A 57671-nucleotide genomic window follows, 5' to 3' on the forward strand; every position below is an offset into this window, starting at 1 on the left:
CTTAGCAAGATCACCAAGTATATTAGATAACCTTATCGTATGCGAATCTGAGTAAATGCCATAAGAGGTGGTTATTACAAGTATCTTCATTTTATTTTGTCATGCCTTTAAATAGCTCATCAACAGAGTTATATTCAATAAGATAATCCGAGTATTTTGTAGAGAAAAATTTGAAGCCTACATTTCCATTAGTAATAACTTTAAGGCCACTTTCCAAGCTCGGATAACACAAACCACTTTGAATTCCTTTGTAATAAGCATCATCATAATACCCCCAGATGACATCACATTCGGCGATATTGGAAGTAAAAGGCTTTACTGTCACACCATTGATGTCTAAATTGTCATCACTATAAATAACAATTTCTAGATTTTTTTTATCTGCAATTTTTTTAAGTAAAGCAAAGTTTTTACCGTCAACTGGTTTTCCTATAAATGCAACTTTCGAGATTTTCGATACCTCTTTTACCTTTGAAATATCGACATTTTTCCACATATCAATAGAGACAACTATATTATTTCTAAAAAAGTGATATGGCTCTTCTAGACTGATCGACTTAACACCAAAAAAGCCTAAAAGATTATATAAAAAATTGACGAAATTCCTTCTTTTCCTAGTAGTCAAATTGTACTTATGTACTACATAAAAAACTTTCTTGCCCATCATTCTAGAAAACAAAACGAGAGGTATATACTTATTAAGCATAACCAAAAAAGTCACCTCTTTTGCTACTAGTATCTTTAAAAAAAGCTTAAAACAATCTTCAACACCTTCGAATTCAAATACATTTCGCGAAGACCTAACCTCTTTGATATAATCACTTCCCTTACGCCCTACTATCAAATCAACATCAGTACTTTGATTAGAGATATACTCTATATTAAAATCCTTATGCACCCACCCCTTAGAAAACAAATCAATAACTAATTTCATTTTTTAACCTGTGAATAAAATAACTACCTAAAACAAAGTGTAAAAAATAGCATAGTGTTAATCCAAGCATTAAAAACTCTACACGCCCACCAATAATCATTATAAAGTATGATATCGATATATAGTTTACACACCAAACAAGGTTGTATTTAAACGTCAAGCCATATTTATTTAATGATGTCATGTACATACCTAGTGGCGAACTCAAAGCAGCCAATAAACCAGCTAAAGCCGTATAGATAAAAAAGTTACCTACTTCGTTTACATTAAAAGAATACGCTTGAGCAATTAAATCAGTAAAAAAGAATGTCAATAAGACAAAAGGAATACAAATAGCACCATTCAGATAAATACATCTAATCATGAGTGCTTGACGATCAACTATATTCTTCTCCCCTAGATAAGGTAAAAGAATTCGTTGAATTGCAGAAGGTATAAATAGAGATCCTCTAAAAATGTACATTCCAATTAAATAAATGGCGACAATCTCACCACCATAATAAATATACAACGTTGAACTAATTAGGAGTTGAGGCAAAGACCCTAACACTTGAGACGCTAGACTAAGACCCACCCTTTCCTTGAACAAAACACAAAAAAACTGATAATTAAGGAACAGTTCTAGCTTGATTTTTCTAAAAACTAAAGAAAGAGAGAATATAAAGTTTACTAAGATTGATAAAAACATCCCTATTAAGAACCCATTCTGTATGTTTAAATAGGACAAAATAAAACTTACAAACCAACCAAAAATTGATGATAATATTAGACATATACTTACAGGGGCTATTATTTTATTCCCGATTAAAAAGCTTCTATTTATATTATCTAAACAATAAAAAGAAACTATCAACAAGCCTAAATATAGACTTGTAGCACTTAAACCTACAAAAGATATATTTATGAATAGACATAATATAGTAAACACAACTAATAAGACCAAAAAAAAGACTACTAGAGCTGAGTTTATAGAATTGTATACATCATTTCTTGTGCTTTCTTTTATCGACTGAGATTGATTAACAACAGTTCCAACACCAAGACCAATTACTGACCCTATTAATATTGCATTTGAATAGACATATAAGTTTTCACCAAATGAATTAGATTCGACAAGATCACTCAAAAATTTCAGAAATATAATATTACTTAAACTAAGCCAAACATTAGATGCTAAAGTCCAGTAAGTGCTTTTTAGAATTCCAGACATATAAACTACTGCTTTTACTTAGCTTCAGATTTGTTATTTAGCCACTTTAAAAAGAGACTTTCTTGACTTATTACCTGATATTTAAGCTTGTCGTAGTTGAATTGATATTTTTTCCCAATGCCATCAAACATATCCTTTTCAAATTGCTCATAAGATTGTGAATCAACCCCAAACCCATTATTTTCATCTAACACTCTTTCATGTAAAAAAGTATCTGTAGAAACGATTAGCGGAACGCTATAAATTATTGATTCATACAATTTATTCGGCAATGCCAACTTAACATTATCTTGTTTAGAGTCATATACAGAGTATATAAAGTCTGTGTCGCTATATATTTTCGCTAACTCACTTGTCTCAAACTTACCAAAAAACTCTACATCACCTTTTGCGCCATATTTATCGTGGAGCGCTTTAAGTTTATTTACTGTTTCATCAGGACCACCATGAAACTTAACTTTAATATGGTCATGTAAACTGGCAAACTCTATTAACAGCTCCATTTGAGACAAGTAACGTATAACCCCTACAAAAGATATAGTTAACTTACGCTCTTTAGCTTTTTTTATTACAATAGGTGATGCTAAAGAACTCGGCGACGGTAAATTTTCACATTCAAAATAATCTAATGTACTCGGTAATTTACGCAAAAACGCTTTTGATGTAATAACAACTCTTTTAAAGAGTATTTTTACAATAATATAAAATAGAACTGAGTTAATACTATTTCTAAACTTAGAATGAGATCTCAGTGGTAAATCTGGAATTTCATAAACCAAATTAACTTTATAAATATACCTCAGTATCACAAACTGGATGAAGAAAGAAAGAACAATCTTAGCTCCACTTATATAAATCAAATCATATTGTTTGAGTTGACTTAACTTAGCTTGAGAAAGTGCCTGATAATCAACCTCTTCATTTTTTGCCTGAAAGTGTTCTCCTCTGGAAGGATCTACATAAACATCACACACTCCAAAAGCATTCTTGAGCCAAGACTTTCTCTTTCTCAGTCTTGGGTCTAAATGATGATCACAGATTAAAGCTGTTAAACTAGAACGTGTCATATTAACGATTACTTTCATCTAATAAATCACAAATGCGTTTACACGCTTTACCATCGCCATACGGGTTGTGTGCACGGCTCATTGCTTTATATGCAGTATCATCAGTTAGTAACTCATTAAGCGCAGATGTGATTTTGCTTACATCAGTACCAACTAACTTAACCGTGCCTGCTTCTACCGCCTCTGGGCGTTCTGTTGTATCACGCATTACTAATACAGGCTTACCTAAACTTGGTGCTTCTTCTTGAATACCACCTGAATCAGTTAAAATGATATGAGCTTGATTCATTAAATACACGAAAGGTAAATACTGCTGAGGCTCAATTAGGTGTACATTATCAACATTGCTTAAAATACGGTTAACTGGCTCTTGAACATTAGGGTTTAAATGTACTGGGTAAAGTATTTGGCAATCAGGATGTGCTTGAGCTGTTTGTGCCAGTGCTTCACAAATACGCTCAAAACCACCACCAAAACTTTCGCGGCGATGCCCTGTTACTAAAATAAGCCTTTTATTTGCATCAAGCATTGGGAATTGAGCTGAAAGCGTGTTGTTTAGGTCGCTATCGTTTTCAATTTGCTCTTTAACCATGAGCAACGCATCAATAACTGTATTGCCTGTTACGCTGATATTTTCTGCCGCGTAGTTTTCATTTAACAGGTTTTGCTTTGACGTATCAGTAGGTGCAAAGTGGTACTTAGTGAGTGCGCCAGTAAGCTTACGGTTCGCTTCTTCAGGCCATGGTGAATAAATATTACCCGTACGTAAACCAGCTTCAACATGACCTACTGCAATTTGCTCGTAATACGCAGCTAAACTTGCTGCAAATGTTGTTGCTGTATCACCATGTACTAGTACTACATCTGGCTTAAACTCTTTTAGTACAGGTGTTAGCTCTAATAAAATTCGGCTCGTTACCTCTGGTAAGGTTTGCCCGGCTTTCATTAAGTTTAAATCATACTCAGGGGTAATTTTAAATAGCTCTAAAACTTGATCTAGCATTTCGCGATGCTGTGCAGTTACGCATACTTTTGATTCAAATCGGCTATCGTTAGCTAGTGCATGAACAAGCGGAGCCATTTTGATAGCCTCAGGGCGAGTACCGAATACAGTTAATACTTTCACTTTAAATCCTTGGAGAATATTTAAATTTAGCTTGTAGCGTAAACAAGTAGGATTACGCTACTATGAACTAATCGTAATGAATACTGATAGGTTTAATTACTCGACTTATACTCGTAGTTATAATAACCATAATACCCATACGCATTGCTGGCTTTTTTAAGTACACCGTTAAATACCACGCCTTTTACATCAATGCCATTTTGCTCAAAGCGGTTACGTGTTAGTTCAAGCTCACGTACATGGTTTTGCCCAAAACGTGTTACTAGTAAAGTACTGCCTGCATGGGCACTGACAATTGCAGGGTCTGTTACCGCTAAAATAGGGGGAGTATCTATAATTATTATGTCGTAATGCTCTTTTATTGTTTCGATTAGCTTAGAAAAACGCTCGTGCATTAATAGCTCAGACGGGTTTGGTGGAATTTGCCCGCGAGTAATTAAGTGTAAGTTTGGTACCTTAGTTTGCTTTATTACATTTTTAAGCTCTAAACGGCCCGATAAAAAGTCGCTTAAGCCGTTTTCCCACTTATCGTTAAACGATTTTTGTAAGTAACCTTTTCGCATATCGGCATCAATAATAAGTACCTTTTTGTCACTTTGTGCCAGTACCGTTGCTAAGTTTACTGATACAAACGATTTACCTACACCCGGGCTTGGGCCAGATATTGCAATTACGTTGTTTTTGGCTTCCATCATCGCAAAGTGTAGGCTAGTACGTAAACTACGTAGTGCCTCTATTGATAGGTCAGCCGGGTTTTCTACCGCCAATATGGTATTAGCTTGAGTCGCTTTTCTGTTTTTCATTTTACCAAACGACACTAGCTTATCTTGGTGGTCAGAAAAAGGTACACTTGCATACACAGGTAGGCCAAGGCTTTCAATTTCGCTTGGGTCTTCAATACCTTTATGGATTGCTTTTTGAATTAACACAATAGCTACTGCTAACATGCCACCCAGCATAGTCGCCATTACCACAATCAGTGCTTTTTTAGGCTTAACAGGCTTAGATAGGTTTACCTCTGCGCGGTCAATAATACGTACGTTACCCACCGTACCAGCACGCACAATATCTAGCTCTTGTGTTTTACCTAATAGCATAGTGTAAATTTGGTTGCTTACTTCAACATCGCGTTTTAAGCGTAATAGCTCTTGCTGAGTCGATGGTAAATTAGTTACTTCGCCGGTTAGGTTTTTCTTTTGTTTTTCTACCGCTTCAATTTGCTCTAGCACCCCTTGGTACGTTGGGTGGCTTTCTTTAAATTTACGGCTTAGCTCTAGGCGTTTTAGTTCTAGCTCTTGTAGTTTAGTTTCTAGCTCTACAATTTGCTCAAGTACACCTTGAGTCTCTAAAGTAATATTTACTGACTTTTGCTTAATTTGGTAATCGTTAAAGCGCTTTTCAGCATACTCTAGCTGCTTTTTAACCTCTGGCAGTTGTACTTCTAAAAACTCGAGTGACTTTTGTGCCTCTGCACTGTTGCGGTCAATATTACGACGCACATAAATAGAGGCCACTTTATCTAACACTTTTTCAGCGTATTGAGCGCTCTCACTTTGTAGCGTAAGGGTAATAATACCCGAGTCTTTACCTTTTTCGCTGGCACCAATTGCCGCTTGCAAGTCTAAAATCGTATTTAAGCGGTCGCGTTTAGTAATTAAAAACTCAGTACCTGGGCGTGCATTAATACTACGAATAGTTAAATCGATAATACCGTTCGAAAGCTCTTGGCCAACATTGCCCGTTAAAATAGTGTCGCCATCTTCGTTTTGCAGCTCAACTTGGTTATTCTCAAGCGCAACTATTATAAAGGTTGTACCTACATTAAAACTTGGTACATCAAATCTAAATACGTCAATGCTTTCGCCGCCCCATGCATAAGAGCTTGCGCCCCAGCTAGGCTCGGCTACTTCACCTGGCGACTGCGGCTTAAAGCTTCTAAATGCGCGGTTACCAATCATCGGGAATAATTTTGGTTCTACAATTACATCTAAGTTTAGCGTATCTACCGCTTCACCAATTACAGAGCGTGATTTTAGTAGCTCTATTTCGGTTACAGCTGCTGATGTACTTTCGAACATACCGCTCATGTCATCAAAGCCAGGTACCGAGGCACTGCTGTCTTCAACTTGTATCATAGCGCTTGCTTGGTATACCGGCGCTGCATACAGTGCATAAATAACACCCACCAGCATAAATACAGCGGTAACTGCAGCGATAAAATATTTACGATCAAGTAATGCGCCAACTAGCGCCATTAAATCGATTTCTTGAGAGTTTTGTGTGTTTGCACTGCCCGATTTATTACCAGACAGACTAGAAGGCTGAGCATTCATTAATGCAAGTTTCCTTATAAATACTTTTGCCAAGCGCTGCAGGCGCTATCGATTAGGTCGTACACATGTTTAAATGCTTCTTCGCTTTGGCGGTAAGGATCGGGGATCTCTTTATCGCCAATCCACTTGCCTAGCAAAAAGGTTTTGCCACGCGCTTGTGGGTAACGTGCGCATAGGTCATCTAGGTGGCGTTTTTCCATCACCAAAATTACGCTGTTTTGCATAACTAACGACGAGCTGATTTGTCGGCCAGCATGGGCCGACATATCAATGCCTTGTTCTTGAGTCAGCTTTTGTGCCATTGCATCGGCAGGTTTACCTTCTAATGCGGTTAAACCAGCCGATGAAACTGCAATACTTTTACCTTGTAACTTACTTTTAAGTACATACTCGGCAGTTGGGCTACGGCAAATATTACCTGCACATACTACTAATACTGAGTCAAACATACTTAACCTTAGTTATTTGTTACGTCGTTGATCGAATCAACGGTCGAAACTGAAGGTAATAGTAGGCTAATTACACGGTTCCAACGCGCAAGCGGTGCAGATGTAACGTACACAATATCGCGTGGTTGCAATTCAAACTGCTCTGCAAGTACGAGTGCTGCTACATTTTTTGCATGAAGCTGATAAACATCAGCAATAATGCCATCTTTTTCTAGGTCGCGCTTGCGTAGTACAAAAATACCGTTTGCATCAGCTGTTGCTTCTCTAATACCACCTGTATCGCTAAGTGCTTGCGCTAGGTTTAAGCCGTAGCGGTCAACATTTACTGTGCCAGCCTTTTGTATATCGCCTAATACATAAACTTTTTGCTTATCGTCGCGGTTAACATGCACAATATCGCCATGCTTTAATAATCGGTTTTGTGAAATGTCACCGTGAGCATAAAAATCATCTAGTTTAATTTCTTCTGTTTTGTCACCACGCGTAAAGGTTACTGTGCGCCAGTCTGCACGGTCAGTTAAACCACCCGCTTGGTTTAGCGCATCAATTAATGTAAGTGGAATTTCGGTTACTGGGTAAACACCTGGGTTTTCTACTTCACCAGTTACGTAGGCTTTTTGGCTTCTGAAACCAACTACTTTTACATCAATTTGTGGATCTTCAATTACGCGGCTTAGTCGTTTTGCTAAGTCAGCGCGTACTTGAGCAACTGTGCGGCCAGCAGCTTTTATATTTGGCGCATAAGCAAATGTAATGGTGCCATCTGTTTGCACACGGAAGCCGTCGAACTCTGCTGTACGTTGCACTGCAGCAGGAATGGTTAATTCAGGGTGATCCCACACGCCAATCGTTAATACGTCGCCTACTCCTAACTTGTATTCATAGTCGCTTACGTTTACACCGGCTAAGCTGTTAGGCTGAGTAGTTTTTTTATTGTTTGCTTTTTGTTGATTTATTAATGAAGAGTCAATAACTTGGATATTAACTTTTTCGAGGTCTTTTTCTAAATTCTCGACTTGATCACCAGAGTCAATACCTTCGTAGTGACTACCCGGAATAATTGTACAACCACTCACTGTGATAATAGACAAAGATGCTAAAAGGAGTTTAAATTTGAACGCCATTCTTCTTCCCAAAAGATTGTTGTATTTTGATTAACGTTTGCTAGCTTAAGCTGGCTAATTAAAGCATGCGAGCTTGTTATACGCAAGTTAACAAACCAAACTGGCCGATATAATTTGCGCATAGATAATTCAACATTTAAACGATTCTACACGTGTTGAATCTAGCCGATTTTAAAATTAATTAGGTACTATAATTTTTTACTATTTTGCACTTTTAACTACCAAAGTATTGCAAAATTATGAAGACGTATTCATTGGAAGTGACTGTCTAATTTGTAGCTTTGATTAAAAGCTAACCTTCCTTTTAGTGATGTACATCCTTTAAAGCCGCTAAATTATATCTTCTATGGTCAGAATATCAATCTTATTTCCGATTCAGTTACAATTTTTAGGTGAGGAAGCTTAGATTAGATAGCTTTAAGTAATTACACAATAGAGAATAAGAGCCAAAAGCCTATATTCACAAAGAGATTATGAGACGCTGCGCTTTAGAGGTGTAGTTTATTTAAAGTGCGATTGAGTTTGAATTGCGTATTTGTTCTGTTGCTTCTGTACAATCAGTGCAAAAGGAATATTGAACCACAGAGGACATAGAGGCGCTTCGCGCTACACAGAGAATACCAAATGATCACAATGAAACTATGGGAGCGCTGCGCTTAGAGGTGGTAAAAAAGTATTTTGGGTTTCCTCTTTCTTTTCTCATTCACTTCTCATTGTGCAAATACTTGCGCGCGAAATAAATTTCACACCTACAAACACATTTAATCGCACAAAGAGGATAAGAGGTGCTGCGCTTAAGAGGCTGTAAATAGAGGTATTTTTGAGTTACCTCATTCTTTTCTCATTCACTTCTCTTTGTGCAAATATTTTCGGCACTGAAGTACCTCCTACGAGGCAGATCTTTGATAAAGATCTACAAACAACACCGTCCGGCTTCAATCTGACAGCTGAAAGCTGATGGCTAGTCTTTAAACATATTGAACCACAGAGGACATAGAGGCGCTTCGCGCTACACAGAGAAGACCTAATTATCACAAAGAGGCTAAGAGACGCTGCGCTTTAGAGGCTGTAAATAAAGGTGTTTTTGATTTACCTCACTCTCTTCTCGTTCACTTCTCTTTGTGCAAATATTTTCGGCACTGAAGTACCTCCTACGAGGCAGATCTTTGATAAAGATCTACAAACAACACCGTCCGGCTTCAATCTGACAGCTGAAAGCTGATGGCTAGTCTTTAAACATATTGAACCACAGAGGACATAGAGGCGCTTCGCGCTACACAGAGAATACCAAATGATCACAATGAAACTATGGGAGCGCTGCGCTTAGAGGAAAACAAAAAAGCATTATTTTTACTTCCTCATTCTCTTCTCATTGTGCGAAAAATTATTGAACCACAGAGGTCATAGAGGCGCTTCGCGCTTCACAGAGAAAGCCAAATGTTCACAAAGAGGATAAGAGACGCTGCGCTTTAGAGGTGGTAAAAAAAGATATTTTTGAGTTATCTCATTCTTTTCTCATTCACTTCTCTTTGTGCAAATATTTTCGGCACTGAAGTACCTCCTACGAGGCAGATCTTTGATAAAGATCTACAAACAACACCGTCCGGCTTCAATCTGACAGCTGAAAGCTGATGGCTAGTCTTTAAACATATTGAACCACAGAGATCACTGAGGCGCTGCGCGCTGCACAGAGAAGACCAAATGTTCACAATGAGCTTAAGAGACGCGGTGCTTTAGCCTAAAATATCGTACCAAGGGGTGATACCAAAATTATCGTTTAGCAAATCATTGTTATTAGGTTTTGCTTTGTGAGTGTTTATTCTTGCTAAGCTCATCGTTAGCGCTTCAACAAGGTTTTTATTAACAGCTGAGTCGTTTTGCTCAACTTTATAAAGCACACCAAAATCTGTTGGGTACACATCGTCTAGTGCAACGTTATAATCTGATATGGCGAAATTAGTCATGATCTCGCGTGGGCCAGACAAACAATCCGCTGTAATTGCGTATGTACCTAACACCACCGACTCGGCCAAAACATTCGGAAAGCCTTCAAAAAATGAATTCAAAATAAAGCAGTCTGCATTAAACAGCCATGCAGGGGCATTATTTTGATGACCAACCAATTCAGCGTTAATACTTAAGGTGTCGATCGTATTTTGCAGTGTGCTTTTTAAAGGGCCAGAACCAACAATGTAAAGCTTGTCGTTACGATTGTTCTGCGTGTTGTATTGGTGAAAAGATAACAGTAAAGAATTAAATTGTTTTTGATCAGCCAACCTGCCACAAGACACAAAAGTAAGTGCATTACTTTGTTTGTTGAATGGTGGCTCAACTGATTTTGCATTACGGGTTATTTTTTCAACGGCAACACTGTTGTAAATTACTTTTATTAAGCTGCTTTTTATCTTGAAATTAGTCTCGAGATCTTGCTTTATCGCATTTGAGTTGCATAAAACCCCCGAAGCTTGATTATAAAATCGAGGCAGTAAGGTCTTCGCCACAGCTTGCTTAAGTTTATTACTATATTGATTAGACAGGTAATTTCTAACATTCAAGTAAATTCGAGCAGTTGAATTAAGAGGACTATTCTTAAACGCCTTTATCGTCAGCACATTACTCCATTCTAAGAAAGAGAAAACAGCTTCATATTGATTCTTTTCAGCTAGTTGCTTTAAGCCTTGGTAGCTACGATAAAGTTGTTTTAATTTACCTAAAGTGCCTTTAGATGGAGTTGTTGCCAGAGGGGTGTAGGTCAGTTCACTTGCTTGCTCTAACATATTTTGTTCAGCAGGAAGAAGCGATGTTATTTCAACATCATACTTATGTGCGTATAGACTCGCTATTTTTACTAACTGCCTCTCGGCGCCTCCATTTTCCATCTTATCGACTAAAAATAAAAGTTTCGGCTTGTGCACTTATAAACTACCTACTGAGTATCATTAAAAAGTAATAAGAGTGCTACGATTACACTCTCAATTTTTGCGATAGTAGGGCTCTAATGTTTGATACATTAAACACCCTAACTCGTCATGTTCCATAAAGCCATTTACAGTTTAACGACACTATGTTTATGCTTTTGGTACGAGGAAAATAACCCTATAGCTAAAATTAATCTTGCGATAAGCATAGCTATTACAAAACCAAACAAATCCATTAAATACACAGACATGCACATGATTATACATGAAATAATAGAGCTATATACGGTAATTTTACGATAATCCTTATCGAATCCATTAGCTAAAAGAAACCCCTGACCAAAGGTATTAGCCACACCAACAAAAATACTACTTAAAGCTAAAACAATTAAATATTGATAAGAGCCAGCGTATTGATTACCTAAAAAAGTAGTAACTAGCCACTCACCATAGAAAAACAATATAGCTGTCATTGCCGTTGTTACTAATAAATTAGCCTGCAATACTTTTGTTAATTTACCGTCACCGGTTCCGGCTTTGCTCAAAATTGGAAAAACAGCTTTAGCAAAAACGTTTTGAACAATAAAGATCACACCTACAACTTTAATCGCTGAAGCTAGAAGAGCATAGTCTAATTTACTGTAAAATGCAGCCAAAACAATGATAGGCAAAGCATTGTATAAATTAGGTGCTAACAAGCCTGTAAACACATTTGCGCCCGCTTTAATCTCATTAATGCATCCTTGCTTTATTTGTTGCCAATTAATTGGCAAGCTAATGTATTGACGAAAAATTAACGTCGAAAGCACCAACCCTGCAAGTAAAGTAGGTAAACTCATAGAGTGTAATGCTGTTGCAAGATCATTAGGCCCTTTTACTAATAATAAAATAACCAATAGATGCACCACTTTCGATGCTGCAGATAATATAGCCAACCAGAGTGTGTTAGATGTACCTATATAAAACCATGTATTTGTGAGCATATAACCCAATAAATACGGAAGACCAATTGTCAAAACAAGTATCGACGTTTCTGGCGGGTACATAACTAGCGCTGATAAATATGCACATAGAATATAAAGCAGTAAGAATATTAGCCTATAAGCAAAATGGTTAACAAAGATTCCACCCTTTTCAGCTATAGAGTCTGCTTGTGAGAGCTGACGTACTCCCACATAATTACTGCTGTAATCTACGAAGGTGTAACCGAACATCACGATTGTCATGATAAGAAGGTATACACCATACTGTTCAGGACCGAGCACGCGAGAAAGTATCGGAATGCTTAATAGTGGAATTAATAAATTAAGTCCATCTATTAAGCCTATTCCAAACAGGTTAGATAATAATTGTTTTTTTACGCTCATTTAATGGTGTGAGGATAGCTAGCGTTTCGGTTTTGATACTCTAAAATTGCTTTATTAACAATTTCACCATTTTCGATTTCTACAGCTTGAGCAAGAATTTCATTATTACTATAAGATGTTTTACTACCGCAAATATCATCTAAGAATGGTAATAATGCTTTACTGAGTTCGTATGATGAGCTATTCCAAAACAAGGTTGGAGTATGATCTACTGCATAGTAATAAATATGATCTTTAACTTTAAAACCTGGCTCGTCAAAAGATGTTGGTTTGGCAAAATCAAAGCCCATCGCTAAGTCACATGATACATCAATAATCATGGCATTTTTTTTCAGCTCGAGTACTTCTTCATCTCTTACGAAATCTACAGGGTTATTCGGGTTTTGTAGTATGCAGTTAACAATAATGTCTGCTGTTTTTAGCTTTTCAATTATGCGTTCTTTACTATTATGGAAAGCACGGTTTTGCTTTACTCGGTATTGAGAGTAAATCACACCTGGAATTTGGTTTTGAATTAAGTGTGCTGGTCTTTGAGTGAATACTTCAATTGTATTAATACCCTGAGACTGAAGAGCTGTTACGGCGCCACGACCTGTCGACCCAAAACCAATTACAATTGCTTTCATCGGTTTAGAATAAAGGCCTGTAACACCATTAAGCTGTAAGCAATGATTCAACGAAGCAAAGCCTGCAATTTCATTATTTTTATGGAATATATGGTGTTTACCGCTGAACATTGCTTCAAAAGCGACAAGAGTCAGTTTTTTATCAATGGCTGTTTGAGTGATTTCAGGGCCTTGAACACAATGAGGCCAGCCATACACTGTTTGGCCCTCTTTAAAGTTCGCGTTATCTTTTTCCGAAAATTTTGGCAAAATTAATATATCGCACTTTGAGAATAACTCTTGTCTTGGCAGTATTGCTGCTACCTTATCTTTATACTGGTTAATATCGAAGCCAAAATCCTGAGCATAGCCTTCTTCAAAAACCATTTTGCTTAACAGGTTATCTTCTACTGCGTCAAAGTGTTCTGGATGAATTGGAATTCGCTTTTCATTTTTTTTTAAAGAACTACCAAATACACCTATTAACATTATGCTTCCTTTTCTTTTAACTGACTTAAAAATGCTTCAATTCTTAGATCCCAACACTGATTCTTACAATATTCACCTTGTTCAAATACAAATTCATTATTGATGTAGCGGTATCGCCCTGGCACATCATTAATATACATTTGAGAAGGTGCAATTGCGCCAATTATTGGTTGAATTTCATTGACATAGAACTGACCTGATTGATCTTCAAAGATATCTAATGCAACTGTACTAAACTCAGCTGCTGTTGCAAATTTTCTTGTCAGTTCAAGCAATTGCTTTGGAGGATCTTCCCAACCAACAAGCATTGAACCACTAGCCATGTTATTGTCGCCAATTAACTTTTTATGGCCAAAGTAGCTATCATGTAATTTTACTATGCGCCATTCCCACTTAATATCAAGATACTGTTGGCAAATCATATAATGAGATTGCCTACGACCAAGTCGAGGGTATGGAATGCCACGCTTCTTGCCTATTGGGCAATAGCCTAATGCTAGTTCAGGATCAAATCTGCCAAAAATTTTTCTAGCTAGCTTTTTAGCTTGAGCCGGTGTTTTTAGTATTTTTACAGAAATACCACTTGCACCTACATTACTTTTACTTACTAACGGAAAATCACATTTATCAAAAAACTGATAAGCGTCTTGTTTAGTCGCAAAAACATGCGTAGAGGGATGCGGCAAATCATATAATTTTGCCCAAGTATGCATATTGCGCTTACTTTCATATACAGTGAGTTCTTCAAAGCTTGGATAAATAGGAATACCAAGCTTTTTGTTTAACACATATGCTCGCTCATCGTACATCTGCTTGTGGGCTTCTAAAGTACAAGGTGGGCGAATAACAACTCCGTCAAATTCCCCATGACTTAGTTGCTCAAACCAGTCTTCAGCCAATAAATCAATATGTTGGTATTCTATACCCTGCAATTCACACGCTTTTGCTATCGATTGCTTACCATCAGGCAAATATGAACATACTGCAAACCTCATTCACTTGCCCCTTTTCTAAACTTTCTCATAAAGGTTAGTACTTTCCATATGTGGTTTATTAAATAGCTATAAACAAAAAACACCACTAAAAATACAAGTAAGCTAACTGTTTCGCTTACCTGCTCTAAATAAATACCCAAACATGTCATTACAAGGGAAAGCCCAGAAATAAGCAGTAAGGTTTGTCTAGGAGTTGCGCCTGCACGCATGAATATATGGTGTAAGTGTTCGCGATCAGGCTTAAAAGGAGAGTCACCTTTTCTGATTCTTCTGATCATGATTGCAGCCATATCAATTAATGGAACCGCTATTATCCATAATGCAGTTACTGGTGCGAATGCGGGGTCTTTTGACTGAGTACCAATACAAAGTAGCCATATAATAGTGAAGCCGATCAACATACTCCCTGCATCACCCATAAATATTTTTTTATACTTTTTTATAGGCCAGTTTAAGTTAAACATTAAATATGCAGTGATAGCTCCAACAAAGAACACACATAAAACATACCAATCAATATTTGCGGTGAATAGCAAGAAAGCTAATGCTGTAAAAGCGATTAGCGATAAAAGGCCAACCAAACCATCAATCCCATCAACCATGTTAAAAGCATTAATACATCCAACGACCGCCAGTACAGTGAATAAAATAGAAAAATGACCTAGCTCTATGTTTTGGAATGAAAATAAGTTACCCAGCGATAGTAATTTATAGTCCAAGAAAAACACCATAGCCAATGCGATAGAAACTTGAACAAACAACCTTGGCTTAACTGATATATCTTTGTAGTCATCAATAACGCCAATAGTCACCATCAATCCAGATAGCAATATATATGAGATAACTTCGATGGTCATTGGAAAGAAAATTAAAACACTGAGGCTTATACCAATAAAGACACAAATTCCTCCAACTAGGGGGATTGAGCCTTCATGGAGCTTTCTGTGATTTGGGCGATCAACGAGTCCAAATTTAAAGGCAATTGGTTTTGCTAACCACACTTGCAAGTAAGTGATAAAAAAAGCACTTAAAATAAAAGAAAAAATTTCAATTGGCATTCGTTTAGTTAATCCGAGTGTGACATATACAGAGCTGAAAAATCAGAGCATTGTAATACAAGAACGATACCCCGAGCAACTGAACCACCTAGAAACACGACTCGAGAAGAAAAATTAGCTATTTCTTTTCTTTATTAATTTAGTTTGTCTATTAAATCGATAAATTTTAAGCGAGAACTTTCTTATATTTTTTATTATGTTCCAAAAATTACTTATAGCAGCATAATAAATAGCAAACATAAGTAAAAATCCAAAAAACATAACTGGTTCACTTAAAGCTTCCTTCTCGCCATAAATCCCAAATGAAGAAAACATTAGACTTATTAGAAATATTAATAGCAATGTACTTCTAGGAGAAAGCCCTGCTCGAAGAAGGATATGGTGCAGGTGCTGGCGGTCAGCTTGAAAAGGAGAGCGGCCGTTACGGATTCGAGATAAAATCACCGCTGTCATATCGAGCAAAGGAACGGCAACTATCCACAAAGCAGTCACAGGTCTAAAACCACTGTGCTCACCTTGAGTGTTAATAACGAGCAACCAAACTACTGTAAACCCTATAAACATGCTACCGGCATCACCCATAAAGATTTTTCTATAGCGTGTACCAAACACTCCTAAATTAAATATCAGGTAAGGTATTAATGAAAAGATTATCAAAATAGTAAATAGGTTTTCTTGATTTTTTATTGTAAGTAACAACGCAATGGAAGACATTGTATTTATTGCCATTGCCCCAAGTAAACCATCTATACCATCAACCATATTGAATGCATTAATCATTGCAACAACGGCTAGATAGGTGACCACGATGCCGAAAAAGCCTAAGTTCACATCACCGAATGAGAATAAATCGCCTAAATTCATCAAATAGCTATCTATGGCGAAAATCATGAACGTGGCGATCAATAGTTGAAAGGCTATACGAAATCTTACACTCAGGTTATGCTTGTCATCAGCGACTCCTAAAATAACCATTAAGCCGGCTGCACATAAATAACTAAGTAACTCAGAGTTAATTGGTAGCCAAATACTGCTCGATAGAACAACACTGCAAAAAACAGCAATGCCGCCAATCAATGGAACATGGCCGTTATGCTGCTTACGAGTACATGGTTTATCAACTAACTCAAAACGAATTGCGAACGGTCTTAATACTTTTATGGCGGCTAGCGAAAAAGCAAAAGAAGTCAAAACAGCTAAGAAAAAGTCCATATTTCCCCCGCACCAAACACTCCTTGGCACATTAAAAAGGTTAAACACAATACAAAATCTAATTACATAAGGTATGTGAACATAAAAAGTGTAAACATTTTGTAGTTATTAACAGTGAATTTGTAAACGTGTAACACTTTTGCACTTCATTTTAGCAGATGCTTTTTGTTTATCCACTTGCTCTGAAAGATAGGTAAATATTAATTTTAGAGGCATTAGACTACTTTAGATATTTAAGCTTTCGATTATACATAATTCAATTAGAGTCTGAGTTGCTACTAGTAACCGCTAGAAAGTTAGGTATAATTCGCAGGCTAAAATATCTATTATTTTTTCCATAAGGTTTTGAAAAAAATGCTCAATAATGAAGCTGCTCACAATACAGTCTCTCCTCCAGAATTAGGTGAGATTCTCGCCTCTCTATGGTCTTTCAAAATCTACATAATTATTATTTGTTTCGTTGCTGGCTTGGCTTCGATTTATGTTGCGATTAATACCCCCAATGTTTATCGCTCTGAAGCATTACTAGCCCCTACAGAAGACCTTCAAGGTAAAAGTAATGAAATGAGTAGTCAGTTGGATGGCTTAGCTACTTTAGCTGGTTTAGGTAGTTTAGATAGCAAAGGTTTTAAAACGGAAGTTGCACAAGCAAAAATCCTAACAAAAGAGTTTTTATATGGGTTTATCACTGAGCATGACCTTATCTTAGATATTTTAGCTGTTAAAAGCTGGAATCGAGATAGCAAGGAAGTAACCTATGATGATGAGGTATATGATGCTGAAACCAAGAAGTTTATTTTACCTGATGACTTAAGTTTGGAATGGTTAACGTATAAAGTTATGAGTGAGAACCTAATCATAGATAAGGTTCGTGGTGGATTTATCAGTATTTCTTATGAACACCCTTCCCCTATAGTTGCTCAGTATGTTGTTGAAAATATTGTTAAGGACATCAACAATCAGATGCAAAATTTTGATATTGAACAATCTAATAAAAGCATTAAGTACTTAGAAGAAAAATTACAACAAACCAACATCGCCGATATGCAGTCTATGTTCTACCGTTTAATTGAAGAACAAATTAAGAATAAAATGCTTACTGAAATTAAAAGCGAGTACATTTTTACAACGTTAGATCCTGCGATTGTTGCAGAAGAAAAATCTGGCCCTCGCCGCGTTTTAATCATTATTGTTAGTGTTTTATTAGCTGGCATTTTTGGCTGTTTTATTGGCTTAATTCGCTTTTACAGAGGCCGTTAAGTTGTTACCACTCATCACTATTTATATGCCAACACAAAATCGGGTTGAGTCTCTAAAAAGAGCTGTGATGAGTGTCTTGAACCAAGACTACGCGAATTGGCAATTAATCATTGTTAATGATGGTTCATCTGATGATACCAAAGCATACTTAGATGATTTAGTACAAACTGACTCACGCATTGTTGTTTTTCATAATGACACTCCTTTAGGTGCCTGTGCCGCACGTAATCTTGCTATCGAAGCTGCTAAAGGAGAGTTTATTACAGGTTTAGACGATGATGATGAGTTTACGACTGAACGCTTATCCTATTTCATTGCTAATTGGAGCGATGATTACAGTTCTCTTTGTACACCAGTTACTGTGTGTAAGAATGAAAAACATACAGCACACAACTATTTTATTGGTGAACTCACTTTTGAAGACTTGTTAGTAGTTAATAAAGTTGGCAATCAATTGTTCTGTAAGACTTCGGACTTAAGAGCTATAAATGGTTTTGACGTTTCTTTTAAAGCGTGGCAGGATTATGACACTTGGCTACGGTTTTTTCATAACTTCGGAACAGGCTTAAAGCTAGAAAGATCAACATATTTACAGTTCGAAGAACAAAGTAGCGTTAGTATTACTCGTTCACCCAATCGCTTAATCGGCTTCCAACAGTTTTTTGCTAAGCATTCGCATGTAATGTCAAAAAAACAAAAAAACGCGATGCTCTGCTGGAAGGCTATTATTTTAGGTAAATGGGTCCCATTAAGATTATTAATAAAGTCGCATTGTGATATTTACAAATACTCTATCTTACACAACATTAAAGTTCTTTTAGGGAAATAGCGGCTGATGCATATCGCTTTTGTTTTAGAAGACTTTACTCTTGGCGGCGTCGAACGCGTCTCCGAAAAGCTGATCTCAGCTTTAAGGACTCACTACGGATATACGATCACTATTATTTGTGAACACGACCGTGGTGATCTCAAAAATACTTTTCACCAACTTGGGCCTGTTTTTAACTTGGGGGGGCGCAGCCATTTCCTCCGATTTAAAAATATTTGTGCTCAATTACAGCCTGATCTTGTTGTTTTTACCAAAGGTGGACTTTCTCGTTACGGTTTAGTGCTTTCTTCTTCTATACCCAAAGTTGCTGTACAACATGTTCCAATAAACTTACCTGATCAAAATACATTCAAGAATCTATTCCGCCGTATTGGGGCATCAATTCTGTTCAGAACTTTAGATAAAGTTATCTGTGTTTCTGAGGGAATTTTAAACAACCTGCAACAACTTAAAGTTATTGGGGCAGATAAAAGTTTATGTATCTATAACCCAGTTCTCGATCAAAATATCAAAAAACTAGCAACTGAATATGTGGAATATGAAGATTACTTTGTGTGTGTGGGCCGATTGCATTTCCAAAAAGGTTACGATCTTTTAATTAAAGCAGTAACACAAGCAAAGCAGTCTGCGCCTTCTCTTAAAGTCATCATTATTGGCAATGGCCCTGATGAAAAAAAGTTAAGGCATCAAATAGCTCAATCTGATTTAGTTGATACCATTTTACTTCATGGAACGACCGAGAACCCTTATAAATATATCGCACATGCTAAAGGCATACTTTTACCGTCACGTTGGGAAGGCATGCCAACAGTTTTAGTTGAAGCAGCTTATTTAGATACGCCTATTGTTGCTTTTGATTGTCGTTATGGCCCCAAAGAGCTAACTGGACATGGTCAGCTTGGCTATTTAGTTGACTTCTTAGATGTTGACACATTCGCTGAAAAAATAATTGCTCTCGAGACGAAGCAAGCCCCTGAATTACCCTCACCAAATGTGGATTGTTTTTCATTAGAAGCCGCCGCTTCCCATTACCATAATCTATTTAAATCATTACTATGAATAACAAATTGAATAAAAAGCTAAACTCAGGTGAGATTTTTGATCAAACGAGTGCAGAAGCTTTTGCTGCTGAAAATAAAACGGTTATTTCTTTTCTAAACCCATTTTCATATTATGAAGTGGCACAAGATGACGAACTAATAAGTGGAGTCGATTACTTCTTCTCTGATGGCTCATTGTTATGCCATTTACATAATTTATTTCTTCCAAAAATTACCCGTGCGAGTTTCGACTATAGCTCAATAGCAGGTACTTTTTTAGAGTCTGTGGCTGCTAGAGGTAAGCGTATTGCTATTATAGGCGCTACTGAAGAAGAAAATACGTTAGCTGTTAAAGTACTAAAAAATCAATATCCAGGATTAAACGTTGTATTTCATCGTAACGGGTATATTGATGATAACCAGCAGGTTGCTGAAGAGTTAAATGAGCTCCAAGTTGAAGTTGTATTAGTTGGTATGGGCACACCTTATCAAGAGCGTTTCTCTATTTTTTTAAAAGAACACTTAATATCTCCTGCTGTTATAATCACTTGTGGCGGTTTTTTAACTCAAACATCAATCAAGCCTGATTACTACCATCCCTTGGTAAAGAAGTTCGGCTTAAGGTGGCTTCAGCGTATCGTTATGCACAAGCATGTTCGCGACAGAGTTCTTAAGGTGTATCCTAAATTTATTTTTTCTTATCTCAAAACGATGATCAGGCAACATGCAACAAAAAAGTAAAACGTTGATCAACTCAGCGCAGTGGCTAACTCTATCCACTGTTTTCATGCTTTGTTATTGGCCTACCTACATTATTCCAGCTTTAGACGATCACACCGTCCAAAAAGTATACTTTTTTATCATGCTGGGCTATTTCTTGATCGTCACACTTGCTACAAGAACAACGATCAAAGTACCTAGCACGGCTTATGTTTATTTGTTTCCTATAGTTGCCATGCTAATAACCTTTTGTTTTAGTGTGCCTAACTTTTCATTTTTCCATATATCAGTATTAGTAAAACCCTTTTTACTCTTTTTGTTTGTGGTCTTTTTCTACTCACTATTTACCACTCATTTTGATGCTGTAAATAGCGATAAAATAAAAAAAGCACTGACCATCATCTTTGTAATGCAGCTTGTTTTTATTCTGTTACAGATTGTGCTGGGCGACATTGACGTATTAATGCTCTTTAACTCAAAGAAAGTTTACGAAGGTTTTGGTTTTCGTGCTCCGGGTACGTTTGATTGGGTTTATATAACCTGTTACTTCTTGACCTTTTTCTTGTCGGTTTACATCATTGAAGCATTCTTTGGTAAAAATAAACTAATTGCTCTTATCTTCATTGCTTGTGCTTTTTTGGCAATATTTTTATCGCAATCAAAAACTGGCTACTTAGCGACAATTATCATCGCTTTTTACTTCACTTTTTTATCTGTCATTTTACGCTTAGGGATAGCAACTAAAATTTTAATTAGTATGTTTACCTTGCTGGTACTTTTTATCGTCTTTGTGATTTATTTTGAAATCAACCTAGACTATGTGACACGCTTTCTGAGCTATTTGCTTCAAGGTAAAATGGATGGTTCAACTTCAACACGTACTAAGCAAACAATCATAGCTCTAAATGAAGGCTTTACCTATTGGTATAAAGGCTCTCCTTTAGCATTAGAGGGACTAATTATTGAAAATACCTATTTAGATTACTTATTTAGATACGGTTTATTTGGGCTGATAGCTTTTATCTCTATTATTGTTATTTTCTATAGTTACTCTCTTTCTGTTTGTATTAATGCAAACAAGTTGTACCGTAAAGGTTTATTGAACTTTCAAATGTTCCAGCTTAGTGTTGGTTGCCATATGACCTTCTTTGCAGCATCATTATATTCTTTCACTGGCACACCTATCGATGCTTACCGATCTGCTTTATGGTCTTGCTTCGTTATTTCTTTATCTTCCTATATTAATACGTTAATTAAGAGACAATCTAAGCTTTTAAGTACTCCTACAACGCCTGAAATCGCGGCGCTAGAAAAATAAATAAATTTTCATCACGTTGGCAAGCTACTCTTTACTAGCTTGCCAACACATACCACTCGTCCCCATTTTAATAACACTATAAGCTTAATGCTGAGTCTGTTAGATTAGATACCTAGTTAGGTTACCCATTAAATTATTTATTCGAAGGATATCGTAATGCTTAATTTAAAAAGCGCCTTTTGCCTTATGACACTCTTTTTGTCTTTGCTCGGATGTAACAGTAAAACTCAAGTTAAAGATACACAAGAAATTGAAAAACATGATGTTAGAACTCCCTCTTCAGCTTTACCCCTTATTCCTGAAACCAGAATAATTGATAATGAAACAATCTTTACAATAGACGAATCGAACAGAGCTGGATGGTGGAAACCTATTACAAGTAATGATGATACGCTTTTCGTAGCATTCAATAGTTTAGGGGCTGAGAGCTCTCGCTGTGAAGATAATAGTACCCACCATATTACTGTGGCATATAAAAGCGAACAGCAAAGCTGGCAATATTTAAACGCTCAAACAAGCAAGTATCTATGGAACAAATGCGATAACAATGGACACAAACAACCTAGCATTGCAGTGGATGGCAATAATGTCATTCACCTTTGGGCTGATATGCACAATAACAAAGATGGTTGCTGCTATTTTAATAATTTAGATTCGAACGATAAACTCGCGCTGAAGAACGATTTTGAAGGCAAAGGTAAATTTACTTATCCAATAGCTGACACTTCACCTAGCGGTGATATTTACCTAGTTTTAAGAAACCTACCCAATATAAATCCAGGTGATGAGTCAGTGAACTATGAGGGTGCAGGAGAGCTATATTTATGGAAGCATAAGCTAAAAAAATGGCGTAAGGTGAGCACTTTTGCTGAAAACACTCAACGCTTACAAGGCTTTAATGCTCCAGTCTACCCTGATGATGTTTATGTAGACTCACAAGGCATTGTGCATATTTTATGGCAATGGTCTTTAAAAACAACCGGTGCTAAAAGGTACTACGGCAGCTATATAACATATCATGAAAGTGATCGCTCTTTCTATGCAGCAGACGGAACACTACTTTCAACACCAATATCTTTGGCGTCTCGACATACTATCCCAAGTTTAGTTTATGAAGACTCTATACCTTACAGTGGTACATTTATTCAAACAGCTAAATTAATTGTTGATGACAAATATTGTTCGCCATGCATAGCATACAGAACAATTACTGAATCTCAGCATCAAGTCCGCTTTACCCGCTGGGTCGATGGTCACTGGAGTGAACCTGAAATTGCTTTCTCAACAAGCAGTAGCCTCACTTCTGCTACATTAGATATTTCCGTTGATCAAACAGCCGTAGCAATATTTTACGCAGTAAAGGATGAGGGGGCTTTTGTAGCGAGGCGAGAACTTAACGGCCTTAATTGGACTAGTCAGCTTGTGCAGCCTAGTTCAGCACAAGATATTCGTCTGTCAGTCACAAATTATGCAGATAAAATAATTTTATATCTAAGTAACTTAGTTAATGAAGACCAACGTTCTGAGTTATCGATAAAACCCATTAAATGAATAATTGTATTGTCCTAATTTAGCCTATTCACTCAGCTCATTTAGGTATGAACTGATACAAAAGATTAATAATTAGATAAATAAACACATTAGTACTGAACATTAAAAGGTATGTTCTTTTTGGTATATCCGGGTCGCTTTTACCAAAGAAGAATAATGCACTTGCGGTCATTGCGATCTGCAATGACGCAACACCGTACGCAAACAAACTAATGCTTTGTAACTGAGTCAGTATTAATAATACAAAAATACTGATTGATGATGAAAGAACATTCCACTGAAACTCTATTTTGGTATTACCTTTAGCTTGTGCAGCTATGCCTAATAACGAACCAAAAGGAGCAAGGAAGCCAATGATGAATAAAGCATACAAAATTGGAATTGACTGCTGATATTGCTCAAAATAATGCTGAATGGCAACTGTAAGCCCACCTAAGAACAATAAGTACACCGCACTATTCATTGCACTGAGAGTTCGCAAAGAGCGATTGAACGTCGAATAGAACACTTGAAACCGTGCTTGTTGTTTTGCAAGTTTTGGATACACCAATCTAGCAATAAGAATACGAATAAACTTAATAGGCTGCATAAGTAGTTCTTTTGCAAATGAGTATAAACCTAAAACTTCAACACCCATTAATTTACCAATTATTAGCTGATCAAGCTGCGCACGAACCTGATTCAAAATTTGTGAGCCCATTTGGAAGCCGCCAAATGCAAGTGCTGGCTTTACAATTGCGAAGTCAACTTTATAAGTAGGATGCCAAGACTTGTCTGCAAAAATTAAAAATAACAAATACCTTAGGCTATTTACGACTAAAAATGCATACAGATAAGGGAATATGCTTTCAATACCCGCTTTAATAAATAAAAACGTAAAAGCTAATAAGCACAACTTGGTCACAATATCTATTTTAGCAAGGGGGACGTTCTTCCCTGCTTTTATAAAGTTAGCTTGATATTGTGCGCTTAAACCTAGCAGAACAAAATTAAACGCCATTATGTATAAACTTTCGGCTATTTCTTTTGACTCGTAAAAGCTTGCTACTGGCGAAGCAATTAAAGCGATAAGTCCACCAGCACCAGCCCCTAAAAGCAGATTTGTATAATACAATGCCGAGCTTTGAGAACGAGTTAAAGTTTGCTTGTAAATAAAATAGTTAGACAACCCCATATCTTGTACAAGATAGGCAATCGCTAAAAACACGTTGATTATAGCGAGTACACCTATCACCTCTGGGCTGGTGTAGTACGCTAGCATAGCAAAAACAGAAAACTGTACGGCACCGGCAATTGCTGATGACGCAAGTATCCAAATGCCTTGCTTTTTAGTGCTCATTTAATTTGACCAGTATATCCAATAATTGAGTATATAGTTTCGACTGCTCAAAGTACTGCTCAACTTTTCCTTTTGCCGTTGCTCGCATTTTTTCAATATCAATTTGACCATTTACTAGTCTTTCAATTGCATCGGCAAGCTCTAGTGGAGCGTGCTCTTGTGCAAGCAAGCCACTTTCATTATGAGAAATAAGCTCAGGTATACCGCTATGATAAGTTGATATGGTGATTAAGCCCATTGCCATTGCTTCCATTAATGCAACTGGAATACCTTCCATATCACCATTTGCAGCAACAACCGACGGCAATAAAAATGCGTCAGCGTCGTTCAGCAGTTGAGCTACTTTCTCTTGCGGCTGAAAACCCAGTAGTTTTACACTCTCAGAGAGTTGAAGCCGATCTATTTGTTGAACGATTTTCGCTTTTAAATCACCATCGCCAACAATTTGATATTCAAAAGCAACGCCACGCTTTTTTAACTCTGCCATTGCATCTAAAGCATCAGCCAAACCTTTCTTCTCGATGAATCGGGCTACACTGATAATTTTTAGCGGCTTAGAAATGGGTTTATCTAACTCTCTGCACTTAAATTGCTCACTGTTGATGCCCATACGATTAACGATTATCTTATGAGGCTCACACCCTAATGAGATAAGCTTTTTTTGCCACAGCTCACTAATAGGTAGCATTAACTCGCCAGTTTTGAAGAGTTTTTCATAATCATGTTTGAAAACATCTAAAATAGCTTTAACTGAAATATCAGCACCATGAAATACTGTAACCAATTTACCTTTTAATAAATTGAGTTCACGCATTTTATTTGCAACAACAGCCGCAGTCCCAAAGTGAGCTATAAATATGTCAGATTCAAAGCATTGTGTTGTTCTGGTTACGATACTTGGCAGAAGTAAAGACTTACTGTGAATACCAAAACGAGCGGTATTTAAAGACGCTAGTTTTTTACTTACTTGTTGTGGCCAAAGTAAAGTAACAATTCTCTTCAAACGAGTTTTAAATGTACTATCAGTAACAGATTCTGTTGTTAAATAAGTCGTTTTTTCAATGAGTTTGTAGTCACTTACTGTCTTATGGCTATTCGTCAGATCCCCTCGACCAATTGCCATTACGTGTACATTTACCCCTCTCTCAATTAAACCAATAATCTGATTGATGACAAATGTTTCTGACGCTACTGGGAATTGGTTTAAGAAAAATGTTACTTTCATTAGTCGCGCTCAATTTTTTGGAGCACTCGTGTGACCATATCTCTTACTTTCTGACGCTCAACTTCTACTTGTTGCGTCATTTTACTTTCAACATCATCTACATTAGCTAGTAGATGCCTGACCGAAGTTAGCAATTCATCGTTGAATAATGAAGATACATCTTTTGAGAGGTCAGGGAGATCTAATTGAGCCATTATGCCTTTTGACTTGTGCTCATAATTTAAGGCAATAGCAGGAGTACCAAAGTTCATTGAAATAATTGCACTGTGTAAACGCGTGCCGATTGTTAAGGTACATAAACCAAGAAATGTACCTAGCTCTACGTCATTTAGCTCATCCATAATGACGTGACAACTTGACTTGTTGTTCACCAGATTTTGGACTTTAAGAGCTGTCATACGATCATCTCGATGATAACCGCCTACCCCAGTACAAGTTGAGCACAGCGCTACTTGGTACCCATCATTGATTAAATCATCTATTAATTGCGCAAAATGCTCTTCATACTGTTGCTGTGTGACACCTAAACGCTTATCAAAAGGGGCTAATTCACGCAATGTAATCGCAATGGTTGGAGCTGCTTGCGTTAGTGTTTCTAAGTAACTAGGAATCGCTACGGGCTGATTAGGAACAACCCATGCAGTATCAGCTCCTTCTGTTACCTTGTGATCTGAAATCTGAGCTTGCTTCATGTAGTTCAGACTCAGGTTTTCTCTTAACGCAAGCTCATCAACAAGTGAAAAGACACGGTCAGCCAGCTTTGTATATTTTTTGCTTTGGAATGGTCCCACTGAATGGCCTAGTAAAAAGAGCTTCTTTTTGGCTAACAGAGTACACAGCGCATGCTCGAACTGAGCGGGTCCATACAGGTCAACAAAAAATGAACCGCCAACTTGAATCACCGCATCATAGTGGGAAATTACATCTAGCTGCTGAGAAATATGCTCAGGCAAACTTTTTGAGCTCGGTTTATTTAATTTATTTGCTAAAAAATAACCTAAGAATCGACGACTATACTTTTTCCAAATTCTATCTAAAAAACCAGTACCTCGAATCTCGTGATATTGGTCTAGGGGATCCATTATTAAAGTTTGGCCAAGTAAATAACTTGAGCTTATTGGGAAGCGGCTATAAGCATCTATTCTTATATTGGGGTGCTGCTCAGTTAACTCAGCAATTAACCCCCTTAGTATTGCGCCGTCTCCCCGGTTTCCACAGGTATGATTTCCAACCAGTAGTAATTTCATATACCTTTACTTAATAGTAATTGGTGTGCTGTAAAGCTTTGACATTGCTTCACTAAACTCATCAACTTCACTCGAATCATTTACAACCTTAGTTGTGATTAGCATCACAAGCTCTGTTCGGCTATTAGTGTCACTCTTACTAGAGAATAAGCCACCTAAAATAGGGAATTCACTTAACAGAGGGACACCGTTGTTGTTGTCTGATTTCGTTTCTTGAATAAGTCCACCTAACGCAACAGTTTGACCGTCCGCAGATAATATCTCTGTAGAAATCGCTCTGTTTGTAATTACAGGTGTATCTGCACCACTTGTATCATTTGGCTGTGCATTACTCACTGACATAGCAACACTTAAAGAAATCACTCCCTGAGAATTGATAATCGGTGTTATAGCAACATTTACACCCGTAGAGCGATATTGGATAGAGTTTGCAACAGAGTTCCTATCACCAATATCTTCTACTGTTTGCGTTACAATAGGAACCTGATCTCCTGACGTAATAGTCGCAGACTCACCATCTCTTACGATCATGTATGGTCTAGATAAAACGCGCGTGTTGCCCTTACTGTTACTCCAGTTTAATTTAGCTTGCCAATCGCCTTTAATAATAGTTGATGAAATTGAGCCACTACTTGCAAGGTTTAATAGCGTGCTATCGTTGTCATCACTTAATGAGTTATAAACCCAGTCAATCCCCGAAGACATATCATCGCTTAAATTAACCTCAAGAATGGTTACATCTAAAATAACCTGACCAGGTAAAACATCCATTCTTTTAAGTAAAGACTCAACCAAACGGTACTCATCATTAGTGGTATAAAAAATAAGTGCATTTTGTTGACGATCTAAGCTAAAACGCATTGGACCTGCATCAACAGAGGTTTTACGCCCTCTATCTCCTTGGCCAGAACTACCTTGCTCTTGATTCGTTGCTGCACTTCTATTTGAGCCACCAATTAATAAACTACTAATCGACTCGAGCATGGTTTCTGCCTTTGCATATTTGGGTTTATATACAAAGTACTGTCTTTCATCACCAGCAATAGGAACATCAATTTTGTTTGCCCAAAAAATTATACGATCTACAATTTCTTCATTCGCCGCATATGCAACAAATGCATTTATTCTAGGGATTGGTACAAAAGAAACATCACCATCAGTTGAAACAAGCATGCCATCTTCTGCTAATAATTCGCGGATCTGCTCAATACCTTCAATTGGTGAAATGTGAGCGAACTCAACTAGGCGAATTTCACGGCCATACGCTCGTGGTACATCAAGCATTTTTATGATTCTTAATGCTCTGAGAATTTCACTGCGGTCACCTTCAACAATAATGAGCTTTTGTTGAGATTGTACAGTAATTGCCGCAGTTGATAGTTTTCCCATTATGCTCGAAATATTGCGGCTACCGCTATACACATAGGGAACTATTTGCGTGATTGCACCAGCCATATCTGGCACATCTGTCGCTTCACCGCCAATACCAATGCCTATTGAGTTTTTCTGTGAACTTCCAGTCACTTTAGATAAATAGATAATATCGTCTTTTCTAAGAGTCTGAATAGCACTTTCTTCAAGCGTTTTCACAACAACTTTATAAAATTCAGGGCGCTCAATTGGTGAAGAAATATTTAAGGTGATCTTGTCATTAGAGGCTGCTAGCTGCGGAGCCACCACATAATTTAAATTTAAAAGCTCATCAAATACACGACTGGTAAATTCTTTTACTGATATTTCATCTGCAGCAAAAGTGATTGGCTCACCAGTTAGCTCTGGCGGCTTTTTAGCATCTTCTTTTAATTTAGAGATACCACCTAAATCTTGTACCTTAACTGCATTAAAACTATTTGAAGGCTCTTCACTTTGGGCAGCTTCTGGCTGAGACTCATTTTTAGTTAGGTCTTGTTTCAGAATAGATCTTTCAACCTTTAGCTCTTTTCCTTGCAGTCCACCAGTTTGAACACATCCAGACACGGCTAACGCTAGTACAAGTAAAAGCGAGCTTTTATATGGACTACTTTTCATTTGAAACTTCCTCTACGTTCTCAGTCCTTGTGATATTAATGACCTGTGGTTTATACATCTTTAACAAGTACTCTTTTTTGTTATTTATTAACTCAACGCCCGTTGACATTATCGACTTTAATTCTAAAGAATGGAATGTATCACCTTCAACAGCGTCAACCACAGTTTCTTTATTATTTTCACCTTTAATTCTCAATCTCGCTTTTGCGAAGCCACCTGAGGTATGAATAGAAATTAAAGAAACTGTAACATCAAAAACATCTGGTAAGGCTTCTTGTTGCTTATCTTGGATACGAGAAAAATTGATTCCCAAGATGTCAGCAAACCCCTCCACATCAAATTGTTTAGCGCTTATGTTTTTTGTAATGACTGGCAATGGTTCATCTTTTGGCTTATCTGAACTTAATGGATTATCTAACAGAAAATCCCCTGCCCAAAATAAAACACCAAGTACCGCCAAGATTAAAATTAAAATATTTTTCATTGTCTTTTATACACTCGTAAAAATTCAATGTTGGCTCTAATACGGTCTGGTTGAGCTCTATCTCGGAACATTGAAATCTGTCTTACGCGATTACCATACTCAATATTCTCAAGCTCAAAAAGTAAGTTGAGAACTAAATTTCCATCACCCGAAAGATTTAACCTGCCTGTGTAAACAGCGTATGTATCATTTATCTTCACTTCACGTTGAGGTGCTTTATTGTCAATACTGACTTCATACTTGGCTATTACCGAATCAACAGCATTTAGCCAAAATAAAGATGGATCTTGATTTTTCTCAAGCGTAGGAATTTTATCAAATTCGCCAAGGTGCTTATTAAACTCTTCAAGATAGTTTTCTATGTTGTCTTTTGAGTCTAGTGCTCGCTCTTGTTTATTAACGAATGCTTTGACGCTATTTAATTCCTGCTTTTTGTTATCTAGCCAGTCCAACCATGGAAAAAAAATAAACTCTAAAGAAAGCAATAAAGCAATTAAGCTTACCCCGACCACTTTTATTGAAATAGCATCCTTGTTCATTTCCATACCACCTCAATCGAAAATACTTCTTCATCTAAGCTATTTTTAGTTACTGGCCTAGTAAATTTAGCCTCATCAACAGAGGAAGACTTGATAAGATGCTCGAGTAATTTTGTAGCTGAATCACTTGTTGAACCACTTATCCGAAAACCCGTGTTGATAATGTTAAGCCGCTCAATAAAGATATCATTTGAAGAAATTCCCAAGCGGCTAAATACATCTAACACATTTGGGTTTTCATTTAAAAACTTAACCAGCTCTGTAGTTTGCTGCTGCTTATTATTAAATTCTTGTTTTAAAGCAAGCACTTGATTAACACTTTCTCTATGTTCCTGCTTGACCGACTCATAATAACTAGTAGCTAGGAGTAGATAAGCGCTTAATGCTACTCCAGTTAGGGCAATAAAACTAATTAGAGAAATAATCAGGTGGCGTGTTTTAAGCTTTTCTATTTTTCCTGAGGCTTTTGTTTTATTAATAAAAAGCCCAGGAAGATTAATCCACTGAATATCTTCAATGGCTTTTAATTTACTCGGTTGCTGATTGTGTTGAATTGATAAAGGATAAAGGCTCTGTTCTTTTTCTCTATCAAACAAAGGCATGATCAACTTACATTCACGAGGAACTTTATCCATGACATGCTCAGGAACAACGAAGTAACTTACTTCTATAGAATTTTTAGTTACGCGCTGAATGCTCCAACTAAAGTGCCCTTCCATTGGCGGTAGCTGAAGTTTTTCAGCTTTAATGATGGCGTTAAGTTGCAACAAATTAGTATTATTGTAGGTTCTTGTTGTTGCCCAAAATAAATCTCTATCAAGAAAACATGCTGTTAGGAGCATATTCGCAGACTTTGTATAGGCTGTGTTTTTAACTTCAAGGTCTGCTGTTAGGTGATATTTATAGTGACATAACGAAGAAGTTAAGCGTAACTTTTGTAACAGGCGTTTCATTATTGAAAAATTAGCTCATCATCAGTTATAAAATATGGACGAAAGGAGTCAACTCCTCTCAGTAGCGTAAACGATTTAGTAATCGACAAATTTTTAGTAAAGGTTATTTCTATTTTATATCGACCACTTGGGTAACTACTCCCTTCCATCGAAGCATTTTGCTCATCAGGGACCGTAAGACCAAGGGCAGAGTATAAAGAATTCGGCATGTATTGTCGAACAATGTAATCTCCTGAATACAAAACTAAATAGGGCTCAATTTTCGAGTAAATTTCGTTATCTTCAATAATATATTCAAGCTCTTTCACACTCTGTATTGTATCGTTAGTTGGTAAGTTAGGTTCAGCGTAATCTCCTTTTTCCGCTCCTTCTATATGAGTAAGGCTATCTTCGTCTTGCCAATCTTTAATCCTATCCTTTATGCGTGGAACTTGTTCTGAGCTTAAGCCATTGTTGACCAGTAAATTTAAAAAATCCTTTTCGTTGTATGGCAAAATAGAGACTAACCCTCCGATATCTTGCACTTTTACTGTGAAGTTATCGTGTTCTTTGGTACTACCTCTAAAGTCTTGCGTCATCATGTTAGAAACAGGCTTTCCCTGAAAGTCTTGACGAGGGCCCAAGATCCCAAAAGAGGTGGTCATGTAATCAAACACCATTTCAGCTTGTACAGATTCTAACTCTAATACAGCATCCGTATTTTGCTTTATTAGGCCTGTTAGCCGCGCATTATTTTGTCCTTTTGAAGACATATAAATCATGATAACGGCCATAATAGCGGTGATCATTAGGACCATAAATAAGGCCACACCTTGCTGTTTAGCCTTCAAACGCATTATTTGCTCCTAGCTGGTAAGGAGTTACCTCTGGGATTTTTAGGATGATATCTGAATGTTTATCGCTAGCGATTTTTACAAACATAGGAACAAGCCCTCTAATATTCCCTTTAAATGTGCCATACCACTTTGGTGATGGTTTAACATTTACATTCAGGTACTCTGAGTAAAAATCATCGAGCTCAAAGCTATTCTTCCAACCAAAATAACTGATTTCAACTTCGTCCGCATCTAGATAAACAAGCTTTTCGCCACATGGAAACGAACTTGGTGGCTGGTGCAAAGGGAAATTACCAAAAGGCACTTCACAGTATTCTAGCTTATTGTTTTCGATGATTAACGCGGCTATAGCAATTGGCGTTGAGACTATAATCGGTGATTCGGTAATAAACAGCATAGATTTTTCTTCACCAACAAAAAAAGGGGTTTTAGCTCCTTCTTGATTAATGTGAAAAAAAGGCTTTAAACTACGAACTTGGTTATTTATGAGCTTAACAGTGGTCAATGTATCAACGCTACGCGACTTATCTTGCTTTGTTAAGTTTAAGATAGAATAACGGTAACTACTTACAGCTAAGGTCATGACTAAAGAGAAAATGACCATGGCAATTAAGACCTCTACAAGAGTGAAAGCTCCTTGGCGCTTAATTTTTCCAATAAACATCTTTTACTCTCAATATGACTTTTTCATCATTTTTGACCTTTACCTGAATTTCATAGAGTATCAAAACTCCTGCATTTTGATTATCAGAATCAGATACTTCGCTAGATATGCTTCTTAATGGTGGCTTTTCATCTAGTACTGTTACTTGCCATGTAAATTCACTATTATTGATTGCATAAGAGCCTGTGTCAGTATCATTATATTGATATTGATAGGCAACATAATCTTTTATGTATTCGCCTAACATAGCTCGATCTATATGGCGTGATAAACGCATTTCATGAAGCGAGGTTGACCGAGCAACATAGCTCATGGCGCTAATTGCAATGAATAGAATAACTGACGCAATCAATACTTCAATTAGCGTCATACCTCGATTATATTTCAATAATTTCATTTTCATTCTTGTTATTGAAAGTCGCTTTAATTGCTAACTTTTTGAAGTAAGTTTTAGCACTGATGATATAGGTTGAGCTTTCTAGAGAAAGAGTTTCAAAGTTAATTTTCTTTAAGACAATGTCTTCTTTGGTATTTTTCGGTTTATTCTTTTCAGTCTGCTCTAGTTCAGCAGCTTCTATAGGAACCTGATTTTCATTCTGCGATATATCACTGATCTCCAAGGAGTTGTTGCTTATAACTATTTTCAACTCAACTCCCTTGTACACACTGTACTGCTTCGCAAACTTCACGGCTTCGATTAACTGCTTTCGCTCTCCATAGCGCTTAGTTTGTTCAAGTTGCTGCCACATATTAGGCAATACAAAAGAACTAGCCAGGCCAATAAGGACCATAACTATTAATAATTCTACAAGTGTGAAGCCTGCGCCTTTAGAAAGAGACATCGTTTATAGACACTATGCTCAGTAACATGGTAATTACTACAGAACCAACAATACCGCCCATGAAAAGGATTAATAAAGGTTCAAGCATTGCAGTAAAACGTGTTAACCATTGTTCAAAACTTAAACGTGAACGCTGCGATATTTCTGTAAACGAGCTAGTTAAAGTACCACTTTCTTCACCTACTGAAATTAGTGAAATTCCAATATCATCAAATAGGCCCAGTTTTGCTAACTCTGTACTTAGCTCACTGCCTGAAGATACAGAAATAACGCTACTTCTGAGCTTGTCTCTCAAAGTAGGATTAATAACGGTTTCAGCGGCGAGCTCTAAACCAGAAGACAAACTAACACCACTTTCAAGTGTCAGTTGTAGTGCCGTTGAAAAACGAATTTTATCTGACTGTTTAATTATTGTTTTTATTAGTGGTAGTGAGACTGTAGCTTCAAGCAACTTCGCCTTTAGTAAAGGTTTACGCAGTGCTGACACAATACCGACAACAATAGCTACTATCACTAAGAGCATATGCACTTGATAACTTTGCACCCAATTAGAAGCATCAATTAAAAATTGAGTATAACTTGGTATATCCTCAACAGAATCAAACATTGAAGACATGCTAGGTATAACGAAGTTAAAAATTGCCCAAATAGCCAGCACGCAAACAATTAAAATGAAAAAGGGATACGTAATCGCCTGAATCATTTTGCTTCGTAATGCATTCTGAAATTGTAAGTTCTGACTTAACCGAGCAAACACTTGTGGAAGATTACCAGTGCTTTCACCTATTTTAACCATTTCAACGAATAAGGTTGAAAACACTTCAGGCCTTTTTCCTAATGCATCACTTAACAAGTCACCTTGTTTTATATCACTAAGCACTCCACTCCAAATAGTCCCCATTGCAGATTGACTATTAGACTTGGCTAAGACAATTAATGCTTTATCAATTTTTAAGCCATTTTTAAGAAGTGTAGACAACTGATTAGTCGACTGCTCCATATCAGCCAAGGTTATTCTTTTGCGCTTAAAACCTTGTTTCTCAGGTGACACTTTTATAACAAGTTTATAGTCTTTTTTTAAAGCCTGAACGGCTGCAGCTTCATTTTCGGCATGCAGCTCGCCTTCGGTTAATTCACCTGTTTTGGTGTAAGCTTTAAACTTAAATAGTTGGTTCACCCAGCAACCCTCATCACTTCTTCAATTGTCGTTTTTCCTTGAAGTGCTTTTAACAGTCCATCTTGTTTCAAGCTACGTAGACTTTTATCAGCCATAAGCTGATATAGGTTGTCGAGTAACTTTTCATCTTTTGCTAAGCGTTTAACATCATTATCGCAAGGTAAATACTCTAGAAATGCCACTCGACCAGCATAACCTGTATGTTCACAGTGTTCACAACCAACAGCTTGGTGTAATCCAGCGTATTCAGGTTGATTCAAAGCATGTAAGCCATATTTTTCGAATTGAAGCAGGCTTTCTTCCTGGTCTAAAGGTTTTTTACAATGAGTACAAAGAGTTCTAGCAAGACGTTGTGCCATAATTGATACTAAACCGGCATTTAGCAAGTACTCTTCAATACCTAAATCCATTAATCGAGTATAAGCTGAAGGTGCGTCATTTGTATGAACTGTACTAAATACTAAGTGACCGGTTAGAGCTGATTGTAATGCTATTTTTGCCGTTTCATTATCCCGGATTTCACCTACCATGATTACATCAGGATCTTGACGTACAATACTTCTTAAACCAGCCGAGAAATCAAAGCCGATTTCTGAATTGACTTGTACTTGGTTTATACCTGGTAATTGATACTCAACAGGGTCTTCTAGAGTCACGATCTTTACATCTGGTTTATTCATTTTATTTAAAAATGAATAAAGTGATGTGGTTTTACCCGAACCTGTAGGGCCAGTCATAAGAATAACGCCAGATGTACGTTTTAAATCTTCGTTGATAAAGCTAATTAGATCTTCTGAATAGCCAAGTCTCTCTAAATCAAATTTAACAGCGTTCTTAATCAAGAAACGCATAACTACACTTTCACCAAAGCCAAGAGGTAAAGTTGAACAGCGAATGTCTAAATCTGTTGAGCCGGCTTTCATCTCGATTTTGCCATCCTGTGGACGTCGTTTTTCGGCTATATCCATGCCTGATAAAATCTTGATACGTGAAATTACCGCTAACTGAAGACTAAGTGGTATTGGGTCTGCTTCTTTTAATATCCCATCAATACGGTATCGTGCTCTATACCTTCCGTCTACTGGCTCAATATGCAAGTCAGAAGCACCTAATTTAACACCTTTATTGATTAGGCTGTTCACTAAGTTTACCGTTGGTGCTCCTAGTGCAAGCTCTTTGAGCACCGCAAGATTATCTGAAGAAACAACAAGTTCAGGTTGTTCAACTGAAATGGCATTAAATTGCTCACTTAGTAGCTCAAAGTCTTTTTTTGTTAGCGCAAAAAACTCAATATTTAAACCAATGAATCTTAGATAATCTAATCCATCATTATTATGTGGAGATGCAAAGCCTAATTTTAATGTTTTATCATTAATCTCTAGTGGTAAAAGATGGTTCTCGATTAAAAACTCTGTATTAATATTACTTAGCTGCTTCACATTTGTATGATCAAGTGCCAATGGCCCCTGCCATTGTGAGCAATCAAGCAATTCAGCATACATGTCACACAGTTGCTCTTCATCAATCCAACCTGAATTTAATAAAAGAACATCTAAAAAGTCATTACTTGTAGATTGGTACTCAAGCGCTTGTTTTAGCCTTTTTGAATCTAACAGTTCATGCTTTACAACATATTCCTGAACTTTAGTATTCCACATCAGCGTCTTCACCTTCACCACCAGGTTTACCATCACGTCCGTAACTTTTCAGTACAAACATTTCTGAGCTTTTTTCTTCTGATTTTGGTGAATAAAAATAAGCATTTCCCCAAGGATCAAGTGGTATCTTTTGTGGAAAATATGGGCCATCCCACATATTTTTATCGCTACTTAGTAACTCATTGAGGTCTTCAGGGTAGTAACCTATATCTAATCGATATGAATCGAGCGCAGTAGCCAAAACTTGCATTTGTGCTTTTGCAGTTCCTTCTCGAGCTGAGTCAACTTTACTAAACATCCTTGGCGCTACAATAGAGGCTAATAAGCCTAAAATTACCATAACGATTAAAAGCTCAACAAGCGTAAAGCCTGCATAATTTTTTTTAGTTTTCATGAATTTTCCCTGAGAGGCAATTAAAATAAGGGACCTATAAGGCCCCATAAATTTACCATAGCTAGTTGACGATGCAACAAGAAGATTTACTTAGACGACTTAACTCGTTCAATAACAGTAGAGAAATCTTCAACTGATTTCGCGCCCATCACAATTTCATAATTTGTAATGTAATTACCGTCTTTTTTACCAACAATAAAGACAGGTGTTGAACCTAACCCTAAAGCGACCGCATCGTTTAATGAGTTTGTTACTAAATTATGTGTTTTAGTATCAGCTAGACACGTATTAAATTGCTCTTCGTCAAGTTGATTTTCTTTAATTACATCTGCAATATCAGGGTCAGTAATCGCGCTACCTAGGTCAAACAATTGCTCTTTTACAGTTTCATATTTACCTTGTTGATTAGCACAACGAAGCATAACAGCTGCATAAGGGGCTTTAGGGTGGATATTCGCTAAAGGTAACTCTCTTGCTAAAACAGCAAGTTGGTTAGTATCGACGAACTGCTCTTTTAATTTTGGCCAAGTCTCTTTTTGAAACTTTTTACAATATGGGCAATGTAGATCTGTAAATTCTAACATGACAACATCAGCAGACTCTGAGCCGATCCAAACCCCTTCGCTAGATAGCTCAATTTTTTTCGGTCTAACAAGCTCTGCTAAGCCTACCTTTATTGCAACTTGTCTTTGTACTTTTTTAAGCTCTGCAATTTCATTTTTTAATGCAGTTACTTCACTCGAGTCTTGTGTTGAAGTACAACCTGATAATGCACCTAAGATACCTGCTAATACAAAAAGCTTTTTCATTCTCACTCCATTTTAGGTAAAAAAAACCCCCGCCTAGGCGAGGGTTTATAGCATAACTTAGTAGCTAGTAATTATTAATTACTGGCTCCATTCGTTTTGGTCAAGAACTGGCATTACACGGTCAGAACCACCAAGAACACGCTGTACAGATACACCGTGAACACTGTCACGAGGTGCAGTTACAGTGAATGTTAAAGTGTGACGGTTTGCGTTAGATTTAGCGTTAACACCATCAGTACCTAGTGAACCAGCAGCGTAACCGCCGTCAGCACCAGTGTAGCTCTTCTGGCTAACAGCTTCTTCGATTAGTTCAGGAACGAAGTAAACAACTGAAGATTTAGCTGGAACAGTACCTAGCTTAACTGCAGTTACTTTACGGTTACCAGTGTTACCGTTGTCTGACTCACCGAATACGTCAACAGTTACTTCTGCAGCTTCATCGTGCTCGTTAGTTACACGTACGAAGTTACCTTCACCGTTTACAACGTAAGGAACTTTAAGTACTGCACCGTTTACGTCGATGTTGTGAGTGAACTTGTCAGCAGCACAGTGATCGTTGTAGCTAGTGTTACCAAAATCTAGTGTGTAGTGTGTGTTCACATCGTAGTTGAAGTTCATGATGCCAGAAGCTGAAGTGTTAGTTACAGCGTAGAACATTTCATTGTAGTCAGCACCAACTAAGTTGCTTGTACCTGTAGCAGGGTTAGTTTCTGCATCACCAGAAGTAGCTGGTGTGAATACGTCTGTAGCTTCAGTGTTGTATACTGGAGCAGCAGCTTTAGTTAAACCGAATGAACCCCAAGTAGTACCTGTTTGAACAGCAACTTGATCAGTTAGAGCTGTGTCAGTAGAACCTGTACCTACTGTACGGCTGTTGTAAAGACCCATTTTAACAGTTGAACCTGGCTCAGCTGTTGCAACGAATTGTGTTTCTAGGTGATCGTTTGCACCTAAAGTGATGAAACGGTCTAAGTTACCAGATACGCCACGGTTGTAGAAAGCAGTCTTGTAGATAGCTTGAGTCTTAGTAGCAGTTAATTGCTTAGTACGGTCAGAATCGAAAACGAATTCTGTACGAGCAACGATTGCAGTGTTGTCAGCATTTGAGCTTTCAGCATTTACGTCAACATCAGCAGTAGAGCCACCGTTTAGAGCGTAGAACTGTGCAGAGATATCAACTAAATCAGTTGCTTTAGAGATACCACCGATGATGTCATAACCTGTGCCACCATCTGTTTTAGCATTAGTTGCTGAGATTGTAACAGTTTTAGAAGCTGAAGAAGTAGTACATTGATCGTTAGCGATCTTGATACCAACTGGGTCAACTGAAGTTGAAAGGCGAGAGAACGCTAAACGTGTACCAGCGCCGATAGTGATACCAGCTTTAGTTAGGAACGTGATTGTACCTTCACCGTCTACTGTACCATCTGAAGAAGCAACTGCAGAAACAGTAGTGCCATCGCTTTTAACTAAGTGGATTTGGTTTGAGTTACCATCGAAAACAGCACCGTCTACTTTAACAACGATATTAGTACCGCCAGGGATATCAGTTGTTGGGATGTAAACGATTTGTTGTGCTGAGTTAGAAGAATCACCAACGATATCGCCGAAGTCGATTGGTAGTGATTTAGTTAACTCGTATGCAGCTGACATTTCGTCAACTTTCTTAACTGCATCTGCACCAGCAGCTGTTGTAGTAGTTTCTACAACACATGATGCACCAGCGTATAGTACGTCGTGATTTTCAACTGTAGCGCTTTTGTAGATTTCAAAACATGCTTCAGTACCTGCGTACGCGTTGCTAGCTAGACCAGCAGCGATAGCAGCTGGGATTAGAGCGATTTTATTAAAACGCTTCATTTTTATCTCCTTGTATCCGGTGGACACTTTAGTTTCTAATATAAAGTTTGTTAAAACCTCTTGATTCTAACAAACAATTTAATAATGTAAAGAGCCCGTCCGACACTCCTAAAAATAAGCAGTATCAACTCAGGCCCGCTAATTATGATTAGTAAATGCTGTTTATTCAAGAGTAAATTAAAAAAAGACTCAATATTTGCTGAAAGCCTGTTTATTGAAAATTTTCACATACATAAACAATTAGAATGTTTACTTTACACAAGCAAGCTGCATCAGCCGAAAGACGTAGTCTAGAGGAGGATTTAGCTCTTATAAAAAAGACAAGCAGTAACCATAAATGTAGTTAAAATGAAATAGAAACGTAAATTTCAATTAGATAAAAATGCTCAAATTCCAAACTTGCTTTTCAAATTTAGAGCCTTCCCGAGGATTAAATTAGAGTAAATGCTCAGTAGGTTTAGCATAAGAAAGCCTCTAAAAAATTTGCGCTAGCAAGATTCATTCTTATCTCCAACTAGCGCTTATTTATTAAAGAGAACTTATAGCAGCTACAGCAACACCCATTTGGTAAATAATTTGAGTTGCCGTACTCCAAAGCGTCAAGTTGTCTATTTGATCTGTATCTAATGGCACAACAATTGTATCACCAGGCGATAAAGTTGCGTCATCAGCAACTGCAAACCATGAGCCCTGTTCAGGAACTACGACCAGACCGCTTGCTTTAATAATATATAGTCGCTCTTCATCAGCACCTGCCTTAAAGCCACCACTACGATTGATGTAATCCTGTAATGTTAAACGTGAGTCAAACAAATGTGAAGTTGAGAAGTTAACTTCACCTACAACACTAATATTATTATTTTCACGTGGAATATATAACGCATCATTATTTTGAAGAGTTAAATCTACAACGCCCTTTTCTACAGCAGGTAGATCTATTACTAAGCGGCCAACCGACTTGATGTTACCTAAGTCTGAAATTAGCTTATCCATATCTGCATAGTTCAAATTAGACTGTGTAATAGATTTTGTGAAGCTTTGGGATGCTACGCTTCGGCGTAGATCTTGAGCCAACTTATCAATTTGACGCTGTTCTTTTTCTCTGATTGCTTGACGTGTAAATACCGCCCCTTCAGGGTAAGCAAATTTAGTAAAACCGCCAGCTCGTTTAATAACACTGGTTAGGTCTTCACCTTTACGGATACTATAAACACCAGGAAACTTAACTTCTCCGGCGATTCTTACTCGTAAGTCACTTTGCCAGTTAGGAATAGGGTATACACTAATAGAATCTTTACTCTGAACAGCGAAAGACGCTGCTTGATTTGAATCAAGTGCGTCAGACAAGTCGATATTCACGTGTTCAATATTTTCATTATTAGTAAAACGAGTGATTTCTGCTCGGCCAAGGTAAGAGGATTCGTTTAGCCCCCCCGCAGCTACAACCGCTTTATTTACCGTTGCATTAACCGGTAACGGATATAAGCCTGCATATTTTACTTCGCCTCGAATACCAAATACTTTAATTTTGTTTTGATGCGAAGACTGTTCATTTAACTTTGCAATAATTGGTTTTAGTAATTTCTTGCGGCTAAAGACAGCGTAATCTGCTTCTTTTAAGTCTGATTCTTGAGCATTTAAAAGCTTGCTAATATTATCAGCATTTGCGGCAAGACTTGAATTAGTTTCAGACAATTCCTGGTCTAATGATTCATCATCAATAAAGTTTACAAATTTATAGAACTCTTGCTTCTCAAACTCATTCCATAGCTCTACGCGCTTTTGATGAGCTAATTGCTCCTCAGTCAACGCTAATGACTTTAATGCGTTACTTTCATCAACTTTAGTTTGAAAACGGCTAAATACAACAATTACATCATCAGCTTTCAAAGCTAAATTGTTTTTAGGATCGTTGTTGAATGCATCAATTAGAGAAAATTGATATACCTCGATGTCAGATTTTTCATTTATTTCGCGAAGGATCAATGCGTAGTCAAAATCTGCGATAGGTAATAAGTCACTCTTTAAAGAAGAAAATAAATCTTTAACCTTTTTTCCCTCTGACCAAGCGTAATTTCCTGGGTAAGTAACTGCACCTAGAAGCGTCACGCTATTATCAAACGCTCCACTTGAAGAAGGAACTGTAATTACATCGCCAGTTCGTAAGTGAGTGTTAGCCTTTAGAGAAATATCAAGAGGAATTACTGTTTTAAAGCTGTCTTCAGTGTAACGTTCAACCACCGTCTTAGCCGAGTTAGCATTAGCAGTGTAACCCCCAGCCATTGTGATTAGGTCATTGATTGTTTCAGTTTTTTCAAGCTCAAAAATTGCCGGGCGCTTTACAGCACCTTTAATACTTACTTGTTTTCCAACAGGAGGAATAAACACAACATCACCTGGTTTTAAAATTACATCACCAGAGCTGTCACCTTTTATTAGTAAATCATATAAGTCTAATTCAGAGACTACCTTCCCGCCCCTTTTTAATTGAATATGGCGAAGTGAACCAATTTTCGAAATACCACCACTAACAAAAATTGCATGTGTGATTGAAGATAACGACGGTACTGTATAGGCACCAGGCATGAATGATTCACCCAACACCATCACACGAATACTACGTGTTTTACCCATAGAGACAAACGCTTTTACGCCGATAACTTCTTGCTGTATTTTAAGCTTAATTAATTCAACAACTTCTTTATACTTTAAGCCAGCTACATTTACGGGCGAAAGGTTTTGCAAAACTAAACGGCCTTCTCGATTAACCGTCACTTCTTCGCTACTGTATTCTTTGCCATATAAATTAATACTAAAGCTGTCACCAGGGCCAACGATGTAATCATCAGGAACTAGCGCGCTCTCTGTAGGAGCAAATGTAGTAGGTTGACCAGAAAATAATTCATAACCAAATGGTTCAAGTTCAGTTGACTTTGGCTTAAATTTTTCTTCCTTATTTACTTCTTCTTTTTCTTTGATATTAAGGGTTTCTCTAGGTAAAACAGATTCTACATTTTCGCTATCGGCATTCTTTGTTGCATTAGTCTCTGAGTTTAAAGCAGAAAGGTCAAAGCCATACTTCTTTGCAAGCGCTTCTTGCTGTGACTTCGGTAGTTTTTTTAGTTGCTCAATTTGTTGTTTTGATGGTGCCGTTACAGATTGCGCATCCGTGATAAATAACAGCGAAATAAAAAGAGCTATAAATAACTTAAAAAACTTCACAGAGTTTCCCTTAATAAGAAAATAAAAATAACCGCGGCATACTACATCATTTTATAAGCAAAAAAAATGGGTAAACAAGTTTACCCATTCATTCTCAACTGAAAAACATTAGAAACTATACACTAGCGTTAGTGACGTTTCTGTATCTGTGTTTTCTTTATCATCCGCAACATCTGAGTTGTGGGTGATGTTGTAAGCCACTTTCATTTGTAATGAGCCGTTGATCTTAGCAAGGATTGCAGACTCTGAACGTGTTTTAGTGTTGGTATCACCATATTCAACTGATACTAACTGAGTAAAACGTGCGCTGTCTGAAATCTGCCAGTTATAGTCAACTTTACCTAAAGCGATTACTTCGCCTTCACGCTCACCAGCAAGTGATTCACCGTTGTCATCAACTTCTGTGCTGTTATCAGGGTATTGGAAGTATTTATAACCCGGACCAATTTCAGCGTTTAACCACATATCAGAGCGGTCGATTAAGCGTAAACCGTAACCCGCTGAGATAACAGATTCGTTGCGATATGCACCAAAGTAATCAGATACGTGCGAACCGTAAATGAATAGGTGTGAATGCTTTTCGTTTAACTTGTAGTTACCTTGTGCAGAGATTGAGTACTTTTCGTTAGTGCGCTGTGTTTCTTTAACGCCTTGGTCGTTTTCGATCTCATCTTCTTTATAAAGACCGTCTAACTTGTACTCGTTATTCCAGTTTTCTAGGTTATGTAGAACCTTGATACCACCTTTAAGTGTGGTTGTTTCAGTGTTACCGCTTGTTACGATAGCACCTAATTCACTGGTTACATCCCAAGTTTTGGTTTCATCTGCTGCGAATGCGCTAGTTGCAGCGCTTGCTGCAACGAGAACTGATAAAGCTTTTAATTTCATTAAAAAATAACCTTTACTACTTGTACGTTAGACTTATTAGTCTTCTTTGTGCAAATGAACATCCATTTGCGGGAATGGGATTGTGATGTTGGCATCATCTAATGCGATCTTAATGTTTTCCATTAAGTCGAAATACGTTGGCCAGTAGTCAGCTGAGTTAACCCAAGGGCGAACGACAAAGTTTACGCTTGAATCTGCAAGCTCAGATACAGCTACTGTGTATGCTGGGTCTTTTAATAAGCGCTCTTCCTTATCTAAAACTGATTTAAGTACTGCTTTCGCTTCTTTAAGATCTGCATCGTAACCAACACCGATAACTAAATCGATACGACGAGTTGATTCACGAGAGAAGTTAGTAATTGGGCTGCCCATAATTGATGAGTTAGGCATGATAATTACTTTGTTATCTGGTGTACGTAATTCTGTAGAGAAAATTTCGATTTTCTTAACTGTACCCGCTTTACCACCAGCTTCTACATAGTCACCTGATTTGAAAGGACGAAGTAAGATGATTAAAACGCCTGATGCAAAGTTAGAAAGTGAACCTTGAAGTGCTAAGCCTACAGCTAGACCTGCCGCACCTAAAATAGCAATGAACGATGTTGTCTCAATACCAAGTTGAGATAATGCCATTAAGATTGTTGCAGCAAATACAATTGCATAGACAATGCTAGCAACAAATGAACCTACAGCTTTATCGACTTTCTTTTTATCAAATGCTTTTTCGGTTAAGCCTTCGCAGAATTTAGCGATGCGACCACCGATGAAGAAAATGATTAGCGCTAGAACCGCCTGAACGGCGTAATGTATGATTAAACCTGAATTCTCGTTGATCCAGTTCATTATTGTATCCATGTTCTCTCCTGAAGTTCATTTGTAGCATGACGCTGTGCAAATTATATATGATCTTTGGTTAAAAAATCATTAAATTACACGCAAAACTAAGAAATGAGTATTTGCTCAATTACAAAAAACGCAAGTCTAATCTGCGAAACTGAATGCCAGCTGACCAAAGGGTTATTTCTGAATTTTCTGAGACAAGTAAGTTTTTTCGACTTTTTTCATTTTAGGGGTTCACAAGCTAAACTTAATTATGTAATATGCGCGCCACACCAAACGAGGTGTATCTCAGTGGCGGCTGTAGCTCAGTTGGTAGAGCCCCGGATTGTGATTCCGGTTGTCGTGGGTTCAAGCCCCATCAGTCGCCCCACTTCTCCCCCTTAGTAAATCCATATATTTTTCTATTTTAAGTTCCAAGATTTATCTTTAACACCTGCTTTCAATTCAAAAAGCCGTCAGCTTTCAGCTGTCAGTTTTGAGCCTAACTTTATTGTCTGTGGGTAATAGCTTTAAGCGGTTGGCTGTAAGCTAGATTGTTTTGTTTGTTGGAACCGTATTGTTTTGCCGCCTGGGTATTGAATGGAAGACGCGCCAAGCAAGCGTGAGCCCTACATTGTAGGAGGCGTTTTAACGCCGAACAGATTTGACCTATTCACGGCTAAAGCCGTTCCTACGAGGTGCGAGGTGCGAAATACGAGGTGCGAGATATTGTAGGCGTGAAGTTTATTTCGCGCGAAAGCCTAGAACCTAATCTCTCAAATCCCAAACAAAAAAATGCCACCTTTCGGTGGCATTACACACGGGATTATTTCTATTTACTAGAAATGCTTTTCAAAGCTCAAGGCCATTAGGTTTTACACCTAGCCTCAAGCTCATAATTACTTCCAACTTTTCATCTTGTGGCCTTTCACAGCATAAAAAAGTATGAATAAATAACAAGGCAACATAACAATGTAAGCCATTTGTTGCGCTTCAGCGCTTTTTACACCACCACTTGCAAGGCCCCAAAATAATGGGCCAAATGCGCCACCGGCTATACCCATAACAAGCAGACCAGAACCTACGCTTGTAAGTTTGCCTAAACCAGATAGTGCTAACGGCCAAACGGCTGGCCAAACAATCGCATTAGCAAAGCCTAGCACAGCAATGAGCAATAGGGTATCAGGCAGTACCGATTTTAGGCCAAATAATGTTGATATAAATACAGATTCATTACTACCTGTGACTATCGCTAACGTTAACACACAACCCAATATTGCTGAGATAGTCAGCGCTGTTTGCTGCGACAGTACTCGTGGGATAAGTAAAATCCCTAAAAAGTAACCTAACACCATACAACCCATGGTGTACGAGGTCATCACGCTATATTTTTCAACACCTAACGACAACGCAAAACTGCCTATTGTGTCACCTGCTATCACTTCAACAGCAACATATACGAATAATGCTACAATACCTAAAGCAAGGCTTGGATGCGCTAGTGCTTCTTTTACTTGCCCTGGTTTTTGTTCATCAGCATCATCAATAAGTTCTGGCAGTGGCATTTTCGTTACTGCAAAACCAAGTATACCAATAAAAAGTGCCATTCCTAAATAGGGGAATATTAAGCCATTAGCCATGGCATCAATATCAGTTTGGCTAAGTTCTTTACCGACAAAACCTTTAAAATCACTCAGTATTAATGCGGTAAATACAATCGGCGCAACAACACCAGCACCTTTATTTAATATACCCATAATACTTACTCTGGCTGCAGCTGACTCTTCTGGGCCGATTCTTACAACATACGGGTTAACTGCTGTTTGAAGCAATGTCTGCCCAGCTCCCATAACAAGTTGCGCAAATAAAAATAGCGCAAACACCTGCGTTTTTGCAGCAGGAATAAATAGCAAGCCTGCCACCATCATAGTTGCCATACCCAGTGCCATACCATTTTTATAGCCGACCTTTCTGATGATCATTGCTGAAGGTAGGGCAGTAAAGGTCACTGCAATATAAAATGAGAAAATAATCAGCGATGCCTGAAAAGGTGACAGCTGTAAAACTTGCTGTAGAAACGGCATCAATGAGCCATTTAACCACGTAGCAAAACCCAATATAAAAAACAGCGTGGCAACAATTGCCATAGGCACTACACTGCTTTGTTTATTCATTTCAGACATAACATTTCCCGTCACAGCACAGTTCAATTCTATAGCGCTGCTCATTTAGATGATTATATAAAAGGTATATTAAATATTTATAACACTACTGCAACAAAAATGACAGCGCTGACATATTTCTTTTAAGAGGTTTCTAGGAGCGGTCAGCTTTCAGCTGTCAGTTTTGAGCCGAATGTGCGGATACGTAACTGAAGTGATAGTCAATACCGTAGGCGTGAAATTTATTTCGCGCGAAGATTTATTCACAAAGAGAAGTAAATGAGAAAAGAATGAGGAAGTACTAATAATGCTTTTTGTAGCGCTCTCTTACCCTCTTTGTAATCATTTGGCTTTCTCTGTGAAGCGCGCAGCGCCTCCGTGTACTCTGTGGTTCAATAATTTTTTGCACAAAGAGTAATGAATGAGAAAAGAATGAGGAAACCAAAACATTACTTTCTCTTAAGCGTAGCGTCTCTTATCCTCTTTGTGAATATAAGTGGTTTAAAACAAAAAATGACGCCTGCGGTTTACTGCAGGCGCCAAATTTATCTATCGCAAAAACAAAGATATTACTCACCCACAACGGTCACGCGGCTGGCTTGCTGTGCGTTTAAGCGAGTGCGTAACGTAACTTTTGCATTGCTATCAACTTTGACTGGTTCAGCGTAAGTTTGCCAGCTTTGGCCGTTATCTAAGCTGTATTCAATGCTCAAATAAGCAAATGCACTGTTGGCATATAACTTACCATTTTCAATCACACCACCCGGTACTGGTAAATGCAGGTTGATGCCGTCTTTAGCTAATTTATCAAGCTCTTTTAAGCCTACTGCACTTGAGAATTCAGCCCAATCTTTTGCTTGTTTTTTAGTATCTACACTTTCACCTTCCCAATCGGCTTTATGCCATGCGCGCTCTGCTACTGACAGAATACGCGGGAAGATCATTGCTAATACTTGATCTTCAGTGCGAATCGTTTCTGACCATACCTGACCTTGCATACCTAAAATGTTCTCAGGCTTTTCAAGTTTAGGTAATGGACGACCAACCAAAGCTTCTAAATTAACGATTGGCTCATGGGTGCGTGTGTAATCAGCATTTGCATACACGTCATCAGGCATATAATTAAACGCTTTTTTAGTATCTGTGTAACGGGTTGCCCAGTAATAACCTCGTTCTTCTGGGCTTGCTTCATATGGGTGGTCAAAATACAAGTGCGTACCATGTGATAGAACCACTTGGTAACCTGCATTGGCTAGGCGGTATGCTCTATCTGCAACACCCCACTCCCAAATATTATCCCAGGTATTAACGGTAAAAGTTTTATTAGGGAACTCATCACGTTTAAACGAATTTTCGCGGTCATACATGATGCCGTCTTCCCAAATACCCGGAGAAATACCGCGCTTTTCAAGTAAGGTTGCAACACGCTGGGTAAAGTAAGGCTTTAAATCAGCGGGGCCAGACACACCATTGTTAGGATCTGCAAATAGCGCCTGACAGATTGGTGAGCCAATCCACGAACCAGCACCTACTTCGTCACCACCAATGTGCAGGTTCTTTAACTGAACACCTGCTTCGCGATACATCTGCTGAAGCTCATAGGTCACTTTATCTAAAAATGCGTAGGTCGAGTCCATACACACATTCATTGAGTTATCTTTGTAGTTTTGTACCGTCATGTACACAGAGGTATCTTTAGGATCGGTTAGCAAGTATTGCGTTGCTGGTCCCATATCGATGTGCTGAACTTCTTTGTTCGCTGAACGAGTTTTAATATTATTTTTAGCGGCTTTTTCAGCTTGCTCTAGCATGTTGTGATAGCGCGCTTCCATCGCTTTGATTGAGGCACGCGCATGACCCGGGCCTTCAACTTCAGGAATAATTTGAATATGGCGGTCTTTGGCAAACTTCAGTAACTCGACAAACTCTTCACGTTTCAGATAGCCATTACCTGAGCCAGATTTAAATGGCCCAGTACCAAGCTGAGTTAATAAGCACTCGCGCTCTTCTAAATCAAAACAGCGATAACCGCCAACGTCAGTGAGCTCAGGTAAACCAGGGATCTCAAGTCGCCAACCTTCATCTTCTGAAAAGTGCCAATGCAGCTTATTCATTTTGTAGCGTGCCATTTGCTCAACAAGCTTGAACATGGCTTCTTTGCCATGATAGTTACGACCGTTATCATAATGCATGCCACGCCAGCCATAGCGCGGTGAATCTTCTAACTCTAACTGCGGTAAACTCGCACTACCTTGGCTGTTTGCAGGGATCAGGTTCAATAAACTTTGCATCGCATAAAATACACCTGCGTTATCACTACCCACGATTGTGATTACTTCATCATCAATCTCAAGGGTATAGCTTTCTGCTTTTGCATTATTGAGCTTAGGGTCAACTTTCAGGCGAATAACTTTGTCTTTGCCTACATTAATATGGTCAGGTTGTGCTTTAAGGCTAATGCCATAGTCATCTTGTAAGTCTTGCATAAACACCATAACTTCGTGTTTAAGCTGACCTTGATAACTGATTTGCCAATTATTGTTTAGCGTCGCGCTGCCACGGTTAAAGTCGACTTTACGTGGTTTAGGAATAATACGCTTTAAAGCATCGTCTTTACTGACCGAAAACTTATCAGCACTATTACGTTCATAGCGGATCTTAGCTGTTGCTAAAACCGATAAATCTTTTGGCTCATTGTAACGGCGTAACTGATTTTCACGGGTAAATGGCGTCACAAACTGTTTAAAGTCTTCAGTATCGGTATTGGCAAATACAGCAGGTTTATTCTTACCTGAAACAAAAAATGCCCGAGGCATAAAGTCACTGTAAGCAACAATCCACACTTGTGCATCGAACGGCAGCTCTAAGCTCTCGCCAGCGGCTAAACCTTTAAATGAACTGGTTGGTACAATGCGATGTAAATCGCCATTAACGTGCTCGATATTAAGGCCAGCAACATGCTCTGTCGAAATTTTACGCACTGAGTGAATATAAAGTTGCCAGTCGCTTTCACCCGCAGGTAATGGCACATCAGAACGATTATTGAGGGTAATTTTCCCTAAAAAGCCCGCATCTTTATTACGAAAGTTATCTTCAACCGAAAATAATAACTCGGTATCTTTAGCAAAGTGATTAACTTGCGATTGGGTCAACGCTGCATTTGCCATCACAGGCGCAGTTGCTAGCATTACCGCGAATACTGACCTTTTAAAGCCCATTACATTCTCCTCGTTTAAGCCCTGAGTGTACGGTATTTCTGCGTACTATTTGTCATTTTTGTTAATAATTCGTTCCTATCATATAAAAACTAAAATGACAGCGCTATCATTTTATGAAAAATATAGGTGAGGAGTTAGAAGCTTTAAGCCCCAAACTGTAAGTTTGAAGCCGAATTGTGTTGTTTGTTGGTAAGGCGTTAGTCCATCGAAAGAGTGTTGAATATAAGACGCGCCAAGCAAGCGTGACGCCTACAAAGTAGGAGGCGTTTTAACGCCGAATAGATTTGACCTATTCACGGCTAAAGCCGTTCCTACGAGGTGCGAGGTATTGTAGGCGTGAAATTTATTTCGCGCGATATCTTCGGATTTACCGTCATGGTATTGAATATAAAATGCTCCAAGCAAACGTGACGCCTACATGGTAGGAGGCGTTTTAACGCCGAATAGATTTGACCTATTCACGGCTAAAGCCGTTCCTACGAGGTGCGAGGTATTCTAGGCGTGAAATTTATTTCGCGCGCACTTATCGCTCAAACCTTAACACAAAGATACTTCTCTTCTAGGTACTCATCTAACCCTTGATGGCCACCCTCTCGGCCTAAGCCAGACTGTTTAACACCGCCAAATGGCGCTACTGGATTTGAGATTAAACCTTCGTTAATACCAATCATGCCGTATTCGAGTGCTTCACTTACGCGATAAACTTGTTTGATATTTTCACTATAAAAATATGCAGCTAAACCATAAGGCACATCATTTGCTAACTTCAACACTTCTTCTTCATCATCAAAAGCGATAATGCTTACCACTGGACCAAATACTTCATCATGATAGATATCCATCTCTGGTGTTACATCCGTTAAAATCAGCGGTGCTTGAAAGCTGCCTTCAAGTTCGCTGTTATCGCCGATCAATGACGCGCCTTTATTAACTGCATCATCTAAGAGAGTTTGTACTTTCTCTTTAGCCTTAGGATAAATTAGTGGGCCAATATCCACCCCTTCATCAAGGCCATTGCCAACTTTTAACTCTGCCACTTTGTCTGCAAGTTTTTCAAGCACCGTTTCAAGTACTGAACGTTGCACAAAAATTCGGTTAGCAGCTACACAGGTTTGGCCGGCGTTTCTAAATTTTGCACCCATGAGGCCAGCAACAGCTTCATCTAAGTCAGCATTTTCGAAAATAATAAACGGCGCATTACCACCAAGCTCCATCGAAGTTTGCTTAATAGTTGAGGCACATTGCGAAAGTAACTGCTTACCTACACCAGTTGACCCCGTGAAGGTAAACTTACGCACTCGCTCAGATTCTGTCATGATTTCGCCAACCATTTTTGCATTTTCAGAGACCACAACATTCAACGCCCCTTTCACAAATCCAGCCTTATCAGCAAGGTATGCCAAGGCAATGGCGCACAATGGTGTATGCTCAGAAGGTTTAATCACAAAACTACAACCTGCCGCATATGCTGGTGCCACTTTACGGGTGATCATCGCGATCGGAAAATTCCAAGGTGTGATCCCAGCAACCACACCGATTGGTTGTTTTATGGTTGATAAACGATGTTGGCTGTCGGTGGCAGGGATATTATCGCCGTAACTACGCTTAGCTTCTTCACTAAACCATTTAATAAAGCCCGCACCATATTCAACTTCACCTAACGACTCTTTTAATGGTTTGCCCTGCTCTTTGGTCATTAGTTCAGCGAGCTGTTGCTTGTGCTCAATGACTAACTCATACCAACGGCGTAACGTTTCACTGCGCTCTGTGGCAGTTGTTTTCTTTAGCTTGCTAAATGCCTCGTCAGCACTTTTTATTGCTTGCTCAACGCCAGCCTCATCAATATTAGAGACCTGCGTAATTGCTTGTCCAGTTGCAGGGTTATCTACACTAAAACGCTGGCTTGTAGAGTAAAAGTCACCGTCGATAAACGAATCAGAAAAAACCAAATCAGACATAGAACCTCCAAGTAAAAGCTGTCAGCTATCAGCTCTAAAAACAAAAAACCGCTGTAGAGACCAAGCAACTACAGCGGTTTTTACGAAATCAAAGCCGTTAAAAATTAATGCTCTTCATTAACGATATTGAGATTATACTTTGGAATTTCAACCACTAAATCTTCATCTTTAATCACTGCTTGGCAACCAAGGCGTGACTCTGGCTCAAGACCCCATGCTTTATCAAGCATGTCGTCTTCTAACTCATCACTTTCATCTAGAGAGTCAAAACCTTCACGGATGATTAAGTGGCATGTTGTACACGCGCATGATTTTTCACACGCATGTGGAATGCTAATACCATTTTTTAGCGCAACATCTAATACTGTTTCACCTGCAGGAGCTTCAATTGCAGCGCCTTCTGGGCATAACTCTTCGTGTGGAAGAAAAATAATTTGTGGCATACCTTACCTCGTTAAACTTCGTCTACTGACTGCCCTTGCAGCGCTTTTTTGATTGATGCATCCATTCTGCGAGCAGCAAACTCGCTACTTGCATTGTCTACAGCTTCAATCGCTGCTTTAATTTCTGCAGGTGTTGTTGCGCTTTCGCGTACGGCAACAAGTTTAGCAATTTCTGCTTTTAACGCACCTAATTCTTGTTCATCAAGTAATGCACTGTCGATTGCGAGTGATGCTTCAAGCGCTTCAACAACACGTAACGCTTCAACTTGTTGCTCTTTTAGCATACGCGCTTGCATATCGTCTTTAGCGTTAGTCATTGATTCTTTAAGCATGTTTGCAACTTGGTCGTCCGATAAACCAAATGATGGTTTCACCTGAATTTCAGCTTGTACGCCAGTTGATTTTTCCATTGCCGATACACTTAATAAGCCATCAGCATCAACTTTAAAGGTTACGCGAATATGCGCAGCACCTGCAGCCATTGCCGGAATACCCTTTAAGCTAAATTTAGCCAATGAACGACAATCATCAACTAGCTCACGCTCACCTTGTAATACATGCAGTGACATAGCTGTTTGACCATCTTTGAAAGTGGTGAACTCTTGCGCACGTGCAACAGGAATCGTGGTGTTACGTGGAATGATTTTCTCAACCAAGCCACCCATAGTCTCAAGACCTAGTGACAGTGGTAATACATCTAATAGCAGCATGTCTGAGTCAGGCTTATTGCCAACCAGTACATCTGCTTGAAGTGCCGCACCAAGTGCAACCACGCGATCTGGGTCAATAGAAGTCAGTGGCTCTTTATCAAAAAATGCAGCAACTTGAGAGCGTACAATTGGCATACGAGTCGAGCCGCCAACCATTACAACTTGTAGTACTTCTTCGTTCTCGATACCGGCATCTTTTACGGCACGGCGACAAGAACGGAGTGTTTTCTTCACAAGGCTAAGAGCGAGCTCATCAAAGGTTTCGCGGGTAACTTCAACTTTGTGGCTTTGACCATCAAACTCTAAACCGACATTAACAGTTTGGTATTGGCTTAATGCTTCTTTACATGCTTTGGCTTTGTTGATGAATAAACGTAATACCGATGCAGAAAGCTCACTCACACCAGTTTGTGTTTTAAAGTAATCAACTAATAGCGAGTCAAAATCGTCACCACCAAGGCTCGAGTCACCGCCAGTGGCAAGCACTTCGAATACACCTTGGTGTAAACGTAAAATAGAAATATCGAAGGTACCGCCACCTAAATCGTATACAGCGATAATACCTTCTTGACCCGAATCAAGGCCGTAAGCAACAGCCGCAGCCGTTGGCTCGTTTAATAAACGTAAAACCTTAATACCGGCAAGCTCTGCAGCATCTTTTGTGCTTTGTCGCTGCGCATCATCAAAATACGCTGGTACAGTAATTACCGCACCTAGAATATCTTGGCCTGCAAAGCTGTCTTCTGCACGCAGTTTTAATGCTTTTAGAATTTCACTCGATGCAGTGACAGGACTAATTGCACCCGCAACTGTGCTGATTGCTAATGAGCCATCATGCTCACAAAATTCATAAGGCAGTTGACCATAGCTTTTTTCGATTTCAGCCTGCGTTTTACCTAAGAAACGTTTCACCGAGATTAATGTGTTTGCAGGGTCTTGAGTAGCAGCAGCCGCTGCTCGTTCACCTACAATAATGCTATCAGTTTGGTATTGCACAACCGATGGAAGCATTGCATTGCCCGCTAAATCAGTCAGTGTGCGAGCTTCGCCGCTTTGCACTGTTGCAACTAACGAGTTAGTCGTACCAAGGTCTATACCGACTGCTAATTTGTGCTCATGTGGTGCCGCGCTCTGCCCCGGCTCAGCAATTTGCAATAATGCCATAATGCTCTTTTTAAACTCTTAAATAGCTGCTTTAAAACAACTAACGATTAATCATCAAATAAACTGTCTTCAATACGCTCTAGTTCATCGCGTAACTTATAAACAAACTTCAATTTACGAATATTGTCAGCGGCAGCTTGCCATTGTTGCTCGTCGTTACTTGCCAACTGAGCGGCTAATTCGCTGCTGTATTGTTTATCGAGTTGTTTAATTTGCGCTTCAAACTGGGCAATTGCTGCATCAGGATCTGCGGCATTTTCAAGTTCTTCTAATTCTTCGCGCAGTTCCATTTGCTGCATTAAGAATAACGGATCTTGCAATGTTTGTTGCTCGGCGCGAATATCAACACCTAGTTCACTTAGCATGTATTCAGCACGTTTTACCGGGTGTTTTAAAGTTTGTAATGCATCATTGATTTCAGCTGCATTTTGCACAGCGAGTAGTTTATCGCGGCTACTGGAGCTTGCGTGGCGATCTGGATGAACTGCGCGTTGCAGCTCGAGGTAGTTTTTATTAATAGTCGCTAAATCAATGTTGTAATCTACTGGAATTGCAAATAACTCAAAGTAACGCATTACATAATCCAACTCGGTAAACAGGAAATAACAAAGCCCTACATAGGCAGGGCTTCAAGCAAAGAAAGTTTGTTAAGCTTAAACGGTGAAGCTTTCGCCGCAACCACACTCATCGGCTTGGTTCGGGTTGTTAAATTTAAACCCTTCATTCAAACCTTCTTTGGTGTAATCAAGCTCAGTACCATCAATGTAAACTAAGCTTTTGGCATCAACGATAACTTTCACGCCACGGCTTTCAAAAATTTCGTCGCCGTCAGCTAACTCATCAACAAATTCAAGAACATAAGCAAGACCTGAACAGCCCGTCGTTTTAATGCCAACGCGTAGGCCAATGCCTTTGCCGCGATTTGCTAAAAATGATTCTACGCGGTTTGCTGCCGCATCTGTCAATGTCACTGCCATGAATTTATCTCTTACTTCGCTTGTTTGCTTTTGTAGTCAGCAATTGCTGCTTGAATCGCGTCTTCTGCTAGAATTGAACAGTGAATTTTCACTGGTGGTAATTCAAGCTCAGCACTGATATCAGTGTTTTTGATTGTTGCAGCTTCATCTAATGTTTTGCCTTTTACCCACTCAGTTACAAGTGAAGAAGAAGCGATTGCGCTACCACAACCATATGTTTTGAATTTTGCATCTTCAATTACACCTTCTGGTGATACTTTGATTTGCAATTTCATTACGTCACCACATGCTGGTGCACCCACCATGCCTGTTGCAACTGACGGATCATTTTTGTCTAAAGCACCCACGTTACGTGGATTTTCAACATGATCGATTACTTTATCACTATAAGCCATAATACTATCCTCACTACCTGCTAGCGGCGGCAATCACTGATTAGTGATGCGCCCACTCAACTGAATCTAAATCAATACCTTCTTGATGCATTTCCCATAAAGGAGACATCTCACGTAAACGGCCGATCGAGTTTTTGATTAGTTCAACGGTGTAATCAATCTCTTCTTCAGTCGTAAAGCGGCCAATGCTGAAACGAATTGAGCTGTGTGCTAACTCGTCATTACGGCCTAATGCACGTAGTACATAAGAAGGCTCTAAGCTTGCTGAGGTACAGGCTGAACCTGATGAAACAGCAATGTCTTTAACAGCCATTAATAACGACTCACCTTCAACAAAGTTGAAGCTGATGTTTACAATACCCGGAACTGACTGGCTTGGTTCACCATTGAAGTAAACTTCGTCCATATCAGCCATAATGCCATCAACCAAACGCTTACGAAGTGCGCTGATGTGTGCATGGTCTTTTTCGAAATCTTCTTTAGCGATTCTAAATGCCGCACCCATACCTACTAACTGGTGAGTAGCAAGTGTGCCTGAACGCATACCACGCTCATGACCACCACCGTGCATTTGTGCTTCTAAACGTGCGCGAGGCTTACGACGAACATAAAGTGCGCCTACACCTTTCGGGCCATATACTTTGTGGCCAGAGAACGACATAAAATCTACTTTTAACTGTTGCACGTCGATAAGTACTTTACCTGCGCTTTGTGCAGCATCAACATGGAACATAATTTTGCGCTCACGGCACATTTCGCCGATTGTCGCGATATCTTGGATAACACCTAGCTCGTTATTTACGTGCATTACACTCACAAGCACCGTGTCGTCACGCATGGCAGCTTCAAGCTTTTTAAGGTCAAGTAAACCGTTTTCTTCAACGTCCATATAGGTTACTTCGAAACCTTGGCGCTCTAGTTCACGACACGTATCAAGCACTGCTTTGTGCTCAGTTTTAACAGTGATAACGTGCTTGCCTTTCTTTTTATAGAACTGCGCAGCACCTTTAATTGCTAGGTTATTTGATTCTGTAGCACCTGAAGTGAAAACAATTTCACGCGGGTCAGCGTTGATCAGATCAGCAATATCTGTACGCGCTTGATCAACCGCTTCTTCTGCTTGCCAACCAAAACGGTGTGAGCGTGATGCAGGGTTACCAAAATTACCGTCCATAGTCAGGCATTGCATCATTTCTTTTGCCACACGTTCATCAACAGGCGTGGTTGCTGCGTAATCTAAATAAATCGGTAACTTCATTTCTCTCTCCGCTTTCGTCAAGCTACAGTTGACAGCTTACTTGAATGTTTTCCAGTTGCTTAATTGCAGTGTTGATGCTGTTATCTTGGCGAGATGCGACTTCTTTCACATCTGACTTTTCCACCAATTCAGCAAGGGTAATACTATTTAAAAAATCTTCGATACGTGCGCTTAAGTCCGACCATAGGGTGTGAGTCAAACAGCGCATGCCGCTTTGGCAACCACCCGTTGCATTGTGACAACGTGTTGCATCAACAGACTCATCTACGGCATTAATCACATCGCCGACAGAAATTTCGTTTGCTTCTCTACCAAGTAAATATCCGCCACCTGGGCCACGCACAGAGGTCACAAGGCCGTTTTTACGTAAACGGGCGAATAATTGTTCGAGATAAGATAGCGAAATCTCTTGGCGTTCAGAAATATCGGCAAGGGGAACTGCACCCACATTTGTATGTAGTGCAACATCCAACATGGCGGTTACTGCGTATCTGCCTTTTGATGTTAACTTCATAGAGCCCCCGATGTTACTGCACGCTAAGGTGTGCAAATTTTAATTACCAGACCAAAATAGTCAAGTATTATCACTTGATAAAAATTGATACTTGCCACTGATAAAACCTAATACCTGACAAAAATGGTCAAGTACTAGGTCTATTCTAATTACCTGAGTAATTTAGTCAAGTATTATACTTATAACCTGTGATTATTTTATAGACTTATTAATTGAGGTAAGAATACCGCGTAAGATGTTCATCTCTGCTTCTTCTGGGCGTGCGCGGTTGAATAAACGACGA

The 57671-nt window shown here is 38.5% G+C and carries 50 protein-coding genes and 1 tRNA gene (2 of these 51 only partly in view); 7 read left to right on the forward strand and 44 right to left on the reverse strand.

What is annotated here, in order from left to right:
- The 14 genes from QUE86_RS05655 to wecA (QUE86_RS05720) form a co-directional block, all read right to left on the reverse strand.
- Positions 1-90 carry the 5' portion of a glycosyltransferase family protein gene (locus tag QUE86_RS05655; RefSeq protein WP_286259771.1) on the reverse strand. 1104 nt of this gene lie to the left of the window's left edge, so 90 of the gene's 1194 nt are visible here — the first part of the coding sequence; the start codon lies at positions 88-90; the stop codon falls past the left edge of the window.
- A gap of 1 nt (position 91) precedes the next feature.
- Positions 92-934: a hypothetical protein gene (locus QUE86_RS05660; protein WP_286259773.1), complete on the reverse strand. Its 843-nt coding sequence runs from the start codon at positions 932-934 to the stop codon at positions 92-94.
- On the reverse strand, positions 918-2144 hold the full coding sequence (locus QUE86_RS05665) for an MATE family efflux transporter (protein ID WP_286259774.1): 1227 nt from the start codon (positions 2142-2144) through the stop codon (positions 918-920). Before QUE86_RS05665 ends, QUE86_RS05660 begins: the two co-directional genes overlap by 17 nt.
- 14 nt (positions 2145-2158) lie before the next feature.
- Positions 2159-3211: a glycosyltransferase gene (locus QUE86_RS05670; RefSeq protein WP_286259784.1), complete on the reverse strand. Its 1053-nt coding sequence runs from the start codon at positions 3209-3211 to the stop codon at positions 2159-2161.
- Between the two features lies 1 nt (position 3212).
- Positions 3213-4337, reverse strand: a complete 1125-nt coding sequence (gene wecB / locus QUE86_RS05675; protein WP_286259785.1) for a non-hydrolyzing UDP-N-acetylglucosamine 2-epimerase — start codon at positions 4335-4337, stop codon at positions 3213-3215.
- Between the two features lie 92 nt (positions 4338-4429).
- Positions 4430-6670 carry a polysaccharide biosynthesis tyrosine autokinase gene (locus QUE86_RS05680; RefSeq protein WP_286259786.1) on the reverse strand — a complete coding sequence of 747 codons (2241 nt, stop codon included), beginning with the start codon at positions 6668-6670 and terminating at the stop codon, positions 4430-4432.
- A gap of 14 nt (positions 6671-6684) precedes the next feature.
- Entirely contained in the window at positions 6685-7119 is a 435-nt protein-coding gene (locus tag QUE86_RS05685) for a low molecular weight protein-tyrosine-phosphatase (RefSeq protein ID WP_286259789.1), read from the reverse strand.
- An 8-nt stretch (positions 7120-7127) separates the two neighbouring features.
- Positions 7128-8243 carry a polysaccharide export protein gene (locus QUE86_RS05690; RefSeq protein ID WP_286259791.1) on the reverse strand — a complete coding sequence of 372 codons (1116 nt, stop codon included), beginning with the start codon at positions 8241-8243 and terminating at the stop codon, positions 7128-7130.
- A 1733-nt stretch (positions 8244-9976) separates the two neighbouring features.
- The gene (locus tag QUE86_RS05695; protein ID WP_286259793.1) at positions 9977-11158 is read right to left on the reverse strand and encodes a glycosyltransferase; all 1182 of its coding nucleotides are present in this window, start codon (positions 11156-11158) and stop codon (positions 9977-9979) included.
- Between the two features lie 131 nt (positions 11159-11289).
- The gene (locus QUE86_RS05700) at positions 11290-12528 is read right to left on the reverse strand and encodes an oligosaccharide flippase family protein (protein ID WP_286259795.1); all 1239 of its coding nucleotides are present in this window, start codon (positions 12526-12528) and stop codon (positions 11290-11292) included.
- On the reverse strand, positions 12525-13622 hold the full coding sequence (locus tag QUE86_RS05705) for a Rossmann-fold NAD(P)-binding domain-containing protein (RefSeq protein ID WP_286259799.1): 1098 nt from the start codon (positions 13620-13622) through the stop codon (positions 12525-12527). The genes QUE86_RS05700 and QUE86_RS05705 overlap by 4 nt, the downstream gene beginning before the upstream one ends.
- Positions 13622-14593 (reverse strand): ATP-grasp domain-containing protein, encoded by a 972-nt coding sequence (locus QUE86_RS05710; protein ID WP_286259803.1) that lies wholly within the window; start codon positions 14591-14593, stop codon positions 13622-13624. Before QUE86_RS05710 ends, QUE86_RS05705 begins: the two co-directional genes overlap by 1 nt.
- Before the next feature lie 20 nt (positions 14594-14613).
- Positions 14614-15675, reverse strand: coding sequence for a UDP-N-acetylglucosamine--undecaprenyl-phosphate N-acetylglucosaminephosphotransferase (wecA, locus tag QUE86_RS05715; RefSeq protein ID WP_286259804.1), 1062 nt, complete (start codon positions 15673-15675; stop codon positions 14614-14616).
- A 114-nt stretch (positions 15676-15789) separates the two neighbouring features.
- Positions 15790-16887: a UDP-N-acetylglucosamine--undecaprenyl-phosphate N-acetylglucosaminephosphotransferase gene (gene wecA / locus QUE86_RS05720; protein ID WP_286259805.1), complete on the reverse strand. Its 1098-nt coding sequence runs from the start codon at positions 16885-16887 to the stop codon at positions 15790-15792.
- Between the two features lie 354 nt (positions 16888-17241).
- On the opposite strand from wecA (QUE86_RS05720), the gene QUE86_RS05725 reads away from it, so the two are divergent.
- The 6 genes from QUE86_RS05725 to QUE86_RS05750 all read left to right on the forward strand — a co-directional run bounded on the left by QUE86_RS05725 (position 17242) and on the right by QUE86_RS05750 (position 23605).
- Positions 17242-18147, forward strand: a complete 906-nt coding sequence (locus QUE86_RS05725; protein ID WP_286259806.1) for a Wzz/FepE/Etk N-terminal domain-containing protein — start codon at positions 17242-17244, stop codon at positions 18145-18147.
- A gap of 67 nt (positions 18148-18214) precedes the next feature.
- Complete coding sequence (locus tag QUE86_RS05730) at positions 18215-18976, forward strand: glycosyltransferase (RefSeq protein ID WP_286259807.1); 762 nt, start codon at positions 18215-18217, stop codon at positions 18974-18976.
- A 6-nt stretch (positions 18977-18982) separates the two neighbouring features.
- Positions 18983-20035, forward strand: a complete 1053-nt coding sequence (locus QUE86_RS05735; RefSeq protein ID WP_286259809.1) for a glycosyltransferase — start codon at positions 18983-18985, stop codon at positions 20033-20035.
- The gene (locus tag QUE86_RS05740) at positions 20032-20757 is read left to right on the forward strand and encodes a WecB/TagA/CpsF family glycosyltransferase (protein WP_286259812.1); all 726 of its coding nucleotides are present in this window, start codon (positions 20032-20034) and stop codon (positions 20755-20757) included. The genes QUE86_RS05735 and QUE86_RS05740 overlap by 4 nt, the downstream gene beginning before the upstream one ends.
- A complete protein-coding gene (locus QUE86_RS05745; protein WP_286259814.1) occupies positions 20741-22054 on the forward strand; it encodes an O-antigen ligase family protein in 1314 nt (437 codons plus the stop codon). The genes QUE86_RS05740 and QUE86_RS05745 overlap by 17 nt, the downstream gene beginning before the upstream one ends.
- 156 nt (positions 22055-22210) lie before the next feature.
- Positions 22211-23605 (forward strand): BNR-4 repeat-containing protein, encoded by a 1395-nt coding sequence (locus QUE86_RS05750; protein ID WP_286259816.1) that lies wholly within the window; start codon positions 22211-22213, stop codon positions 23603-23605.
- 37 nt (positions 23606-23642) lie between these two features.
- Here the strand turns inward: QUE86_RS05750 and QUE86_RS05755 are convergent, their stop codons facing one another.
- From QUE86_RS05755 to QUE86_RS05845, 19 genes are all read right to left on the reverse strand, one after another.
- Complete coding sequence (locus QUE86_RS05755) at positions 23643-24944, reverse strand: oligosaccharide flippase family protein (RefSeq protein WP_286259818.1); 1302 nt, start codon at positions 24942-24944, stop codon at positions 23643-23645.
- The gene (locus QUE86_RS05760) at positions 24934-26169 is read right to left on the reverse strand and encodes a glycosyltransferase (RefSeq protein WP_286259820.1); all 1236 of its coding nucleotides are present in this window, start codon (positions 26167-26169) and stop codon (positions 24934-24936) included. Before QUE86_RS05760 ends, QUE86_RS05755 begins: the two co-directional genes overlap by 11 nt.
- Complete coding sequence (gene wcaK / locus QUE86_RS05765) at positions 26169-27416, reverse strand: colanic acid biosynthesis pyruvyl transferase WcaK (RefSeq protein WP_286259822.1); 1248 nt, start codon at positions 27414-27416, stop codon at positions 26169-26171. Before wcaK ends, QUE86_RS05760 begins: the two co-directional genes overlap by 1 nt.
- Before the next feature lie 6 nt (positions 27417-27422).
- Positions 27423-29444, reverse strand: coding sequence for a type II secretion system protein GspD (locus tag QUE86_RS05770; protein ID WP_286259825.1), 2022 nt, complete (start codon positions 29442-29444; stop codon positions 27423-27425).
- Positions 29434-29928 carry a hypothetical protein gene (locus QUE86_RS05775; RefSeq protein WP_286259826.1) on the reverse strand — a complete coding sequence of 165 codons (495 nt, stop codon included), beginning with the start codon at positions 29926-29928 and terminating at the stop codon, positions 29434-29436. The genes QUE86_RS05770 and QUE86_RS05775 overlap by 11 nt, the downstream gene beginning before the upstream one ends.
- Positions 29925-30467 (reverse strand): hypothetical protein, encoded by a 543-nt coding sequence (locus tag QUE86_RS05780; protein WP_286259828.1) that lies wholly within the window; start codon positions 30465-30467, stop codon positions 29925-29927. The genes QUE86_RS05775 and QUE86_RS05780 overlap by 4 nt, the downstream gene beginning before the upstream one ends.
- Entirely contained in the window at positions 30464-31420 is a 957-nt protein-coding gene (locus QUE86_RS05785; protein ID WP_286259830.1) for a hypothetical protein, read from the reverse strand. The genes QUE86_RS05780 and QUE86_RS05785 overlap by 4 nt, the downstream gene beginning before the upstream one ends.
- Positions 31420-32256, reverse strand: coding sequence for a type II secretion system minor pseudopilin (locus QUE86_RS05790; protein ID WP_286259832.1), 837 nt, complete (start codon positions 32254-32256; stop codon positions 31420-31422). Before QUE86_RS05790 ends, QUE86_RS05785 begins: the two co-directional genes overlap by 1 nt.
- Positions 32240-32920: a PulJ/GspJ family protein gene (locus QUE86_RS05795; RefSeq protein ID WP_286259833.1), complete on the reverse strand. Its 681-nt coding sequence runs from the start codon at positions 32918-32920 to the stop codon at positions 32240-32242. Before QUE86_RS05795 ends, QUE86_RS05790 begins: the two co-directional genes overlap by 17 nt.
- Complete coding sequence (locus tag QUE86_RS05800) at positions 32901-33317, reverse strand: PulJ/GspJ family protein (RefSeq protein WP_286259835.1); 417 nt, start codon at positions 33315-33317, stop codon at positions 32901-32903. The genes QUE86_RS05795 and QUE86_RS05800 overlap by 20 nt, the downstream gene beginning before the upstream one ends.
- Positions 33298-33762, reverse strand: coding sequence for a type II secretion system protein (locus tag QUE86_RS05805; protein WP_286259838.1), 465 nt, complete (start codon positions 33760-33762; stop codon positions 33298-33300). Before QUE86_RS05805 ends, QUE86_RS05800 begins: the two co-directional genes overlap by 20 nt.
- Entirely contained in the window at positions 33749-34939 is a 1191-nt protein-coding gene (locus QUE86_RS05810) for a type II secretion system F family protein (protein ID WP_286259840.1), read from the reverse strand. Before QUE86_RS05810 ends, QUE86_RS05805 begins: the two co-directional genes overlap by 14 nt.
- Positions 34936-36597, reverse strand: coding sequence for a GspE/PulE family protein (locus QUE86_RS05815; RefSeq protein WP_286259842.1), 1662 nt, complete (start codon positions 36595-36597; stop codon positions 34936-34938). Before QUE86_RS05815 ends, QUE86_RS05810 begins: the two co-directional genes overlap by 4 nt.
- A complete protein-coding gene (gene gspG, locus QUE86_RS05820; RefSeq protein ID WP_286259844.1) occupies positions 36584-36991 on the reverse strand; it encodes a type II secretion system major pseudopilin GspG in 408 nt (135 codons plus the stop codon). The genes QUE86_RS05815 and gspG overlap by 14 nt, the downstream gene beginning before the upstream one ends.
- An 86-nt stretch (positions 36992-37077) precedes the next feature.
- Positions 37078-37800: a DsbA family protein gene (locus QUE86_RS05825; RefSeq protein WP_286259846.1), complete on the reverse strand. Its 723-nt coding sequence runs from the start codon at positions 37798-37800 to the stop codon at positions 37078-37080.
- Between the two features lie 78 nt (positions 37801-37878).
- Complete coding sequence (locus tag QUE86_RS05830; protein ID WP_286259848.1) at positions 37879-39660, reverse strand: hypothetical protein; 1782 nt, start codon at positions 39658-39660, stop codon at positions 37879-37881.
- Positions 39661-40188: 528 nt separating this feature from the next.
- Positions 40189-42882 (reverse strand): SLBB domain-containing protein, encoded by a 2694-nt coding sequence (locus QUE86_RS05835; protein WP_286259850.1) that lies wholly within the window; start codon positions 42880-42882, stop codon positions 40189-40191.
- A gap of 108 nt (positions 42883-42990) precedes the next feature.
- Positions 42991-43770 (reverse strand): DUF481 domain-containing protein, encoded by a 780-nt coding sequence (locus QUE86_RS05840; protein WP_130050448.1) that lies wholly within the window; start codon positions 43768-43770, stop codon positions 42991-42993.
- A gap of 36 nt (positions 43771-43806) precedes the next feature.
- On the reverse strand, positions 43807-44625 hold the full coding sequence (locus tag QUE86_RS05845; RefSeq protein ID WP_054563554.1) for a mechanosensitive ion channel family protein: 819 nt from the start codon (positions 44623-44625) through the stop codon (positions 43807-43809).
- Between the two features lie 279 nt (positions 44626-44904).
- Here QUE86_RS05845 and QUE86_RS05850 point away from each other — a divergent pair.
- Positions 44905-44980 (forward strand) — tRNA-His (locus tag QUE86_RS05850).
- A 508-nt stretch (positions 44981-45488) separates the two neighbouring features.
- Here the strand turns inward: QUE86_RS05850 and nagP are convergent.
- The 11 genes from nagP to trmJ form a co-directional block, all read right to left on the reverse strand.
- Positions 45489-46772: an N-acetylglucosamine MFS transporter NagP gene (nagP, locus tag QUE86_RS05855; protein WP_286259855.1), complete on the reverse strand. Its 1284-nt coding sequence runs from the start codon at positions 46770-46772 to the stop codon at positions 45489-45491.
- 548 nt (positions 46773-47320) lie between these two features.
- On the reverse strand, positions 47321-49969 hold the full coding sequence (locus QUE86_RS05860; RefSeq protein ID WP_286259857.1) for a beta-N-acetylhexosaminidase: 2649 nt from the start codon (positions 49967-49969) through the stop codon (positions 47321-47323).
- A 530-nt stretch (positions 49970-50499) separates the two neighbouring features.
- On the reverse strand, positions 50500-51927 hold the full coding sequence (locus QUE86_RS05865) for an NAD-dependent succinate-semialdehyde dehydrogenase (RefSeq protein ID WP_286259859.1): 1428 nt from the start codon (positions 51925-51927) through the stop codon (positions 50500-50502).
- A 104-nt stretch (positions 51928-52031) separates the two neighbouring features.
- Positions 52032-52370, reverse strand: coding sequence for an ISC system 2Fe-2S type ferredoxin (gene fdx, locus QUE86_RS05870; RefSeq protein ID WP_130050444.1), 339 nt, complete (start codon positions 52368-52370; stop codon positions 52032-52034).
- A gap of 11 nt (positions 52371-52381) precedes the next feature.
- Entirely contained in the window at positions 52382-54244 is a 1863-nt protein-coding gene (gene hscA, locus QUE86_RS05875; RefSeq protein WP_286259863.1) for a Fe-S protein assembly chaperone HscA, read from the reverse strand.
- Positions 54245-54291: 47 nt separating this feature from the next.
- Positions 54292-54819, reverse strand: a complete 528-nt coding sequence (gene hscB / locus QUE86_RS05880) for a co-chaperone HscB (protein WP_130050442.1) — start codon at positions 54817-54819, stop codon at positions 54292-54294.
- Between the two features lie 78 nt (positions 54820-54897).
- Entirely contained in the window at positions 54898-55221 is a 324-nt protein-coding gene (gene iscA / locus QUE86_RS05885) for an iron-sulfur cluster assembly protein IscA (protein ID WP_054552502.1), read from the reverse strand.
- Positions 55222-55232: 11 nt separating this feature from the next.
- Complete coding sequence (gene iscU / locus QUE86_RS05890) at positions 55233-55616, reverse strand: Fe-S cluster assembly scaffold IscU (protein ID WP_054552501.1); 384 nt, start codon at positions 55614-55616, stop codon at positions 55233-55235.
- Between the two features lie 40 nt (positions 55617-55656).
- Entirely contained in the window at positions 55657-56874 is a 1218-nt protein-coding gene (locus QUE86_RS05895) for an IscS subfamily cysteine desulfurase (protein WP_036973293.1), read from the reverse strand.
- A 22-nt stretch (positions 56875-56896) separates the two neighbouring features.
- Positions 56897-57388: a Fe-S cluster assembly transcriptional regulator IscR gene (iscR, locus tag QUE86_RS05900; RefSeq protein WP_130050441.1), complete on the reverse strand. Its 492-nt coding sequence runs from the start codon at positions 57386-57388 to the stop codon at positions 56897-56899.
- A 192-nt stretch (positions 57389-57580) separates the two neighbouring features.
- Positions 57581-57671, reverse strand: the 3' end of a protein-coding gene (gene trmJ / locus QUE86_RS05905; protein ID WP_130050440.1) for a tRNA (cytosine(32)/uridine(32)-2'-O)-methyltransferase TrmJ. The gene runs 632 nt beyond the window's last position; only the last 91 of its 723 coding nucleotides appear in the window; its start codon lies beyond the right edge, outside the window; its stop codon occupies positions 57581-57583.

Origin of the sequence: Pseudoalteromonas apostichopi (assembly GCF_030297135.1) — a bacterium.
Lineage (GTDB): Bacteria > Pseudomonadota > Gammaproteobacteria > Enterobacterales > Alteromonadaceae > Pseudoalteromonas > Pseudoalteromonas apostichopi.

What these genes read in the sequence shown, in the direction of transcription:
- QUE86_RS05660 (WP_286259773.1), bottom strand. Translation starts at nt 934, where the DNA reads ATGAAATTAGTTATTGATTTGTTTTCTAAGGGGTGGGTGCATAAGGAT.
- QUE86_RS05665 (WP_286259774.1), bottom strand. Translation starts at nt 2,144, where the DNA reads ATGTCTGGAATTCTAAAAAGCACTTACTGGACTTTAGCATCTAATGTT.
- QUE86_RS05670 (WP_286259784.1), bottom strand. Translation starts at nt 3,211, where the DNA reads ATGACACGTTCTAGTTTAACAGCTTTAATCTGTGATCATCATTTAGAC.
- QUE86_RS05680 (WP_286259786.1), bottom strand. Translation starts at nt 6,670, where the DNA reads ATGAATGCTCAGCCTTCTAGTCTGTCTGGTAATAAATCGGGCAGTGCA.
- QUE86_RS05685 (WP_286259789.1), bottom strand. Translation starts at nt 7,119, where the DNA reads ATGTTTGACTCAGTATTAGTAGTATGTGCAGGTAATATTTGCCGTAGC.
- QUE86_RS05690 (WP_286259791.1), bottom strand. Translation starts at nt 8,243, where the DNA reads ATGGCGTTCAAATTTAAACTCCTTTTAGCATCTTTGTCTATTATCACA.
- QUE86_RS05700 (WP_286259795.1), bottom strand. Translation starts at nt 12,528, where the DNA reads ATGAGCGTAAAAAAACAATTATTATCTAACCTGTTTGGAATAGGCTTA.
- QUE86_RS05705 (WP_286259799.1), bottom strand. Translation starts at nt 13,622, where the DNA reads ATGTTAATAGGTGTATTTGGTAGTTCTTTAAAAAAAAATGAAAAGCGA.
- wecA (WP_286259804.1), bottom strand. Translation starts at nt 15,675, where the DNA reads ATGCCAATTGAAATTTTTTCTTTTATTTTAAGTGCTTTTTTTATCACT.
- wecA (WP_286259805.1), bottom strand. Translation starts at nt 16,887, where the DNA reads ATGGACTTTTTCTTAGCTGTTTTGACTTCTTTTGCTTTTTCGCTAGCC.
- QUE86_RS05725 (WP_286259806.1), top strand. Translation starts at nt 17,242, where the DNA reads ATGCTCAATAATGAAGCTGCTCACAATACAGTCTCTCCTCCAGAATTA.
- QUE86_RS05730 (WP_286259807.1), top strand. Translation starts at nt 18,215, where the DNA reads ATGAGTGTCTTGAACCAAGACTACGCGAATTGGCAATTAATCATTGTT.
- QUE86_RS05735 (WP_286259809.1), top strand. Translation starts at nt 18,983, where the DNA reads ATGCATATCGCTTTTGTTTTAGAAGACTTTACTCTTGGCGGCGTCGAA.
- QUE86_RS05740 (WP_286259812.1), top strand. Translation starts at nt 20,032, where the DNA reads ATGAATAACAAATTGAATAAAAAGCTAAACTCAGGTGAGATTTTTGAT.
- QUE86_RS05745 (WP_286259814.1), top strand. Translation starts at nt 20,741, where the DNA reads ATGCAACAAAAAAGTAAAACGTTGATCAACTCAGCGCAGTGGCTAACT.
- QUE86_RS05750 (WP_286259816.1), top strand. Translation starts at nt 22,211, where the DNA reads ATGCTTAATTTAAAAAGCGCCTTTTGCCTTATGACACTCTTTTTGTCT.
- QUE86_RS05755 (WP_286259818.1), bottom strand. Translation starts at nt 24,944, where the DNA reads ATGAGCACTAAAAAGCAAGGCATTTGGATACTTGCGTCATCAGCAATT.
- QUE86_RS05760 (WP_286259820.1), bottom strand. Translation starts at nt 26,169, where the DNA reads ATGAAAGTAACATTTTTCTTAAACCAATTCCCAGTAGCGTCAGAAACA.
- wcaK (WP_286259822.1), bottom strand. Translation starts at nt 27,416, where the DNA reads ATGAAATTACTACTGGTTGGAAATCATACCTGTGGAAACCGGGGAGAC.
- QUE86_RS05770 (WP_286259825.1), bottom strand. Translation starts at nt 29,444, where the DNA reads ATGAAAAGTAGTCCATATAAAAGCTCGCTTTTACTTGTACTAGCGTTA.
- QUE86_RS05775 (WP_286259826.1), bottom strand. Translation starts at nt 29,928, where the DNA reads ATGAAAAATATTTTAATTTTAATCTTGGCGGTACTTGGTGTTTTATTT.
- QUE86_RS05780 (WP_286259828.1), bottom strand. Translation starts at nt 30,467, where the DNA reads ATGAACAAGGATGCTATTTCAATAAAAGTGGTCGGGGTAAGCTTAATT.
- QUE86_RS05785 (WP_286259830.1), bottom strand. Translation starts at nt 31,420, where the DNA reads ATGAAACGCCTGTTACAAAAGTTACGCTTAACTTCTTCGTTATGTCAC.
- QUE86_RS05790 (WP_286259832.1), bottom strand. Translation starts at nt 32,256, where the DNA reads ATGCGTTTGAAGGCTAAACAGCAAGGTGTGGCCTTATTTATGGTCCTA.
- QUE86_RS05795 (WP_286259833.1), bottom strand. Translation starts at nt 32,920, where the DNA reads ATGTTTATTGGAAAAATTAAGCGCCAAGGAGCTTTCACTCTTGTAGAG.
- QUE86_RS05800 (WP_286259835.1), bottom strand. Translation starts at nt 33,317, where the DNA reads ATGAAATTATTGAAATATAATCGAGGTATGACGCTAATTGAAGTATTG.
- QUE86_RS05805 (WP_286259838.1), bottom strand. Translation starts at nt 33,762, where the DNA reads ATGTCTCTTTCTAAAGGCGCAGGCTTCACACTTGTAGAATTATTAATA.
- QUE86_RS05815 (WP_286259842.1), bottom strand. Translation starts at nt 36,597, where the DNA reads ATGTGGAATACTAAAGTTCAGGAATATGTTGTAAAGCATGAACTGTTA.
- gspG (WP_286259844.1), bottom strand. Translation starts at nt 36,991, where the DNA reads ATGAAAACTAAAAAAAATTATGCAGGCTTTACGCTTGTTGAGCTTTTA.
- QUE86_RS05825 (WP_286259846.1), bottom strand. Translation starts at nt 37,800, where the DNA reads ATGAAAAAGCTTTTTGTATTAGCAGGTATCTTAGGTGCATTATCAGGT.
- QUE86_RS05830 (WP_286259848.1), bottom strand. Translation starts at nt 39,660, where the DNA reads ATGAAGCGTTTTAATAAAATCGCTCTAATCCCAGCTGCTATCGCTGCT.
- QUE86_RS05840 (WP_130050448.1), bottom strand. Translation starts at nt 43,770, where the DNA reads ATGAAATTAAAAGCTTTATCAGTTCTCGTTGCAGCAAGCGCTGCAACT.
- QUE86_RS05845 (WP_054563554.1), bottom strand. Translation starts at nt 44,625, where the DNA reads ATGGATACAATAATGAACTGGATCAACGAGAATTCAGGTTTAATCATA.
- nagP (WP_286259855.1), bottom strand. Translation starts at nt 46,772, where the DNA reads ATGTCTGAAATGAATAAACAAAGCAGTGTAGTGCCTATGGCAATTGTT.
- QUE86_RS05860 (WP_286259857.1), bottom strand. Translation starts at nt 49,969, where the DNA reads ATGGGCTTTAAAAGGTCAGTATTCGCGGTAATGCTAGCAACTGCGCCT.
- QUE86_RS05865 (WP_286259859.1), bottom strand. Translation starts at nt 51,927, where the DNA reads ATGTCTGATTTGGTTTTTTCTGATTCGTTTATCGACGGTGACTTTTAC.
- fdx (WP_130050444.1), bottom strand. Translation starts at nt 52,370, where the DNA reads ATGCCACAAATTATTTTTCTTCCACACGAAGAGTTATGCCCAGAAGGC.
- hscA (WP_286259863.1), bottom strand. Translation starts at nt 54,244, where the DNA reads ATGGCATTATTGCAAATTGCTGAGCCGGGGCAGAGCGCGGCACCACAT.
- hscB (WP_130050442.1), bottom strand. Translation starts at nt 54,819, where the DNA reads ATGCGTTACTTTGAGTTATTTGCAATTCCAGTAGATTACAACATTGAT.
- iscA (WP_054552502.1), bottom strand. Translation starts at nt 55,221, where the DNA reads ATGGCAGTGACATTGACAGATGCGGCAGCAAACCGCGTAGAATCATTT.
- iscU (WP_054552501.1), bottom strand. Translation starts at nt 55,616, where the DNA reads ATGGCTTATAGTGATAAAGTAATCGATCATGTTGAAAATCCACGTAAC.
- QUE86_RS05895 (WP_036973293.1), bottom strand. Translation starts at nt 56,874, where the DNA reads ATGAAGTTACCGATTTATTTAGATTACGCAGCAACCACGCCTGTTGAT.
- iscR (WP_130050441.1), bottom strand. Translation starts at nt 57,388, where the DNA reads ATGAAGTTAACATCAAAAGGCAGATACGCAGTAACCGCCATGTTGGAT.